Source organism: Tateyamaria sp. syn59 (genome assembly GCF_007995245.1).
Classification (GTDB): domain Bacteria; phylum Pseudomonadota; class Alphaproteobacteria; order Rhodobacterales; family Rhodobacteraceae; genus Tateyamaria.
In genome coordinates, this window is the sequence record NZ_VCBA01000004.1 from 363,976 (window position 1) to 408,818 (window position 44,843).

General features: G+C 62.4%; 45 protein-coding genes. 12 read left to right on the forward strand and 33 right to left on the reverse strand.

The window, feature by feature from the left end:
* Window positions 1–10: 10 nt before the first annotated feature.
* The 4 genes from FD715_RS10360 to soxR all read right to left on the reverse strand — a co-directional run bounded on the left by FD715_RS10360 (window position 11) and on the right by soxR (window position 4,909).
* The gene (locus tag FD715_RS10360) at window positions 11–811 is read right to left on the reverse strand and encodes a 4-(cytidine 5'-diphospho)-2-C-methyl-D-erythritol kinase (protein ID WP_147109155.1); all 801 of its coding nucleotides are present in this window, start codon (window positions 809–811) and stop codon (window positions 11–13) included.
* Window positions 801–2,510: a tetratricopeptide repeat protein gene (locus FD715_RS10365; RefSeq protein ID WP_147109335.1), complete on the reverse strand. Its 1,710-nt coding sequence runs from the start codon at window positions 2,508–2,510 to the stop codon at window positions 801–803. Before FD715_RS10365 ends, FD715_RS10360 begins: the two co-directional genes overlap by 11 nt.
* A 136-nt stretch (window positions 2,511–2,646) precedes the next feature.
* Window positions 2,647–4,296: an electron transfer flavoprotein-ubiquinone oxidoreductase gene (locus tag FD715_RS10370; protein ID WP_147109158.1), complete on the reverse strand. Its 1,650-nt coding sequence runs from the start codon at window positions 4,294–4,296 to the stop codon at window positions 2,647–2,649.
* A 148-nt stretch (window positions 4,297–4,444) separates the two neighbouring features.
* Window positions 4,445–4,909: a redox-sensitive transcriptional activator SoxR gene (gene soxR / locus FD715_RS10375; RefSeq protein WP_147109161.1), complete on the reverse strand. Its 465-nt coding sequence runs from the start codon at window positions 4,907–4,909 to the stop codon at window positions 4,445–4,447.
* 91 nt (window positions 4,910–5,000) lie between these two features.
* Here soxR and FD715_RS10380 point away from each other — a divergent pair, with 91 nt between their 5' ends.
* The 3 genes from FD715_RS10380 (at window position 5,001) to FD715_RS10390 (ending at window position 7,026) form a co-directional block, all read left to right on the forward strand.
* On the forward strand, window positions 5,001–5,381 hold the full coding sequence (locus FD715_RS10380; RefSeq protein ID WP_147109164.1) for a VOC family protein: 381 nt from the start codon (window positions 5,001–5,003) through the stop codon (window positions 5,379–5,381).
* Window positions 5,382–5,540: 159 nt separating this feature from the next.
* Window positions 5,541–6,011 carry a transcription elongation factor GreA gene (gene greA / locus FD715_RS10385; RefSeq protein ID WP_147109166.1) on the forward strand — a complete coding sequence of 157 codons (471 nt, stop codon included), beginning with the start codon at window positions 5,541–5,543 and terminating at the stop codon, window positions 6,009–6,011.
* Window positions 6,012–6,015: 4 nt separating this feature from the next.
* Window positions 6,016–7,026, forward strand: coding sequence for a hypothetical protein (locus tag FD715_RS10390; RefSeq protein ID WP_189799461.1), 1,011 nt, complete (start codon window positions 6,016–6,018; stop codon window positions 7,024–7,026).
* Window positions 7,027–7,048: 22 nt separating this feature from the next.
* Here the strand turns inward: FD715_RS10390 and FD715_RS10395 are convergent, their stop codons facing one another.
* From FD715_RS10395 to FD715_RS10420, 6 genes are read right to left on the reverse strand one after another with little or no spacing between them, the layout of a single operon-like run.
* Window positions 7,049–7,642 (reverse strand): chemotaxis protein CheB, encoded by a 594-nt coding sequence (locus FD715_RS10395; protein ID WP_147109171.1) that lies wholly within the window; start codon window positions 7,640–7,642, stop codon window positions 7,049–7,051.
* 39 nt (window positions 7,643–7,681) lie between these two features.
* Window positions 7,682–8,926 (reverse strand): gephyrin-like molybdotransferase Glp, encoded by a 1,245-nt coding sequence (gene glp, locus FD715_RS23035; protein ID WP_370455377.1) that lies wholly within the window; start codon window positions 8,924–8,926, stop codon window positions 7,682–7,684.
* Window positions 8,913–9,824, reverse strand: coding sequence for a molybdopterin guanine dinucleotide synthesis (locus FD715_RS23040; protein ID WP_147109176.1), 912 nt, complete (start codon window positions 9,822–9,824; stop codon window positions 8,913–8,915). The genes glp and FD715_RS23040 overlap by 14 nt, the downstream gene beginning before the upstream one ends.
* The gene (mobB, locus tag FD715_RS10410) at window positions 9,821–10,312 is read right to left on the reverse strand and encodes a molybdopterin-guanine dinucleotide biosynthesis protein B (protein ID WP_147109179.1); all 492 of its coding nucleotides are present in this window, start codon (window positions 10,310–10,312) and stop codon (window positions 9,821–9,823) included. Before mobB ends, FD715_RS23040 begins: the two co-directional genes overlap by 4 nt.
* Window positions 10,309–10,923 carry a molybdenum cofactor guanylyltransferase MobA gene (gene mobA, locus FD715_RS10415; RefSeq protein ID WP_147109182.1) on the reverse strand — a complete coding sequence of 205 codons (615 nt, stop codon included), beginning with the start codon at window positions 10,921–10,923 and terminating at the stop codon, window positions 10,309–10,311. Before mobA ends, mobB begins: the two co-directional genes overlap by 4 nt.
* Window positions 10,920–11,807, reverse strand: coding sequence for a formate dehydrogenase accessory sulfurtransferase FdhD (locus FD715_RS10420; protein WP_147109184.1), 888 nt, complete (start codon window positions 11,805–11,807; stop codon window positions 10,920–10,922). The genes mobA and FD715_RS10420 overlap by 4 nt, the downstream gene beginning before the upstream one ends.
* A gap of 49 nt (window positions 11,808–11,856) precedes the next feature.
* On the opposite strand from FD715_RS10420, the gene FD715_RS10425 reads away from it, so the two are divergent.
* Window positions 11,857–12,567 carry an AzlC family ABC transporter permease gene (locus FD715_RS10425; RefSeq protein WP_147109187.1) on the forward strand — a complete coding sequence of 237 codons (711 nt, stop codon included), beginning with the start codon at window positions 11,857–11,859 and terminating at the stop codon, window positions 12,565–12,567.
* The gene (locus FD715_RS10430) at window positions 12,564–12,884 is read left to right on the forward strand and encodes an AzlD domain-containing protein (RefSeq protein WP_147109189.1); all 321 of its coding nucleotides are present in this window, start codon (window positions 12,564–12,566) and stop codon (window positions 12,882–12,884) included. Before FD715_RS10425 ends, FD715_RS10430 begins: the two co-directional genes overlap by 4 nt.
* Window positions 12,885–12,910: 26 nt before the next feature.
* On the opposite strand, the gene FD715_RS10435 is transcribed toward FD715_RS10430, so the two are convergent.
* From FD715_RS10435 to FD715_RS10455, 5 genes are all read right to left on the reverse strand, one after another.
* Entirely contained in the window at window positions 12,911–13,516 is a 606-nt protein-coding gene (locus tag FD715_RS10435; RefSeq protein WP_147109191.1) for a hypothetical protein, read from the reverse strand.
* Between the two features lie 54 nt (window positions 13,517–13,570).
* Window positions 13,571–13,705 carry an aa3-type cytochrome c oxidase subunit IV gene (locus FD715_RS10440; RefSeq protein ID WP_147109194.1) on the reverse strand — a complete coding sequence of 45 codons (135 nt, stop codon included), beginning with the start codon at window positions 13,703–13,705 and terminating at the stop codon, window positions 13,571–13,573.
* Between the two features lie 77 nt (window positions 13,706–13,782).
* Window positions 13,783–14,253 (reverse strand): DUF6173 family protein, encoded by a 471-nt coding sequence (locus FD715_RS10445; RefSeq protein WP_370455378.1) that lies wholly within the window; start codon window positions 14,251–14,253, stop codon window positions 13,783–13,785.
* Between the two features lie 11 nt (window positions 14,254–14,264).
* Window positions 14,265–15,311 (reverse strand): MBL fold metallo-hydrolase, encoded by a 1,047-nt coding sequence (locus tag FD715_RS10450; RefSeq protein WP_147109197.1) that lies wholly within the window; start codon window positions 15,309–15,311, stop codon window positions 14,265–14,267.
* Complete coding sequence (locus FD715_RS10455) at window positions 15,311–17,017, reverse strand: acyl-CoA dehydrogenase (protein ID WP_147109200.1); 1,707 nt, start codon at window positions 17,015–17,017, stop codon at window positions 15,311–15,313. Before FD715_RS10455 ends, FD715_RS10450 begins: the two co-directional genes overlap by 1 nt.
* Window positions 17,018–17,152: 135 nt before the next feature.
* On the opposite strand from FD715_RS10455, the gene FD715_RS10460 reads away from it, so the two are divergent.
* On the forward strand, window positions 17,153–18,088 hold the full coding sequence (locus tag FD715_RS10460) for an L-threonylcarbamoyladenylate synthase (RefSeq protein ID WP_147109202.1): 936 nt from the start codon (window positions 17,153–17,155) through the stop codon (window positions 18,086–18,088).
* Here the strand turns inward: FD715_RS10460 and FD715_RS10465 are convergent.
* Window positions 18,085–18,672: a YqgE/AlgH family protein gene (locus FD715_RS10465; RefSeq protein ID WP_147109205.1), complete on the reverse strand. Its 588-nt coding sequence runs from the start codon at window positions 18,670–18,672 to the stop codon at window positions 18,085–18,087. The genes FD715_RS10460 and FD715_RS10465 overlap by 4 nt on opposite strands.
* Window positions 18,673–18,811: 139 nt before the next feature.
* Between FD715_RS10465 and FD715_RS10470 the strand changes: the two genes are divergently transcribed.
* The gene (locus tag FD715_RS10470) at window positions 18,812–19,624 is read left to right on the forward strand and encodes a protein-disulfide reductase DsbD domain-containing protein (protein WP_147109208.1); all 813 of its coding nucleotides are present in this window, start codon (window positions 18,812–18,814) and stop codon (window positions 19,622–19,624) included.
* Here FD715_RS10470 and FD715_RS10475 read toward each other — a convergent pair.
* The 5 genes from FD715_RS10475 to FD715_RS10495 form a co-directional block, all read right to left on the reverse strand.
* Window positions 19,621–23,238, reverse strand: coding sequence for an efflux RND transporter permease subunit (locus tag FD715_RS10475; protein WP_147109211.1), 3,618 nt, complete (start codon window positions 23,236–23,238; stop codon window positions 19,621–19,623). The two genes, FD715_RS10470 and FD715_RS10475, sit on opposite strands and share 4 nt — an antisense overlap.
* The gene (locus tag FD715_RS10480) at window positions 23,239–24,705 is read right to left on the reverse strand and encodes an efflux RND transporter periplasmic adaptor subunit (RefSeq protein WP_147109214.1); all 1,467 of its coding nucleotides are present in this window, start codon (window positions 24,703–24,705) and stop codon (window positions 23,239–23,241) included.
* 95 nt (window positions 24,706–24,800) lie between these two features.
* Window positions 24,801–25,343, reverse strand: a complete 543-nt coding sequence (gene moaB / locus FD715_RS10485) for a molybdenum cofactor biosynthesis protein B (protein ID WP_147109217.1) — start codon at window positions 25,341–25,343, stop codon at window positions 24,801–24,803.
* Complete coding sequence (locus tag FD715_RS10490; RefSeq protein ID WP_147109220.1) at window positions 25,340–25,960, reverse strand: LysE family translocator; 621 nt, start codon at window positions 25,958–25,960, stop codon at window positions 25,340–25,342. The genes moaB and FD715_RS10490 overlap by 4 nt, the downstream gene beginning before the upstream one ends.
* Entirely contained in the window at window positions 25,957–26,721 is a 765-nt protein-coding gene (locus tag FD715_RS10495; protein ID WP_147109222.1) for a uracil-DNA glycosylase family protein, read from the reverse strand. Before FD715_RS10495 ends, FD715_RS10490 begins: the two co-directional genes overlap by 4 nt.
* 141 nt (window positions 26,722–26,862) lie before the next feature.
* Here FD715_RS10495 and FD715_RS10500 point away from each other — a divergent pair, with 141 nt between their 5' ends.
* The 5 genes from FD715_RS10500 (at window position 26,863) to FD715_RS10520 (ending at window position 30,560) form a co-directional block, all read left to right on the forward strand.
* Window positions 26,863–27,807 (forward strand): aspartate carbamoyltransferase catalytic subunit, encoded by a 945-nt coding sequence (locus FD715_RS10500; protein WP_147109225.1) that lies wholly within the window; start codon window positions 26,863–26,865, stop codon window positions 27,805–27,807.
* Window positions 27,804–28,346, forward strand: a complete 543-nt coding sequence (locus FD715_RS10505; protein ID WP_147109228.1) for a hypothetical protein — start codon at window positions 27,804–27,806, stop codon at window positions 28,344–28,346. The genes FD715_RS10500 and FD715_RS10505 overlap by 4 nt, the downstream gene beginning before the upstream one ends.
* Window positions 28,343–29,623, forward strand: a complete 1,281-nt coding sequence (gene pyrC / locus FD715_RS10510) for a dihydroorotase (RefSeq protein ID WP_147109231.1) — start codon at window positions 28,343–28,345, stop codon at window positions 29,621–29,623. The genes FD715_RS10505 and pyrC overlap by 4 nt, the downstream gene beginning before the upstream one ends.
* Complete coding sequence (plsY, locus tag FD715_RS10515; protein ID WP_147109234.1) at window positions 29,624–30,238, forward strand: glycerol-3-phosphate 1-O-acyltransferase PlsY; 615 nt, start codon at window positions 29,624–29,626, stop codon at window positions 30,236–30,238.
* Between the two features lie 121 nt (window positions 30,239–30,359).
* Window positions 30,360–30,560 (forward strand): hypothetical protein, encoded by a 201-nt coding sequence (locus FD715_RS10520; protein WP_370455379.1) that lies wholly within the window; start codon window positions 30,360–30,362, stop codon window positions 30,558–30,560.
* 325 nt (window positions 30,561–30,885) lie between these two features.
* Here the strand turns inward: FD715_RS10520 and FD715_RS10525 are convergent, their stop codons facing one another.
* The 12 genes from FD715_RS10525 to FD715_RS10580 form a co-directional block, all read right to left on the reverse strand.
* Window positions 30,886–31,866, reverse strand: coding sequence for a 2-dehydropantoate 2-reductase (locus FD715_RS10525; RefSeq protein WP_147109239.1), 981 nt, complete (start codon window positions 31,864–31,866; stop codon window positions 30,886–30,888).
* A gap of 10 nt (window positions 31,867–31,876) precedes the next feature.
* A complete protein-coding gene (locus FD715_RS10530; RefSeq protein WP_147109243.1) occupies window positions 31,877–33,388 on the reverse strand; it encodes an acyl--CoA ligase in 1,512 nt (503 codons plus the stop codon).
* Between the two features lie 67 nt (window positions 33,389–33,455).
* Window positions 33,456–34,967: a tripartite tricarboxylate transporter permease gene (locus FD715_RS10535; protein WP_147109245.1), complete on the reverse strand. Its 1,512-nt coding sequence runs from the start codon at window positions 34,965–34,967 to the stop codon at window positions 33,456–33,458.
* 24 nt (window positions 34,968–34,991) lie between these two features.
* Window positions 34,992–35,495: a tripartite tricarboxylate transporter TctB family protein gene (locus FD715_RS10540; RefSeq protein WP_147109249.1), complete on the reverse strand. Its 504-nt coding sequence runs from the start codon at window positions 35,493–35,495 to the stop codon at window positions 34,992–34,994.
* A gap of 27 nt (window positions 35,496–35,522) precedes the next feature.
* Window positions 35,523–36,494, reverse strand: coding sequence for a tripartite tricarboxylate transporter substrate binding protein (locus tag FD715_RS10545; protein ID WP_147109252.1), 972 nt, complete (start codon window positions 36,492–36,494; stop codon window positions 35,523–35,525).
* 119 nt (window positions 36,495–36,613) lie between these two features.
* Complete coding sequence (locus FD715_RS10550) at window positions 36,614–37,465, reverse strand: universal stress protein (protein WP_147109255.1); 852 nt, start codon at window positions 37,463–37,465, stop codon at window positions 36,614–36,616.
* A gap of 532 nt (window positions 37,466–37,997) precedes the next feature.
* On the reverse strand, window positions 37,998–38,381 hold the full coding sequence (locus FD715_RS10555) for a Na+/H+ antiporter subunit G (protein WP_147109258.1): 384 nt from the start codon (window positions 38,379–38,381) through the stop codon (window positions 37,998–38,000).
* 9 nt (window positions 38,382–38,390) lie between these two features.
* Window positions 38,391–38,660 carry a K+/H+ antiporter subunit F gene (locus FD715_RS10560; RefSeq protein ID WP_147109261.1) on the reverse strand — a complete coding sequence of 90 codons (270 nt, stop codon included), beginning with the start codon at window positions 38,658–38,660 and terminating at the stop codon, window positions 38,391–38,393.
* Window positions 38,657–39,148 carry a Na+/H+ antiporter subunit E gene (locus FD715_RS10565; protein WP_147109266.1) on the reverse strand — a complete coding sequence of 164 codons (492 nt, stop codon included), beginning with the start codon at window positions 39,146–39,148 and terminating at the stop codon, window positions 38,657–38,659. Before FD715_RS10565 ends, FD715_RS10560 begins: the two co-directional genes overlap by 4 nt.
* 3 nt (window positions 39,149–39,151) lie before the next feature.
* Entirely contained in the window at window positions 39,152–40,702 is a 1,551-nt protein-coding gene (locus FD715_RS10570) for a monovalent cation/H+ antiporter subunit D (RefSeq protein ID WP_147109269.1), read from the reverse strand.
* Window positions 40,699–41,058 (reverse strand): Na+/H+ antiporter subunit C, encoded by a 360-nt coding sequence (locus FD715_RS10575; RefSeq protein WP_147109273.1) that lies wholly within the window; start codon window positions 41,056–41,058, stop codon window positions 40,699–40,701. Before FD715_RS10575 ends, FD715_RS10570 begins: the two co-directional genes overlap by 4 nt.
* Window position 41,059: 1 nt before the next feature.
* Window positions 41,060–43,918, reverse strand: coding sequence for a monovalent cation/H+ antiporter subunit A (locus FD715_RS10580; RefSeq protein ID WP_147109276.1), 2,859 nt, complete (start codon window positions 43,916–43,918; stop codon window positions 41,060–41,062).
* Window positions 43,919–44,843 lie beyond the last annotated feature (925 nt).

Genomic DNA, 44,843 nt, shown 5'->3' on the forward strand with positions numbered 1-44,843 from the left:
CCGTGCCGTGCTAGGCCCCGACTGTTTGCACCGCCCGAACCCACCAGCGCGGCTGGCTTTCGGCGATTTGGTCTGCTGCAGCCCGTGCAGCAGCAGCATCGGGATAAACACCAAAACACGTCGATCCCGAACCGGACATGCGCGACACCTCTGCTCCTTTCAAGGCAGTCAACGCCGACGGAATGGCAGGGTTGCCGGATGCCGCAGGCGCTTGCAGATCGTTACGCTGTGCCCCGAGCCAGTCCACGAAACCAGCGCGATCCGACCAGCCAAGCCTGCTGTCCATCGCTGAGTTCTCTTTCTGCCGCAAGCGCTTGAATACATCGGGCGTCGGCACGTGAACCCCCGGATTGACCAGCACCATGTCCAGCGCAGGTACACCGCCCACAGGCGTCACATCCTCACCAATTCCGCGCATCCGTTGCGGTACATCCAACAGGCACACAGGCACATCTGCACCCAGCGCAAGCGCATGTGCCTCCGCCCCCATCAACCGCAGCACAGCCGCGGCATCTGACGATCCGCCGCCAATCCCGGCCCCATGGGGCAAGTTCTTCTCAAGGGAAAACCGCCCCGTGACACCCGCCAGCGCAGCGGCGCGCCAGATCAGATTGCGGTCATCGTCAGGAACCCCGACCGAGAATGGCCCGGACACGTCAATCCGCATGGATGGGGCCGGAACAAACCCGATCCGGTCGCCCACATCGGCGAAAACCACAAGGGAATCAAGAAGATGATAGCCATCATCTCGCTGGCCGGTCACATGCAGGGTCAGGTTGATCTTGGCGGGCGCAAAGGCCTCAATTGTCATTCGCCACCCGCAGGGGCGCTGCACCTTCTTCGGCCAGCACCTTGTCCAGCCCGACCTCAAGCTTGCGGCGCATCCGCTTAGGGTCCGCCTCGCCATCGGTATCCGCAGGATCGACAAAGCTCAGCGCGCGCATCCACTGGAACCGCGCTTCACGCTCGCGGCCCACCGCCCAATACACGTCGCCAAGGTGATCATTGACAACCGGATCGACGGGCATCAACTCCACCGCGCGTTCCATATGCTCGACCGCTTCGTCGTAGCGGCCAAGGCGGTACAGCACCCAACCGAGGCTATCCACGATGTAGCCGCTGTCCGGGCTGGCTGCGACGGCCTCCTCGATCATCTCAAGCGCTTCGTCCAGCTTGATCTGCTTTTCAACGAGCGAATAGCCCAGATAGTTCAGCACCTGCGGCTGGCCGGGGTTCAGCTCCAGCGCCCGCCGAAAATCAGCCTCCGCCTGGGGCCACTCTTTCAGACGCTCATAGGAAATGGCCCGCGCATAGTGCAGGAACCAAGCGCCCCGCGCTTCCGGGTCTGTCAGGTCCAGCGCACGATCATATGCGGCGACCGCCTCTTCAAACTGGCTTTGCTGGCGCAGCACATCGCCCAACGTCGAATGCACCAGCGGAAGATCGCCAAAGCGCTTGGCCAACTGTTCCAAGACTTCAATCGCGGCATCAGGCTTACCGGATTCGCGCAACGCCGCCGCCCGGCCCAGTTCTGCTGCATGGAATGCCGGATGATCGGCAGGCACCTGCTTGTAGGTCGCGTTGGCCAGATCATACTGCTCAAGCGTTTCCAAAAGATCCGCGTTCAACAGCAGCGCGTCCACGTGATCGGGCCGCAAATGCTTTGCCAGGCGCCCGTAGAGCAGCGTGTAGTCCGCCCCGGCATCCTGCCGCAACGCACCCGCCAGCGAATAGAACACCTCCGCCATCCCGTCCCGCGCCGATGTGATATGGGTAAAGGCCAGCGTCTCCCCTGCCTCAAGGGCGAGGTGCATGGCGTCAAGCTCCGGGTCGGTCACGGTGCCAAAGGCAGCATCAAGAGACGCTGCCGCCTCCGCATTGCGACCAAGCTGCGACAGCACCTCGGCCCGCGCCATCGCGCCCCGGCGCGTCTGTTGCAGGGGGCCGGAGCCCTCGTTCTCGAAAATCTCGCTGGCCTCTTCGAACTGGCCCAGACCAGCCAGGGCCATCGCCTTGTGATACATGGCGAACCCGCGCACACCGCGCTGTTCGGCCACGGCGTCGAACCCGGCCATCGCCTCATCTACGCGATCTGCACCGACAAGTGCCCAAGCGTTCAACAGCCCATCAACCAGCGGCCCGATCCCTTGGGTGTCCGCATCGCGTTCCAGATACGCGGCGTAGTCTTCTTGCGCGAGCATGTCGGCAATGATGACCATATGAGCGGCCTGACTGCGCGCCTCACGCTCTTCAATGGCCTGCGCGATGGGCAGCGCACGATCAATACGACCCAGCGCCATCTGCGCGACGATGGCGTCCTCCATCAACTCCACGTTGCCGGGATCACGCGCCAGCGCTTGGGTATAGTAGCGCGCCGCCGCCTCGAAATCGCTGGTCATCGCGGCTTGCCGCGCGGCCAGGTACGACCCCGCGACCGACTGGGCTGCCGCGATATGCGGCGTTGCAGCCAACACGGCGGCCAAAGCGACACTGGACAAAAGCGATCGGATCACGGGATGCACTGCCTTCTTGCTGTTTGGTCTAAAGGCTAGCACGTCTGATCATATGTGCAATCCGACCTCGCGAAATGGTCAGCACATCACCGCCAGAAAAAACGCCGGGCTGTATGGCCCGGCGTTTTGTTGATCACATGTTCGGGTAGTTCGGCCCGTCCCCGCCCTGCGGCGTGGTCCAGGTGATGTTCTGCGCCGGGTCCTTGATGTCGCAAGTCTTGCAGTGCACACAGTTCTGGAAGTTGATGACAAAGCGCGTGTCCTTGCCCTCTTCCTCGACGAATTCATACACGCCAGCCGGACAGTAGCGCGCCGACGGGCCCGCATATTTCGGGAGGTTCTGCGCCACCGGCACCGCTGCATCTGTCAGCTTGAGGTGCGCAGGCTGGCTTTCCTCGTGGTTGGTAAAGCTGAAGGACACATTGGTCAGCCGGTCAAAGGACAGCGTGCCATCGGGCTTGGGATAGTCGATTGGCTTGTGCTTCGATGCCTCTTCGGTGGCATCGGCATCGTTCTTGCCATGCCCCACTGTCCCAAACAGCGAAAAGCCCAGCGTGTTGGTCCACATGTCGAACCCGCCCAGCACCAGCGACGCGGTCAGCCCGTATTTGGACCAGATCGGCTTCACATTGCGCACCTTCTTGAGGTCCTTGCCGATGGCGCCTTCACGCACTTCCGTCTCATAGGCGGTCAACTCGTCACCCGACCGCTCCGCCTTGATCGCGTCAAAAGCCGCCTCGGCCGCCGCCTTGCCCGACAGCATCGCGTTGTGGTTGCCCTTGATCCGCGGCACGTTGACCATGCCAACAGAACAGCCCAAGAGCGCCACACCGGGCGCCACCATCTTCGGCATCGACTGATAGCCACCCTCGGAAATCGCCCGCGCGCCATAGGCCACGCGCTTCCCGCCCTTCAGCAAGTCAGCAACCATTGGATGATGCTTGAAGCGCTGGAATTCCATGTAGGGGAACAGATGCGGGTTCTTGTAGTTCAGGTGCACCACAAAGCCCACATAAACCTGATTGTTCTCAAGGTGATAGATGAAGGACCCGCCACCCGCATTGGATTCCAACGGCCAGCCCATCGTGTGGGTAACAGACCCTTCCTTGTGCTTCTCGGGGTCGATCTCCCAGATCTCTTTCATGCCCAGGCCGTATTTCTGCGGCTCTTTGCCCTGGGCCAGGTCATACTTGGCGATGACCTCCTTCGACAGCGACCCACGCACGCCTTCAGACAGGAACACATACTTGCCGTGCAGCTCCATGCCGGGCTCAGTGTTCTCGCCAATGGACCCATCTTCTTCGAGGCCAAACACACCGGCTACAACGCCCTTCACCTCGCCATTGTCACCGTAGACCAATTCGGAACAGGCCATGCCGGGGAAAATCTCGACCCCCATCTCCTCGGCCTGCTCCGCCATCCAGCGGCACACATTGCCCATGGACACAATGTAGTTGCCATGGTTGTTCATCAGCGGCGGCATTGGGAAGTTCGGAATACGAACCTGCCCCGCTTCTCCCAGCATGTAGAAGTTGTCGTCCTTGACGGGCACGTTCAGCGGCGCGCCCTTCTCCTTCCAGTCCGGGATCAAAGCATCCAGACCCACGGGATCGAGAACAGCACCCGACAGGATATGCGCGCCAACCTCGGATCCCTTCTCAAGCACGACGACATTCAGATCGGCATCCAACTGCTTCAGGCGAATGGCGGCGGATAGACCAGCAGGGCCCGCCCCCACGATCACCACGTCATACTCCATCGCTTCGCGTTCAATCTCGGCCATCCGGTGGCTCCCCTTTTGCTCCCGGCGCATCAAGCGCAAATTTCATCGTCGCTACCCTTTAGATAGGGCTTTCGCAATGTGGTGAACTGTCACCGTGAAAAAATCCACCAAAAATTCACGAAACGACGACACGTTACGCAAAATAACGTCACGGCGTGACATCTGACGGGCGATCCCCCAGCAAATAGCGCGGGCCCTGCCCCTTCTCGGCAGCGGCATCGCGGGGATTGTAAAGCGCACAGGCCTTAAGGCTCAGACACCCACACCCGATGCAGCCATCGAGCGTATCACGCAGCTTCTCCAACCGGGCAATGCGGGCGTCCAGACCTTCCCGAAACTCGGTGCTGATGCGCGCCCAATCACGCTTGTTGGGGGCACGGTGGCGCGGCAACAGGTCCAGCTCTGCCTTGATCTGCGCCAGCGAAAACCCGAACTGCTGCGCGACCATGATAAAACTCAGCCGCCGGATGTCGGCGCGCTGAAACCGCCGCCGCCCAGACGCATTGCGCCACGGGGCCACCAGCCCCTCATCCTCGTAATACCGGATGGCCGAGACGGCCAAACCGGTCCGCTCAGCAATCTCACCAATGCTCAACCCCTCGGATGGCGCCATGAAAAAACCTCTTGACCTCAAGTTGACTTGAGGTCGCACGATGCCCTCACCTCTCTGCAAAGGAAAGGCAAAATGAAGAAAGGACCAAACCATGCCCGCCATACTCGAACACACCAATCTGACCGTCTCGAACCCCGATACAACCGCCGCATGGATGTGCGACCTCTTTGGCTGGCACATCCGGTGGGCCGGCAACGCGATGGAGGACGGGCGCACCGTCCACGTCGGAACGGACAAGCATTATCTCGCGCTCTACACACAGGCCACAGCGGCAAAGGGCAGTGAAAGCTCTTACGCCACAATCGGCGGGCTGAATCACATCGCGATCGTCACCGACGACCTCGATGGGGTCGAGGCCGCCGCCCGCGCCCGCGGGTTCCAGGTCGGCCAGCACCACGACTACGAACCGGGGCGCCGCTTCTACTTCCACGATGCGGACAATATCGAGTTTGAAGTGGTGCAATACGACTGACCCTTCATTGTTCGAAAAATATGCCGGGGGAGTCGCGCCAGCGACGGGGGTTGGCCCCCATACCCCCTTGCATTCCCCTGCCCCATTGGGTCAGGTAATCCCCATCGCAATGCACGGCGGCTCGAACACGGGCCGCCGCATGTTCTTAGGACGACGCCGATGGAAAAGATCCCGATGACCCGCGCCGGTGCCACCGCACTGGAAACGGAACTCAAGCACCTCAAGACCGAGGAACGCCCCGCCATCATCAAGGCGATTGCCGAGGCGCGCGAGCATGGTGACCTGTCGGAAAACGCCGAATACCACTCGGCCAAGGAAAAGCAGTCTTTCATCGAAGGCCGGATCAAGGAACTCGAAGGCGTCATTTCGCTCGCGGACATCATCGACACCACTAAGCTGTCGGGCGCCATCAAATTTGGGGCTACCGTCACGCTGGTGGACGAGGATACGGACGAGGAAAAGACCTACCAGATCGTCGGCGAATACGAAGCCAACATCGAAAAGGGCCTTTTGAACATAAAATCGCCCATAGCACGGGCACTGATCGGCAAGGAAGAGGGCGACAGCGTCGAGGTACGGACACCTGGCGGTGAAAAGTCCTATGAAGTCCTGAAAATCAGCTATAGCTGAGGCCATGGCCGAAAAGCCCGAACCACAATCGCGTCCAACGCCGCTGGGAATCTACGACAGACCCAGCGCCGAGGGCGTCACGGGGATCGAGATTGCAGCCCTGATCCTGACCGCCATCTGGCTCGTTGGGGCAGCGGCCTATTTCCTGCTCGCGGGCGACGATCCGGCAGGCACGGGCGAAGGCCTGCGCTTTCTGATCACGATGCTCGCCATCTTCATGCCAGTGGCCATGATCTGGGTAGCGGCAACAGCCGCACGCTCGAGCAAAGTCATGCGCGAGGAAAGCCAGCGGTTGCAGACGGCGATCGATGCCATCCGGCAGGCTTACATCGCGCAGAACCAGGGCCGCAACGTCGCAGATGAGCCCTCGGTCGCGCGCAAACTCGACGAGATTGCCGCCGCCACGCGCAAGACCGAAAGCGCACTCGCCACCTTCCAAAGCCGCCGCGAACAGGCACCTGCGCCTCAGACAGCCGCAAGACCCGAACCCACAGGCGACCAGCCCGCCCTTGCCCTTGGCACGAGTGCCGAAGACATCGCGCCGCCGCTCGCCGCCGAGGATTTCATCCGCGCCCTCAACTTCCCCGAAACGGCGGAAGATGAGGAAGGCTTTGTCGCGCTGCGAAAGGCGATGAAGGACCGGACAACAGCACAGCTCATACAGGCAGCTCAGGACATTCTGACCCTGCTCAGCCAGGACGGCATCTACATGGACGACCTGCGCCCCGACCGCGCTCGCCCCGAAGTCTGGCGCCAGTTCGCCGAAGGTGCACGCGGTCGCGCCGTCGCCCCGCTGGGTGGTGTGCGCGACCGGTCCTCACTCGCGCTTTCGGCGGGCCGGATGAAGCAAGACCCCATCTTTCGCGACGCCGCCCACCATTTCCTGCGCCGCTTTGATCAGACAGTGTCCGCCTTTACGGAAACCGCCACAGACGCGGAAATCTCTGCTCTCAGCGACACCCGGACAGCCCGCGCCTTTATGCTGCTGGGCCGCGTCGCCGGCACGTTTGACTAACGCAACACTTTGACAATAAACGCTAAATCGCGCGAACCAGACCGCGCGCTCCAACCAATTCGCGCAACCGGTCCGCGATATCTTCGGCCAGCAGCACGGCATCCGGGTGGTCGTGTAAAACCACACTCGCCGGCATCGACGGGTAGTCGGCCTCGCGCGGAAGCTGCACCAACATCACGCCCCCGGCCTCGTGCACGGCCTGCGCCCCAGCTGTTCCGTCATTGAGATTGCCTGACAGAACGACAGCGACAGTGCCCGCGCCGTAATGCTCGGCCGCGCTGCGAAACAGGAGGTCGACCGACGGCTGGAACCGCGCCGCGTCGGGCGCGCGGCCCAACCGCAGGACACGGCCCTCGATCCGCGTGTGTTCCCCGCCGGGACAGACGGCGATCACCCCAGGCTCCAGCGCCATGCCGTCCGTCGCCTTGCGCACGGGCAGTGATGCGGTCCGGGTCAGAACTTCGGTCAACTTGCTCAGATGGCCGCCATGTATCGCGACGACCACGGGGGCGTTCAGATTGCGCGGAAGGACACTCAGAACCTCGGACATGGGTTTCAGACCCCCTGCCGACGCGCCGATGACGATGATGTATTCTGGATCAGGCGCTTGGCTCATATGTTGGAAACATAGGCAGTTCCATCGAGATTACCACGACTAAGCGCCGAAACCGCCCCACGGAATGAACCGCACCAAGTCGCCCGGCGCGACACTCATGGCGTCATCCGGCAGTTCAACAAGCCCCTCTGCCCAGCTGAGCCCGCTGATCCGCCCCGACCCTTCGGAGGCAAAGACCTCCACCTGACCACCCCGGATCCGCGCCCGCAAAAACTCCCGCCGCCCGGCCTTCTTCGATTTGGAGAAAGCGGCTGGCACCATAAAACCCTGTGGCGCCGCCCACTCCGCCCCGGCGAGCGTAGCCAGCGCAGGTGCGCCGAAAACGAGGGTGCACACCATCGCGGCCACCGGGTTGCCGGGCAGGCCAAAGACCGGCTTGCACTGCCACATTCCCAGCGCCAAAGGTCGACCCGGCTTGATCGCGATGCGCCACAGCGCCATCGCCCCTGCTTCGTTCAAAAGAGCCGAGACATGATCTGCATCCCCCGCCGAGGCACCGCCGCTGGTAAAGATCACATCAACCTGCCTCGCGGCGTCATCCAGCCGCGCGCGCAATGCGTCGCGATCATCCTGAACGGCGCCCAGATCGACCGGCAGATGCCCAAGCCGCGCAATCAGACCGCGCAACATGGGCCGGTTCGCGTCATAGATTTGACCCGGCCCGGCATCTTCACCAGTCTGAACCAATTCGTCACCGGTCGACAGGACCCCGACCCGCAAAGGGCGGCGCAGCTCGACATCGGACACGCCCACGGCGGAGAGGAGGGCGAGGTCGGCGGGAGTCAGTTTGCGCCCCGCCTCAGCGATCACGTCGCCGACCTTCACGTCCTCGCCCGCCCTGCGAGTGTTCGCGCCTTGCTTGATCGGGCCGGTGAAGTGGATGGCGTTGTCTTTGACCTCGACATCCTCCTGCAAGATGACCGTGTCTACGCCGGATGGAAGAGCGGCGCCGGTGAGGATGCGGATGGCTGTCCCCGCGGGGACACTTGTATCGGGGGTGGCTCCGGCGGGCATATGTTGCGCGACGATCGGGATGTGGTGGTCGCCCTCCCCGCGTCCGTTAAGGAAACCGTAACCATCTACGGCGGTGTTCGGCAGTGGAGGATGGGCGCGCGGGGCTGTGATGTCGGTTGCGAGGATGCGGTCGAGGGCGCCCGAAACGGGCACTGTTTCGGTGTCCACCACGCTGGAGAGCCGGGTGCGGAGGTCGGCGAGTGCCTCGTCCACGGGGGTCCAGTGGACGCCGGGCGGCAGGGCGAAACAGTCGTTCTTAAGCGGCGGCATCGGTGTCCTCGGCATGGGAAACAAGCTCGGCAGTGTGACCCGCACCAAGGATCCAGGCTTCTTCGCGTGCGGCGTCGGGCAGGTCGGTCATCCATGCGTGGAGCGTGGCGGCGGGCAGGCGTGACAGGGCGGTGGCGAGCAGGCGGACCTGCACTGCATCGCGGATGCCGTCGGTTTGTGTGGCCTTGACCGCCGGTTCGATGAGGCCGGGCCAGATCTCGGCCAACACCACAGGCGCCTCTGTCCAATCCCCAAAGGGCCAGACGGCGACATCGGGGCGCTGGCGCAACCGATTCAACGTGGGCAGTCCCATCAGGATTTGCCCGCCCACAGTCGGCGGAAAGGCCAATTGAAAGCAGCTTGAAGCCGCCTTGGCCGCGAGATCACAGGTGCGCCGTTCGGGGATCGTGTCGTAGCTGATCCCTGCTTTGCGGTAGGGCACGCCCGGCCAGTCGGTCTGGTTGGGCTTGCCCCAAAAAGGGCCCGGGCCTTCGAATTGTGCATTCATCTCTTCGGCCACGGCGTAGCGGTTGTTGGTGCCGTCTGGCGTGTCAGTGATGCGCGCGCTGATCCAATCCCAGAGGGTGAAGGGATCGTCGCTGCCGGTGATGTGGCGAGCGAAGCGGCGCGGATAGCCGAACGGGAAATCGAAACTGAGAAGGAGCCTACGGCCTGCCGCCACTTCGGCGTCGATGATCTGCGTGATCTGTGCTTCCGCGTCCTGGCGGGAGCGGCAATAGATCGGGTCTTCGGCCACGCCGCCACACGCAATCCCAAGCCAGATCGCATCCTTGCTGGGCCGTGCGGGGCGGCGTTTGCCTGCGGACCAGTCGGCCACGACAATGGTGTTGAACACCGCGCCGGTGTCGAAGCCCGCGCCGGTGTCGCTGACACTCAAAGCCCGACCTCTGACAGGATGAAATCAGCAATCGACTTGGTGTCGTTCAGGTCGAAGACCGGGCGGTCCATATCGAGAGCCGTGTCGCTCGCGATGGCGCGGATCGTGGGATCATCGGGGGCGATAAGCGGATTGCCCGTCTCGGCCCTGTGCGCCTCAACCTTGGGGTGGGCGTCGCGCTTGTACCCTTCGACCAGAAACAGATCGACGGGGCTGAGGCGCGTCAGCAGATGATCGAGCGTGGGTTCGTCCTGATCGCGCAGTTCCTGCATCAGCGCCACGCGGTTGCGGGAAGCCAGCAGCACCTCGGACGCGCCCGCAACGCGGTGGCGGTAGCTGTCCTTGCCCGGATGGTCCACGTCGAAGGTGTGGTGGGCATGTTTCACGGTCGAGACGGTGATGCCCCGCCCGGTGATTTCGGTCACAAGCCGCTCCATCAGGCCGGTCTTGCCCGCGTTTTTCCAGCCAACAACACCGTAAATCTTCATTGTAGTTCCTTGGCTATGGTCTCTGCCCGTTTCAGGTCATCGGGCGTATTCACGTTGAAAAAGGCATCTTCGTCAGGGAAGAGCGCGGTGCGGCCATCGTGCTTGTCGGTCCAGAGGACGACTTTGCGCAGACCGTCCCGAAGTGCGGCGCGCAGGTCGTCGCGGAGTGCCACGGGCCAGAGGCCGAAGGTGGGGTGCCGCGCCTTGCCCCGCTTGGGATCGGGCGTGGCGGCGAGGGCGAGCGGGTGCTGCATCCCTTCGGTCGCGAGGTGCAGGCGCGGGACGAGGTCACAGGGGAAAAAGGGCGTGTCGGCGGCAGCGGTGACGATTGTTTCCGCACCCTGCTGTGCCGCCCAATCAAGACCCGCGAGCACGCCCGCAAGGGGGCCAGCGAAGCCGTCGATGCTGTCGGGGATGACAGGCAGCTTCAGGTCGGCAAAGCGCGTCGGGTCGCCATTGGCGTTAAGCGCGAGGCCGTCCACTTGAGGGCTGAGCCGCTGGATCACGTGGTCGATCAGCCGCGTGTCGCCTGCTTGCAGCAGCCCCTTGTCGCCACCGCCCATGCGCGTGGCTTGCCCGCCCGCTAGGATCACGCCCAAAGGTGGTTTCATGCCGCGCCCTTGCGTCCTGCGCCCTTGGGTTCGTCGCGCACGCTGGAGGGGTCGGTGTCGCGGATCAGCCGTTCTTCGCCGCTGAGGCAGACGAAGCGTTGGCCGCGCATGCGTCCGATGAGGGTCAGTCCAACCTCGCGGGCGATTTCGACGCCCCAAGCCGTGAAACCGGAGCGGGAGGCGAGAACGGGGATGCCCATGAGCGCTGTTTTTATGACCATTTCTGAGGTGAGACGGCCGGTGGTGTAGAGGATCTTGTTCGCCGGGTCGGACCCGTTCTGAAGCATCCAGCCCGCCACTTTGTCGACCGCGTTGTGTCGGCCAACGTCCTCCATATAGACGAGTGGTTGGTCCTGCTGGCAGAGCACCGTGCCGTGGATCGCGCCCGCTTCGAGGTAGAGGGATGGGGTGCGGTTGATGGTTGCCGAGAGGGCATAGAGCCAGGAGGTGCGGACCTCGGCTTGCGGCAGGGTCGTGTCCTCCAGCCCCTCCATCATGTCGCCAAAGACGGTGCCGACGGCGCAGCCGCTGGTGCGGGTCTTTTTCTTCAGCTTGTCTTCGTGGTTGGTGGGATTGGCGGTGCGGACGACGACGGTTTCGAGTTCCTCGTCGTAATCCACGCGCGTGACGGTGTCGGCATCGGTCAGCATGCGCTGGTTGCGCAGAAAGCCGAGGGCCAGGTAATCGGGGTAGTCCCCGATGGTCATCGCCGTCACAATTTCCTGCGCATTCAGGTAGATGGTGAGGGGGCGTTCCTCGACCACGCTGATTTGCGTCTCGGTCCCGGTGTGGTCGTGGCCGGTGACGGCACGGGTGAGGCGCGGCGCGCGGGGGTCGGGCGCGACCAGGTATCCTGTCGTGTCGCTGTCACGTGCCAATTGCATCCTCCCCGAGCAGCGCCTACATCTTGCCGGGTTACATTAAGGCCCCCTCATGCCCATCACCACCACCAAATCCGCTTTTTGGGCGGGTGTGCGCGACGGCGCACCCTTTGTCTTCGTGGCCGGCCCCTTTGCGCTGCTCTTTGGTGTGCTGGCGACCGAGGCGGGGCTGAACGTGTTTGAGGTGATGACGTTCTCACTCGCGGTCATTGCGGGGGCGGCGCAGTTTACAGCGCTGCAGGTGATGGAGAATGACGCGCCGACCGTTATTGTGATCCTGTCAGCGTTGGCGGTGAACCTGCGGGTAGCGATGTATTCCGCCGCTTTGACCCCCTATCTGGGTCGGGCGCCACTGTGGCAGCGCATCTTTGCGGCCTACCTGCTGGTCGATCAAAGCTATGCCCTGAGCCATGCGAAGTTTGAGGCGGAGCCGGAGTTGGGCGTGCCACAGCGGATGGCGTATTACTTTGGCACCTGCCTGCTGGTCATGATCGTCTGGTTCGGGATGAGCTATCTGGGCGCCGCTGTCGGCACGCAGTTGCCGCAGGACCTGCCGCTGGATTTCGCCCTGCCCATCGCGTTTTTGTCGATGGTGGCGCCGATGGTGCGGACGTTGCCGCATCTGATTGCGGCTGTGGTTGCGGTCGTTGTGGGGCTGCTGGCGGTGCCGGTGCCCTATTCACTGGGCCTGATCATCGCCGGGGCCGCGGGGATGATGGCGGGTGCGCAGGCGGAACTGATGCTCAAGGGGCGCACACCATGAGCGACAGCGCGACCCTTTGGACCGTCATCATAAGCCTTGGCGTGGGCAGCTTTCTGCTGCGCTTCACCTTTCTGGGCTTTGTCGGTGACCGGCCCCTGCCCGCCTGGTTGCTGCGGCATCTGCGATACACAGCCGTGGCGATCTTGCCCGCGCTCGTGGCGCCACTGGTCGTCTTTTCGGGAGAGGACGGCGGCACGGATATCAGCCGCGTTGTGGCCGCGCTGGCGACGTTGGGGGTGGGGATGTGGACGCGCAACGTCTTTGCGGCGATTGGCGCAGGTGCGGCGACGCTGATTGTTTTGGTCTACGTGCTCTGAAACCGTGACCGCGCGCGGCAAAGCCCTCACTCGGGAATGACGATCCCTGCCACACCGTCCACGATGGTGCCCTCGTCGTCTTCGAAATACTTGTCCTCGATCACCCCGGGGCGCTTGGCGATCTGCTCCATCAGCTTGGTCGGGAAATAGGTCACCTTGGTGTCCTCGAAACCGGGCACCTGCTGGAGCAGCATCGTCGTTGCATTTGTGCACAGGGCGCGCGGGACAGCGCCGTTGCGCTTGGCCAGACGCAAGGCGATCTCGGCCTGTTCGGGGGTCACTTCCATCGTCTGGCTGACCACATGAAAGGTGCTGCGGGCATGCGCGCTGCGGTAGCCCTGCAAGACGGCCGGGGTCACACCGTAGAGAACATCCGCCTGTTCGGGCACCCGCTCGTTCACGAAAGAGCCCGCGGGGTCGAAGATCACGCGTTCGCTGCCGTTTATCAAAAGCGCCGTATGCGCCCCGGACCCGTTGCGATTGCTGACCATGGTCATAACGGTAATCGTTGCTGGCCCCGGTGCGCGATAGGCAACCGAGGCGACCCGTTCGTCAGAAGCGTAGGGTACTTCGGGAGGCTGGGCGCACCCGACCAGCACGCCGCAGGCCACAAGGGCCGCATACAAACGCATTCCCGGAACTCCCCAGTCTTTTCAAATCACATTTTTGGAAAAAACGTGCGTGCCTTAAGAAATAAAGATCGCCATGCCGACCAGCAGGACGAGGATCACGACAACGGACCAAGTGACCCAGGACATGAACCCGTCAAAGGTCTTTTCCTGCGTTTCGATATCCATTTCGCCGATTTTGTGGTCTGCCATAACAGGTCCCTTCCATATTCGCTTGCCCGCGCTTACCGCATCCCGCGGGGTCTGTCACTGCGTCGTTGCGGCGCGTATCACTCTTCTTCGAGATCCTGGACCAGCCGGAAGCCGATGCGGCGCGGTTCCGCCTGTTCGACCGCCTTGGGCAGCGCCCGCAGCATCACATTGAGTTGGCTCACATGCTGGATCGCCTGCGTTTTGGCCCCGGTCGGGTCGGTGCCATAGAAGGTTACGATGTCCGGCGGATAGTAGCCCATCCCCTCGATTCGCAGCACGCCGGCGTCGCCGCCGGTGAACCCCATTGCCACCTCGTGCTCGTTGTCGAGACTTTCCTCGAAATTCTTGAGGTAGAGGATGATGCGTTCATAGGCCCATTGGGCGGGGCTTTTCTGTTCGGTTGGCGTTTTGCTGACGCCCTTGGGCACCGGCTGGTCGGCTGCGTTGCGCGCGCCGGGTTCGCAATGGACCTCATGCGCGCGCGGCAGGGCGGCCGCCTCGACCGCTTCGGCGGCGGTGCTGATCTGGCTGGTGATGTCGTCGCTCATGGCTTTGCCCCCTAGTCGGCGGCTTGGTAGACCCAGGCGCCGTCCTCGCGTTTGTGGCGGGTGGCCCGCCCCTCTTGGTAAAGGTGCGACAGATGCGCGACGGCTTCAACCAGGGCGAGGCCGTATTCGCCGTCGCCAATACTGCGCTTGAAGAGCGGGGCAAAGCATTCGGACGCAGCCTTGGGCGTGTCGATATACTCCGTCAACCGCTTGAGCGCGCCGTGGTGATTGTCGATCAGTTGCCGCATCCGCGTGGGCAGGCCGGTGAAGGGCAGTTTATGACCACCGAGGACGAGGTGGTCGTCCTGCGCCAGCAGCCGCAGCCGTTCGCAGGCCTCCAGCCAGTCAGAGATGGGATCAGCCATGGGTTCGGTGGCATAGACGCCGATATTGGGGCTGATAGAGGGCAGGATCTGGTCGCCCGACAGGACGATATTATCGTCCCGGCTCCAGAATGTGGCGTGTTCGGGGGCGTGGCCGTTGCCGATATGGATATCCCAGGTGCGCCCACCCATCCGGATCGTGTCGCCCTGTTTGATCCGCGTGTAGCCAAGCGGCATGGGGGCGACGATGTCGCCGAAGTTGAAGGGGCGCTCTTTGGCCCTTTGGGCCAACATCGTGGGGTCCATGCCTGCGCTGCGGTAGAAATTGAGCGACTCTTCGGTAGGGGTGTCCTGTACATCCAGCGTCAGCATTCGGGCGAAGAGCCACGCGGTGCGCGTGGTGATGAGCTCGGCCCCGAAGTCGGATTGCAGCCAGCCCGCGAGCCCCACGTGATCGGGGTGATGGTGTGTGACGATGACCCGTGTGATCGGCTTGCCGCCGAGCGGGCCGTCCATCAGCGCGTGCCAGATACCTATGGTTTTCTTTGACGCAAAGCCCGTGTCGATCACCGTCCAGCCGTCGGCATCGTCCAGCGCGTAGACGTTTACGTGGTCCAGCTTCATCGGCAGGGGAAGCCGCATCCACAGGATGCCGGGGGCCACTTCGATGGCTTGCCCGTGCTGCGGTGGCTCCACCCACGGGTATCGAAGTCCAGTGGGCGGGAGGTCTTTCATCAGGCGGCGAACTCTTCTGGCGTCAGGGCATAGACGTCGTAGTCGCCCGCCTGCGCCTGCGCAAGCAGGCTGTCATGTTCGGGCAGGAGCCGCTGGATGTAGAAGCGCGCCACCTTTTCATGTGCGCCGCCCTGGTCGTTGAGGGCGGAGGCGAGGTGGATGTGCCCGCCCAGCACCCGCGCGAACGCCCGCAGGTAGGGCACGGCACCGGCAAAGCGGACGCGATGGTTCTGCGCGATCATCCATTCAGTGGTTTCGCGCAGGCTCTCGCTGGCCTGCCAGACGGCTTCGGCCATCTTGGGGAAGGTCGCGCGGGCCGCTTCGGCGGCGGCTTCGATCTCGTCAAAAATGCGGGCGGCGGCTTCGCCTCCGTCCATCATCTTGCGCGCGACGAGGTCCATGGCCTGGATACCATTGGTGCCTTCGTAGATGGTGGTTACGCGGACATCGCGGGCGTATTGGGCTGCCCCCGTTTCCTCGACAAAGCCCATGCCGCCGTGGACCTGGATACCCATGCCCGCCACTTCGTTTCCGATGTCGGTGCCGAAGGCTTTGGCGATGGGCGTCAGCAGGGCGGCGCGCGCCTTCCACGTGTCCTCATCCGTTGCCGTCGTCATGTCGATGGCCACCGCGCACATCAACGCGATACCGCGGGCGGCATAGGTTTCTGCCCGCATGGTCATCAGCATCCGCCGCACGTCGGCGTGGTCGATGATGGTGCCGGTCTCGCCCTCAGTCTTGCCCTGCTTGCGATCAAGCGCGTAACCCAGAGCGTGCTGGTAGGCGCCTTCGGCGGCCCCAACGCCCTGCCCGCCCACACCAAGGCGGGCGTTGTTCATCATGGTGAACATGGCCGCCATACCGCCGCCTTCGGGGCCGACCATCCAGCCCTTGGCACCGTCATATTGCATCACGCAGGTGGGCGAGCCGTGCAGGCCCATCTTGTGTTCGAGGCTGACGACCTTGAGGCTGTTCGCCACGCCGGCATTGCCATTCTCATCGGGAATGTTGCGGGGCACGAGGAAAAGGGAAATCCCCTTGGTGCCCGCAGGTGCGCCCGGCAGGCGGGCCAGCACCAGATGGCAGACATTGTCGGTGAAGTCATTATCGCCCCAAGAGATATAGATCTTCTGGCCAGTGATCGCGTATGTGCCGTCGCCATTGTCCTCGGCCTTGGAACTGAGCGCACCCACATCCGATCCGGCCTGCGGTTCGGTCAGGTTCATGGTACCGGTCCATTCGCCCGAGATCAGCTTGGGCAGGTAAAGTTCCTTGATCGCATCGCTGGCGTGATGTTCCAGCGCCTCGATCTGGCCTTGGGTCATCAGGGGGGCCAACTGCAGCGACAGGCAGGCCGCCGACATCATCTCGTTCACGGCGGTGGTCACGGTCATAGGCAGGCCCATGCCACCGTATTCCGGGTCCGCCGCGATGCCGACCCAGCCGCCTTCGGCGATGGCCTTGTAACCCTCCGCATAGCCAGGCGAAGTCCGTACGACACCGTTTTCAAGGCGCGCGGGGTGCAGGTCACCGGGGCGTTGCAGGGGGGCGATGATATCTTCGCAAAGTTTGCCCGCCTCGGTCAGAATGGCGGTCGTCACATCCGATGTCGCATCCGCGAACCGGTCGGTTGCCACGACTTGATCAAGCCCCACCACATGGTCAAACAGAAAGGAGTAGTCATCGACGGGGGCGCGATACGGCATGGGTTAGCTCCTGGTATCAAAGTCTTGGCAAGCGGCTTAAGGGCGCTTAAAGGGGCGTGTTTGAAATTATAAATGCGGCTGGTTTGGTCATATCGCAACTCAAACGCCGCGTCACGCGACGACAGGTCAACGCTGATGCCCAAGATTGAAACAGCCCTCCTCGCGCCCGATGCTGCCGGTATCGCCGAAGCCGAACGGCTGCTGGGCGCGGGTGGTCTGGTGTCGTTCCCGACGGAGACGGTCTATGGACTGGGGGGCGATGCCCGAAACGGCACCGCAGTCGCGCACATCTTCGAGGCCAAGGGGCGGCCCAGCTTCAACCCGTTGATCGTACATGTACCAGACTTCGACGCGGCCCTGCGCTATGCGGACCTATCCGGCCCGCTCGAAACCCTTGCCCACCGGTTCTGGCCAGGGCCGCTGACGCTGGTCGCACCTCTGAAGCAGGGCCACGGGCTGTCGCCGCTGGTGACGGCGGGCCTTGAGACGCTGGCCATCCGCGTGCCATCACACCCGGTTGCCCAAGACGTGTTGCGCGCATTTGGCGGCCCGGTGGCGGCCCCGTCTGCCAATCCGTCCGGGCGGATCAGCCCCACGACGGCAGCGCATGTCATGGCCGGGTTAGACGGCAGGGTCGACGCGGTTCTGGACGCAGGCGCCTGCACGGTCGGACTGGAATCGACCATCGTCGGGAGCGATCCGCTGGCTTTGCTGCGCCCCGGCGGATTGGCCCGCGAGGACATTGAGGCCATCGCAGGCCCGCTCGCGGATGCGGGGGATTCGATCACCGCACCCGGACAGATGCTGTCGCATTACGCCCCGGACGCTGTCGTACGGCTGAATGCCAACTGCGCCAACGCGGGTGAGGTGCTGCTGGGGTTCGGGCCGATGCAGTCTGATCTGAACCTGTCGGTCGCGGGCGATCTGGTCGAGGCGGCGGCGAACCTCTTTGGGCACCTGCACAAGCTGGATGCCATGGGCCAACCCATTGCGGTGGCTCCGATCCCGAATTGCGGTTTGGGCCAGGCGATCAACGACAGGCTGCGACGTGCAGCGGCCCCGCGCGGCTAGGCACGCCCGGCCTCGCCCGACAGGCCCAGCGGATCAATGCCAAGCGCGTTCAACGCCTTGATCCATTTCGACGTATCACCCGTGCCAAACACCAGCTGGGGCGTCGCACCCACGGTGAGCCAGCCATTGCGCGCGATCTCGCCCTCCAACTGGCCGGGCCCCCACCCGGCATAGCCCAGCATCACCAACGCGCGTTCAGGCCCTTCACCTGTGGCGATATCCTCAAGCACATCCTGTGTGGCCGTCATGCCGAACGCGCCCACCTCAAGCGTTTGCAGCCGCGAAGTGTAGTCCGCCCCATGCAACACAAAACCCCGCTGCGTTTCGACCGGGCCGCCAAAATGCACAGGATGCTTGCGCGCCGGGCCATTGCCGGTGATCTCAAGCTGGTCGAGCAACTCGCCTAGTGTCATGTCGGCGGCGGGCTTGTTCACGATCAGCCCCATCGCCCCGTCTTCGCCGTGGGCGCACATAAACACCACCGAACGGTCAAAGCGCGGGTCGCCCATGCCTGGCATAGCAACCAGCAGCTGCCCGGTCAGATCAAGGGTCGTGGCGCCCAATATCGTCTGTTCCTGTGTCATCTCAACGTAACATGGCGTGGTGGCCGGATCAGAGCAACCTGCGGATGTGCCGCAGGCAAGCCATCGCGCACCGTTTCGTTACAGCGAGTTGACCGGGACGTGACTTGGATTCGCGCCCCTGACTCGGCATGTAGAGGGAATGAAAAAACACCTTCTGTCCCTTGCCGCGGCCCTTTCGGCCGTCACCACCGTACCCAGCAATGCGCAGGGGCGGTTTGATCACGTCGTGCACACTGAGGTGCTGCAGGGCTGGGACCTGCCCAACGGGCAACGGCTGGCTGCGGTGCGTCTGGTGCTGGCGCCGGGGTGGAAGACCTATTGGCGCGCGCCGGGCGACGCAGGTATTCCGCCGCATTTCGACTGGTCCCGCGCCCGCAATATCGGTGCCGTCAGCCTGTCCTGGCCCACGCCGGAGGTGCATGTGCAGAACGGCATGCGGTCGATCGGGTACACCGAACAGGTGGTGATCCCCATGCACATCACGCCCGCGCGCCCCGACAAGCCCATGCGCCTGCGCACGACCCTGTCGATGGGCGTCTGTTCGGATGTCTGTATCCCCCACAGCGTCAAGATCGACGAGATGCTGGACAGCCCCGACCTTACACCAACACCCGCCATCGTGGCGGCCCTGGCCGACATGCCATACTCCGCGTCGGAGGCAGAGGTGCGGTCATCCGTCTGCCGCCTGCGCCCGACTGAAAATGGCATGCAGATCGAAGCGCATGTGGCCCTGCCCCACACCGGCGGCACAGAGGTGGCTGTGATCGAACCCGGCGTGCCCGGCGTCTGGGTCAGCGAGGCGCGCACCTCGCGTGCGGGCGACACAGTGGTGGCAGTCAGTGACATGATGCACGCCGATGGCGGCGCCTTTGCCGTGGATCGGTCCGATGTGCGGATCACCATTTTGGGCGCCGACTACGCAGTCGATGTACAAGGCTGCAGCGCCGGTTAAGCAGCCGTTCTCCAGCGCGTGATCTGGAACACCAGCGCCGCGATCACATATGCCACAAAACCCAGCAACAGCACACCGCCCGCAAACAGCAGCAGTGCCCCGCTGAGCGCCGCTTGCTCGCCAAGCGCGGGCAAGGCCTGAGCGAATGCAGGCAGAAGCGCGCCGTTGATCAGCGTGTAGCCCATCGTCGCCCCGAACCATGCCAGCACCACCGCCCACAGCGCCAAGAACCCCCAGCGCACAGCGACGGCAGGGGCGGACAGCCCGCGCCGCATCGCCTTGATCTGGCGCGAGATGTCGTGCTGCACCGCCACCAATGCGGGCACCACAAGCAGCACCAACACCATGCCAAAGCCAAGCCCGTAGACCAGCGTGATGATCGTGGGCTTTAGGAATTGCGCCTGCTGCGATGTCTCATAAAGCAGCGGGGTCATACCAAGAACGGTGGTAAGCGTCGTCAGCATCACAGGCCTGAGCCGGTCCGCTGCCCCGTCGATGATCGACGGGAAGAGACCCCGATCCTTGGCATAATCGTCGATCGTTGTGACCAGAACGATGCTGTCGTTGATGATGATGCCGGTCATGCCCAAGAGGCCCACGACGGTGAACATGCTCAGCGGCACATCCCACAGGTGGTGGCCATAGATCGTACCGACGAGGCCGAAGGGAATAATCGCCATGACCACGATGGGTCGGGTCCAACTGGCAAAGACCCAGGCCAGCACGAGGTAGATGCCTGTGAGGCAAAGGATCAGCCCGGTCAGGCTGTCGGACAGGAACTCATCCTCCTGCTCGCTAAGCCCCGCCTTGCGGAACTCCACCTGCCGCTCGGCGGCGATGGTGGGCAGGATTTCCTCCTCCAGCGCCCGGTTGATCTCGGTCGCTCGGACGGGGTCATCCTCGGAAATGTCGCCGGTCACGGAAATCAGGCGGATTCCATTCTCGCGTCGCACGGTCGAAAAGCCGGTGCGGCGCTCGACGCTCACGATATCGGCAAGGGGCACATAACCCCCGTCCGGCGTGCGCATCTGCGTGCGGTCGAGGAAATCGGCGGTCAGCTCGCCCTCGGGCAGCTCCACCCGGATTTCGGCGCTGCGCGGGCCATCGGGGAAGGTCGCGGCCTCGATCCCGTTCAGCCGATCCCGCAGCACGCGGCCCAGCATGTCGATGGTAAAGCCAAGCGCCTGACCTTGCGACGTCAGATCGAGGATCAGCTCTTCCTTGTCGTAGGCCAGATTGTCCTCGACCGCGCTCACCTCGGGATATTGCAAGAGCGCGCGCTTGAGGTCTTCGGAGGCCGCCTTCAACGTGTCGGTGTCCGCGCCAAAGAACTGCACGTCCAGCGCGTCACCGCCCGGCCCCGACCGCCAGCCGCGGAAACTGACTGTTTCGACCAGCGGATGTCGGACGACAGTGTCCTGCAATTCCGCCACAAAGGCGAAGGACGAATAGGGGCGCAGATCCGCGTCGATCAGTTCGATCGAGATACCGCCCAGCAGGTCGGAATCCTTCGCCTCGACCCCGCTCAGGCCGCGGCCTGCATTGCCGCCGATCTCGGCGATGACATAGTCGATGGGATTGCGGCCATAGCGCTCTTCATACTGTGCGCCCAGCGCTTCGGTCGCGCGCTGCATCTCGCGCATCATGGCCAGTGTGTCAGCGCGGCTTGCCCCTTCCAGCATCGCGAAATTGCCGGTCACAGACCCGCGCTCCGGCGCGTTGAAAAACCGCCACTGCACGTCACGTTCGATAAACAGCGCCAGCTGGCTGGCCAGCACGACGCAAACCCCCGCCAGCACGACATAGCGGGCGGCAATGACGCCTGCCATCATCGGGCGGAACAACGTCTCGCGCATCCACTCGAACCCCGCATTGACGATGACAGACGGGGTGTCGAGCCCCTTGGTGCCCATCGCCGCCACCCAACGCGCCTTCACCGTGCGCGGGGCCAACAGGAACACAGCTGCCATGATCGTTGGACCGGCGAGCATGTAAGGCCACGCATCGGAAAAGCCGCCAATCGTCTCTGACCATATGACGTAACCCGCCGCACCGGTGACAACAGCCGACAGCGCAGCAACACTAAAGAGAGCAACCGCGAGCTTGGCCCGGCTGAAACGCGGCCTGTCCGAGGCCGCCAGCGCATGCCCCATGTGGTGCGGCAGGATCAGGAAACACTCGACGAGCGACGCCACCAGAACCGCAATCACGGTGAATGGAATGTCACGGATCAGATCGCCGAAGCGGCCCCCGACAGCGATCAGGCCGAAGAAGGCGATGACCGTGGTCAGCGTCGCGGCAAAGACAGGCATGGACATGCGCCGCGCCGCATTCTCGGCGGCAACCAGGGGCGGCTCGCCCCAGGCGCGGTGGCGGTGATCGGCATGTTCGCCCACGACAATGGCGTCGTCTACCACGATGCCAAGGGTGATGATCAGACCAAAAAGCGACACCATGTTGATGGTCAGTCCGCCCAGGTACATCAGTGCAATCGCCGCCAGCAGCGCCACTGGGATCCCCGCAGCCACCCAGAACGCGGTGCGCGCGTTCAAAAACAGAAAGAGCAACGTGATGACCAGACCCAGCCCGACAAAGGCGTTGTCGATCAGGATGTTCAAACGGGCCGAAATTGCCTCGGCCCGCGTGCGGATCAGCTCGACCGTGACCGATGGCGGCAAGGTTGCGCGTAACTCGGCCGCCACGTCGGTCACGGTTGCCTGCATGGCGATGGCGTCGCCGTTGTTTGACCGATCGACGCGCACTGACACGGCCGGGTCGTCGCCCACGAAATAGCTGCGGTTGCGGGCCGTTCCCAATTGCCGGACGGTCGCCACATCACGGACAAGCAGTTTCGAGCCATCCGGGTTTGACCGCAGAACAATGCCTGCGATCTCCTCGGGCGTGCGTTTCTGGGTGCCGGTGCGCACGCGCGCGTTGGCACCGGTCACGTCACCGGCGGGGTCGGTGTCCACCTCGGCTGCGATTGCGGCGGCGATTTCGGACATCGTGACTTCGTTTGCGATCAGCGACAGCGAGGGCACCTCGATCAGCACCTGCGGCGCGGCCACTCCGCGAATGGTTGTGCGGGTGACGCCTGCGGCAAATAGGCGGACCACAAACTCGTCAGCAAACAGGCCCAGTTGTTCGGGGCCGACGGGCCCGGTGATGACCACATCCGTCACCCGGTCGCGCCAGGCCCCGCGTCGCACGGTGGGTTCATCTGCATCCTCGGGCAAGGTCGTGACCGCATCGACCGCCGTTTGCACGTCATCGGCGGCGCGGCCCATGTCCCAACCCGGCTCGAACTCCAGCGTGATCTGTGCCGAGCCTTCGGTCGACCGGGACTCGGTGCTTTCCACGCCTTCGACAGCCAGCAGCCCCGGCTCCAGCACCTGAACGATACCTGCGTCCACGTCTTCGGCCCCTGCCCCGTCCCAGGTGACGTTCACGCGCACATTGTCGACAATCACATCGGGAAAGAATTGCGCGCGCATGTTGGGCACAGCGGCCACACCAGCCACAAGCATGACCAGCAAAAGAAGGTTCGCAACGGTCCGGTGGCGGACAAAATAGCTGAGGATGCCCCCCGCCGCCTTTGGGATCTGCCGCGCCACCTAGCCCCCCATCCGGCTTTCCAGCCGGGCCACCATCTGCGCTGGCACATGCGTTTCGGCAAGGCTGGCCAGCACCCGTTCCTTGGCGTCCGCAGGCATGCGATCGCTCGCTTCGACGAAGGCGACCAGGCGGGCGCGCCGTTCATCGGTCAATTCGACCATTTCGGGCTCAAGCGGTGCTTCGGACGCCTCCTCGGCCCGTGGCTGAAGGGGCCGCACCGATATGCCTGCCCCCAACAGGGGCGAGCGCGCCTCGACCACGTCGCGGCCGACAAGGCCATCGCCACGCACGAGCACGTCGTCGCCCTGGCGGCGCAGGACGGCGACGTCGAGTTTCTCAAGCCGGTTGTCCTCGCTCAGGACCAGAACCGTGTTGGACACATCGACAGCCGTCGCGGGCAAGCGCACAACATCATCGAGCGGGGGTTCAGACACGGCCACAGTCACAAAATCCCCCGGCTTGAAGCCGAGACCAGTGTCGAGGCGTGCAAAGACCAAGCGCCCGGTCTGCATCTCGCCGCCGCCTGCGCTGGCGCGGCTGACGGTGCCCGTGGCGGCAAGGTCAATCCCCACGACATCCAGCGTTGCGGTGACCCGGGCCGCCATGACGCCGCCATCTTCGTTCAGCAGCCGCGAAAACTGGGCCGTCGATACGCGAAACCGTACTTCGAGCGCGCCGGGGTCGATCAGCGTTGCCAGTTGTTCATTTGCAGAGACGAGGCGCCCGGCCACCACGCTGGTCGCGTTAAGCGTGCCGTCGAAGGGGGCGGTGACTGTGGTGTCGTCCAGGGTGCGCTGCGCTTCGTCCAATGCGATGCGGGCGCGGGCCAGTTGAGTCTTGGCCTGATCAATCCGCGCCTCGGCACTGGTCACGACCTGACGGCGCGCCAGCACCGCCTGCCGGGCCGATGCCGCGGCCAGTTCCGCGCCCTCCACGGCGGCGGCGGTGCCCACGCCACGCGCTTGCAGGTCCTGTTGGCGCTGAAACGCGCGCTCTTGCAGGTCGGCCTGCACCTGTGCGGCCTGTTGCTCGTCCTGTGCCAGGATCAGGGCACGGTCGGCATCGCGCACTTCGGATTCGGCATCCAGCAGATCGGCCTCTGCGCGGGCTAGGGCCGCCTCGGCATTGGCCGGATCAATCCGCACCAGCACCTGACCGGCGGTGACATCGCCACCGTCTTCGAACCCGTCCGCAAGTTCGATCACCCGGCCCGCAACGGCCGCGCGCAGCTCAAGTGTCCGACGGCTCGCAATCTCGCCAAAGGCTTCCAGCACGGGGGTTTCCGTTCCCGCTGCGGCACGGACAACAGCCACCGCAAAAACGCGCTCGCGCGCAGGCGGCGTCCGCGGCTCTTCGGACAGGCGTGACTGAACGGCACTGCCCACGATCGACCCCGCATAGGCCAAAAGCCCCAGACTGAGCGCGGCCAACACCAGGCCGATCAGGCTTTGCCTCAAAAATCTCATTCTTTGTACGCCCTTAGTCGCCTCTACGGCACCGTATCATAATTTAGGCGCGCCCGGTGAATGTCCAAGCAACAAAGCTGTTACGCAAGCCCGCGCTATTTCCGTCGCTGATGTTCGTCAAGACGCGGTAAAATTTCGACGAAATTGCAGGGGCGGTGACGATAATCGAGCTGCCGGCCGAGGATTTCGTCCCACGCATCCTTGCAGGCCCCCGGACTGCCGGGCAGGGCAAAGAGGTACGTGCCGTTGCGCACGCCCCCCGTCGCCCGGCTTTGCACTGCGCTGGTCCCGATCTTTTGCATCGACACCATGGTAAAGACCGTGCCAAAGGCGTCGATCTCCTTTTCATAGACATCCCGGTGCGCCTCGACCGTGACATCGCGGCCCGTCAGGCCCGTGCCACCGGTGGACAGAACCACGTCAATCTCCGGATCATCGCACCAGGCCCGTAACTGCGCGGCAATCTGCGCCCGCTCGTCCGGCAATACCTTGCGATCCGCCAGCACGTGCCCAGCATCCGTCAACCTGCCTACCAGCACGTCACCCGACCGGTCCTCGTCCAATGATCGCGTGTCACTGACCGTCAGAACGGCAATCCGGATGGCAATAAACTCAAGGCTGTCGTCAATCCGGCTCATGGGCGCGCTCCGGCAAAGGCGACGCGCGCGGCAAGGGCGCCAAAGACCCCCGCCGTCGCCCAGCGCAGCACACGTTCAATGACCGGGTTCCGGGCCAGCGCGCGGCCGAGACCACCGGCGGTCATGCCCACGCCCGACTTCACGATGAAGCCCAACACCGCAATGGTGCCGCCATATACTAGGAATTGCGGCAGGATCGGCTGGGCCGGGTCCACGAATTGCGGAATGAAGGCGAGGATAAACAGGATCACCGACGGGTTCGACACGTTCACGATCAATCCATCACGAAAGGCGCGCGACGGGCGCACGAGCCGTGTGTTCTCACCGACAAGCGGCGACATCAGCGTCTTGATCGCCAGATAGAGCAGATAGGCGACGCCAACCCAGCGCACCACGCCAAAGACCCAAGGGGCCGCAGACACCAGCGCGCCCAGGCCCAACCCGGCCAGCCCAGCATTGATAACAGCCCCGCTCGCAATCCCGGCAGAGGCGGCGACTGCAGGCCCCTTCCCGCCCCGCAAGCCTTGGGCCATGGCAAACAGCATGTCGGGGCCCGGCGTCAGGACCAGGGCAAACGCGGCGGGCAAAAAGGTAAGATAGACAATCGGATCAATCATGCCCCGCCCCTCAAATGCGCCTGCAGGCTCAGCAAATCTGCCCAAGCCTCGCGCTTCGCCGCCGGATTGCGCAGCAGGTACGCCGGGTGGAACATCGGCAGCGCAGGCTTGCCGCGCGCCTCGGTCCAGTTGCCGCGCAGCCGTGTGATGCCACGCTTGCCCAGCAGCGCCTGACAGGAATGGTTGCCGACGACCACCAGCACATCCGGTTTGGCAAGTTCGATATGGCGATGCAGGAAAGGCTGCATCATGGCGACCTCATCCGGCTTGGGATCGCGGTTCTGCGGCGGACGCCAGGGCAGCACGTTGGTGATGTAGACGCTTTCGTCACGGCTCATGTTGATGGCGGCCAGCATCTTGTCCAAAAGCTGCCCGGCGCGTCCAACAAAGGGCTTGCCCTGCATGTCCTCATCCCGACCGGGGGCCTCCCCCACGATCATCACGCGGGCACCGGGCACGCCATCTGAGAACACCAGATTGCGCGCGCCCTTCTTCAACTCGCAATGGTCGTAAGCGGCCAAAGCGGCCCGCAGCCCCTCCAGATCCTGCGCAGCACCCGCCGCCGCCTGCGCGACAGTCACCGGATCAACACCGACCTGCATGACAGGCGCGGCGGCAGGCTGCGACGCAGGTTTCGGCTTCTGTACGGATGCAGGCACCTCATAGCGGTTCACCGGCGCATCCGCGATGCACTCATCCGCGCCCAGCTCGATCTGCCAGGCCAAGGCCGCAAGGGCGCTGTGATACTCCGCCGATTCCATAGGCCCACACTATGCCGCAAACGGGGGAACAGGAATGCCCCTTCATTGTTCTTCAAATATGCAAATCCGACGGCTTGCCGCCTAGCCTGCACGCCGCATATAAGCGCCCAAACGCGGCGCCGAACACCGCACGGAGAGTCCATGACATTCACCCACCGCCACTTGCTGGGCATCGAACACCTCCGCCCCGAAGAGATCGTGACACTTCTGGACCTTGCCGAAGAGTATGTCGCCCTCAACCGCGCCCCCGACAAGCACAAGGATGCGCTGGCGGGGCTGACTCAGATCAACATGTTCTTTGAAAACTCCACCCGCACGCAGGCCAGTTTCGAACTGGCGGGCAAACGGCTGGGCGCGGACGTGATGAACATGGCCATGCAGGCCTCGTCAATCTCCAAGGGCGAGACGTTGATCGACACCGCCATGACGCTCAACGCGATGCACCCCGACCTGCTGGTGGTGCGGCACCCGCATTCCGGGGCAGTGGACCTGCTGGCACAAAAGGTGAATTGCGCCGTCCTGAACGCAGGCGACGGACGGCACGAACACCCCACGCAGGCTCTTCTCGATGCGCTGACCATCCGACGGGCCAAGGGGCGGCTGCACCGGCTGTCCATCGCGATCTGCGGTGACATCGCCCACAGCCGCGTAGCCCGGTCGAACATCATCCTGCTGGGCAAGATGGAAAACCGCATTCGGCTGATCGGACCGCCGACGCTGATGCCGTCGGGCATCTCGGAATTTGGCGTGGAAATCTATGACGACATGGCCGAAGGGCTGAAAGACGTCGATGTGGTGATGATGCTCCGCTTGCAGAAAGAGCGCATGGACGGCGGGTTTATCCCCAGCGAACGCGAGTATTACCACCGTTTTGGCTTGGACGCGGACAAGTTATCCCATGCCAAGCCCGACGCCATCGTCATGCACCCCGGCCCGATGAACCGCGGCGTCGAAATCGACGGAACGTTGGCCGACGACATCAACCGCTCGGTCATTCAGGAACAGGTTGAGATGGGTGTTGCTGTGCGCATGGCTGCAATGGACTTGCTGGCGCGCAATCTGGCCGCCGTGCGGGGGGCCGCATGACGGACACCCTGACCGTTCCCGCACACGAACGCGGCGTGATCCGTGTCTTTGCCTTGTCCATGACGGACAAGGAAGCGCAGGCACTCAAGGACGATCCCGCTGCTCTAAACGACGCGCTCGGCACGGATGTGAACACGGATCAGGTCGAGGTCTTTCCCGTCTCCGACCTCGAAGGCATCGGACTGGTGGGCTACCTTGCTGAAGGCAACGCGGTGCCGATGGAACAACTCGCCCCCGACCGGACCAAGCTGGAAAAACTGGGCGGTTGGGTGCTGATCGTGTTCTCGCTGGCCTTCGAGGATCGCGCCGTTACACTGCGCCCCGCCTCTTCGCTGACGCTCATCGGCACGTATGGAGAGTTGCGCACAGATTGGAGTGCGGCGGAAAAGATCGAGGCCGACAGCGCCAAGCCCTACTCCGCTCCGCCCGAGACGGTGAAGAAAAAGCCATCCGACGCCGCCATGTCGGGCCGCATCGCGATGGTGGCCCTGATTGTGCTGGGCTTGTTGACATACCTCATGATCTGGATCGGCGGATGACGGATATCCTCTTTGAACATGCCAAGCTGCTGGACCCCGAGGGATCGGTCACAACCGGAGCCTTGGGGGTAACAGATGGCCGGATCAGCGCTGTGATCACGGATGACAGCCCGCGCCCCGAGGCCACAGAGGTCATCGACTGCAACCGCAAACACCTCGCCCCCGGCATCGTGGACATCGGAGTCAAGGTCTGTGAACCCGGTGAACGGCACAAGGAGAGCTTTGGGTCTGCCGGTCTGGCCGCAGCGGCAGGTGGGGTCACGACAATGGTCACCCGCCCCGACACCGATCCCGCCATCGACAACCCCGAGACGCTGGAATTCGTGATCCGCCGCGCGCGGGAGGCGGCCCCGGTGAACGTCCTGCCCATGGCCGCGCTGACCAAGGGGCGGCAGGGGCGCGAGATGACCGAGATCGGGTTTCTGCTGGACGCAGGCGCCGTGGCCTTCACCGATTGCGACCGGGTGGTGACGGACAGCAAGGTCTTTGCCCGAGCGCTATCCTATGCCCGCTCACTTGGGGCGCTGGTGTTGGGGCATCCGCAGGATCCGGGGCTGAGCGCGGGTGCAGCGGCGACCTCGGGTAAGTTCGCCTCGCTGCGTGGCCTTCCTGCCGTATCGCCAATGGCGGAACGCATGGGACTTGATCGTGACATCGCAATGGTCGAGATGACAGGCGCGCGCTACCACGCCGACCAGATCACCGCTGCCCGTGCCCTGCCGCCGCTGGAACGGGCCAAGGCCAACGGGTTCGACATTACTGCAGGCACCTCGATCCACCATCTGACACTAAATGCGCTGGATGTCGCGGACTACCGGACCTTTTTCAAGATCAAGCCGCCGCTGCGGGACGAAGAGGATCGGATCGCCATAGCCGAGGCGGTCCAATCGGGTCTCATCGACATCATCAGCTCCATGCACACCCCGCAGGATGAGGAAAGCAAGCGCTTGCCGTTTGAGGCCGCGGCATCGGGCGCCGTGGCTCTCGAAACACTTCTGCCTGCTGCCATGCGCCTCTTCCACGCCAACCTGATCGACCTGCCGACGCTATGGCGGGCGATGTCGTTGAACCCGGCCAAGAGGCTGGGTCTGGACTGTGGACGCATGTGCGTCGGCGCACCTGCTGATCTGGTGTTGTTCGACCCGCACACCCCCTTTGTGATGGACCGTGCCACACTCCACTCGAAATCGCGCAACACCCCGTTTGACGGGGCGCGGATGCAGGGTAAGGTTTTGCAAACCTTTGTCGCTGGACGCTCCGTTTACAAGAAAGACTAAATGCCCCTGATCGAAAGCACACCTGCCACGCTGGCCCTCTGGGCGGTGATCGGCTACCTGCTGGGCTCCATACCGTTCGGTATGGTATTGGCCCGCATGATGAACCTTGGCAACCTTCGTGAGATTGGATCAGGCAATATCGGCGCCACGAACGTGCTGCGCACCGGCAACAAGACCGCCGCCGCACTGACCCTGCTGCTGGATGCGGGCAAGGGTGCTGCGGCCCTGCTGCTCGCCCGCGCGACCACCGGGCACGAAGATGCGGCGCAGATCGCGGGGCTCGCTGCGATGCTGGGCCACTGCTATCCTGTCTGGCTGGGTTTCAAGGGCGGTAAGGGTGTGGCGACATTCCTGGGCCTGCTCTTTGCGCTGCATTGGCCGGTGGGGATTGGCGCATGCATCGCCTGGCTGGTGGGTGCGGGCCTGTCGCGCATCTCGTCCATGGGGGCGATCGTCGCCGCAGCGGCGTCTACCTTTCTCATCATGGGGCTTGGCGCGTCCAGGGCATTGATTTTGGGCGTTATTCTGACGCTTCTGGTGTTCTGGCGCCACCGCGAGAACATGCGTCGGATCAAGGCCGGGACGGAGCCAAAGATCGGGCAGAAATCGGCGTGAGCGACCGGACTGCGGTGCGCAATGTGTGCATGCCCTACGAGGTATGACAACTTTTGAGGCGGCTTTGAACGCGCTACCAGAAGGTACGTTTCACGGTAGGGCGCACGGGACGCAATATGTCGTGACCAAGACTCTGTTTGCCGATGGACGATCCGTAAAGCTAGTGGCCGAGGAGCTGGGCGGTTCGGATTACATCAGCTTGAACTGCTACGTGCTGGCATCGGGCGGCTTGTTGAGGCCTTGCGAGATGTCTGAAGCGAAGGTGCGCGCGTTCGTGGAGGGCTTGGTCGTGGATTTGACCGGGGACGCAAGCGATCAGTGATCTGAGGTTGCTGCGCAACTGCGCCTGACACTGGCACAGCAACCATTTGCGAATGCGGAGCACTTACCGCCGCGTTGCAGCCTACATCACCAAATCGGTCATTCGCGGTTTTTGGTTTCGCCCGCACGAAAACCACATTTTCGCTGCTGCATGGCCGTAGCATCGGGACGCACACGTCGGTCGCTGCGAAATGGACGTCTGCTTTGGGTTTCTCGCATAGTGAAAGTCACGCATCGTCCGCAAGTCTTGGGCAGCGCACAATGGGTTCGAAACCGTGCCCGCGATCAACCAAAAAAGCACGCTGCATGGCAGCTATCGCCCTTTCTCAGCTCGGGTACAGTCCGGCGGATTTTCCGCGCAAGGCGATCAAGGCAAGGACCGTGTCGATGGTTGGTGTTGGCGTATCGGTCACGCGCCCGAGTTCTTTCACAGCCCCCACAAGCGCGTCGATTTCCATTGGGCGGCCCTGATCAAGGTCTTGCAGCATGGATGTGCGGTGGGCGCCGACATCTGCTCCGCCCTGGATGCGGCGATCAACGTCGATGGGGAATTTAACACCAAGTTTTTCAGCAATGGTTTGGGCCTCCAGCATCATGTTGCGCGCGACCTCTCGCGTGCCGGAATCGGTACACAGGACATCTAGCGTCGCATGTGTCAGCGCCGATATGGGGTTGAAGGACAGGTTCCCCCAAAGTTTGACCCAAATCTCATCTCGGATCTTTGGACGTACAGGCGCCTTCAGACCCGCTGCGGCCAGCGCCTTGGAAAGCGCCAACGCGCGTTCGGACTTCGAGCCATCGGGTTCGCCCAGGGAAAACCGGTTGCCCTCGATATGCTTCACAACGCCCGGCTCGATGACTTCGGCAGCGGGATAAACGACACAGCCCAACACGCGGTCGGGACCAAAGCCGTCCCATTGTGCATTGCCGGGGTCAACAGTTTCCAGACGAGTGCCGTCGAGCGGCCCGCCGAGGTTGTGGAAGTACCACCACGGAACCCCATTGACGCCTGAAACGATGGTGGTGTGATCGCCGATGAGCGGTTGCATATGCGGGACCACACCGGGGACCGAATGGGCCTTGAGCGTGACAATCACATAGTCCTGCGGGCCAAGGTCTGCGGCGTTGTCCGAAGCCGTGACTCGGACCGTGGTCTCACCCGTCTCCTCAATCAGACGCAGGCCGTTTTCGCGCATGGCGGCAAGATGCGGACCGCGGGCCACAAGGCTGACATCCGCCCCGGCCTGGGCGAGTTTCGCGCCCATGTAGCCGCCGATTGCACCGGCACCAAAAATACAAATCTTCATATTGCGCCCCTCAGCCCAAACCCAGTTTCTCGGCCAGGCCGATGCGTTGCAACTTGCCGGTCGCACCTTTCGGAATTTCGTCGAGGATAAGAACTTTGCGTGGCACCTTGAACGCGGCCAGACGCGCGCTGGCAAAGTCGCGAATATCGCGGTCGGTGGCGCTTTGGCCCTCCTTCAGAACCACGGCTGCGGCCACGTCTTCTCCCAGCTTTGGGTGGGGCACGGCGAAGGTGACGCATTGGCCGATGGCCGGGTGTTCCGAGAGAATGCCGTCCACCTCAAGCGGGCTGATCTTTTCCCCACCTCGGTTGATGATCTCTTTCAAGCGACCGGTCAGGGACAAAAAACCGTCTTCGTCGAACACACCCTGATCGCCGGTACGAAACCAGCGCTTGCCGTCGGCCTCAAAAAAGTTCTTCTCGTTGGCTTCGGGATTGCCCTCATAGCCTGGGGTGACATTGGGTCCCGAGATGGAAACCTCACCGACGCCCTCAATCAGGCGGTTTTCAATTTCATGGGCGATACGTACTTCCGGTCCCGCGGCAAGACCGACGGCACCGGGTTTCTGTCGGCCCGGCTCGATCGGGTTGCTGCACATCTGGTGAGCGGCTTCCGTCATGCCGTAGGCTTCCACAACAGGCGCGCCGAATGTGTCTGCCAATTGGGTCATGACCGGACCGGGCAAGGACGATGACGACGACCGCAACAGGCGCAGGCGTGCCTTTTCGATGATCTCGGCGTTGCGCGGCGCGCGGGCCAGAATAGCCTGATGCATGGTCGGAACGGCGGTGTACCAGCTGGGGTTCACCTGCTCGAGCCAACCGTAAAACTTGAGGGCGTCAAAGCCCGGCGCGCAGCTGATCGACGCGCCCGCTGCAAGCGACGCGCTAACAGCGGCAATCAGACCGTGGATGTGGAACAAGGGCATCACGTTCAGGCAGCAATCCTCTGGCGTAAGCGCCAAGGACGCACGGATGTTTTCTGCCGATGCCGCCACGTTGGATTGCAGCAGCGGCACGATTTTGGGCCGAGAGGTGGTGCCAGAGGTGTGCAGGATCAGGGCGACGTCATCCGCCGTGGGCACGGCCTCCGGCGCGCTGCCTTGCACATCGGTGGACAGGGTGAAGTTGCCTGCCGGTTCCGTTGCCATCAGCTCGATCACGGTCAGGTCAAACCGACTTGCGGCGGCGCGGGCTGGTCCATCGTAGCCTGCCTCCACAATGATTGCGCGCGCCTTGAGGTCTTCGAGATAAAAGGCGAATTCGTCCTCTTTGTAGGCCGGGTTCAGCGGAGCGGTGGTGGCCGATTGCGCCACCGTGACAAAAGCCGCCGCCATCTCAGGCCCATTGGGCAGGACGATTGCAACCCGGTCCTGAGCACCGACACCTGCAGCCCGCAAGGCTGTTCGCACCTCTTGCGTCAGCGCGTTGAGGTCTGCGTATGTCATCCAGTCCCGGCCGGGGGCGCCAATGGCATTGGCGGTGCCGGGGTGGCGCTGGATCAGGTCTTCAAGTGTTTGCATTCTGTGTCTTTCTGTATCGCGTAGAGTTGCGCCTGGCGCGTTTACTGGTGCGGTTCAAGCACGCTGATCAGCCGTTGACCACCTGCCGTTTGCGGCGCACCAGCTTTACGGCGGGCCACAAGATCAAAATGAGTGCGATCACCGTGATAGGGGCAGCAATCGGCCGGGTGAAGAAGATCATCGGATCGCCCGATGACAAGAGCAAGGACTGACGCAGGGTCGGTTCGGCAATTGGGCCGAGCACGATGGCAAGAACGGCAGGGGCCAGCGGGTAGTCAAACTTGCGCATGAAGAAGGCGCTTATCCCAAAAATCACGATCAGCCAAATGTCATGCATACTGCGCGTGGCCGCGAAGCCGCCGATGATCGAGAGCACGAAGATCAAGGGGGCGAGAATGGTGAACGGCATCCGCAACATCCAAACGAACAGCGGTATGAACGCGAGGTTGATCAAGACCGCCACCAGGTTCGAGATGTAGAAAGATCCGATCAGGCCCCAGACGAATTCGCTCTCGTCAACGAACAGGCGCGGGCCCGGTGTGAGACCCCACATGACCATCCCGCCTAGCAGAATCGCGGTGGTCGGTGAGCCCGGAATGCCGAGGGTCAGCATTGGCAGCATTGAACCCGTTGAGGCCGAGTTGTTCGCAGCCTCGGGCGCGGCCACACCATCGGGGGAGCCTGTGCCGTATTCTTCGGGCTTGCGAGAGGTCATTTTGGCCACGCCATAGGCCATCAACGATCCCGGTGTCGCGCCAGCGGCCGGCAGAACCCCCACGAAAAAGCCGAGGACCGACCCGATCCATGTGCCTTTCCACCCCCGGCGCACAGACTCTTTGGTGTCCGAGAGCAGACCTTTGGCGGTCATCTTGGGGTTTGTGGTGGTCACGTCACCGCGCGTTTGCTCGATGGTCCAAAGCATCTCACCAATGCCGTAGACGCCGATCGCAAGCACGATGAACCCAATCCCGCGCAGGAAGCCCTGAATATCGAACAGAACGAGGCGCGGCTCGCCTGAGATGGTGTCAAAGCCCACCGTCGCGAGGACAAGACCGAAGCAGATCGAGAAGATCGTCTTGGGGATGTCATCCCCACCAAGGCCGACGAAGGTCGCGAAGGCGAGCAGCATCAGGGCAAAGATTTCTGGCGGTCCGAAAGACAGCGCCACGTCTGCGAGAAGCGGGGCAAACAGGCTGAAAAACACCGTGGCGACCGTGCCGCCCACGAAAGACGCCAATGCCGCCGTCACAAGGGCGAGGCTCGCACGCCCTTGAAGCGCCAGGGGGCGTCCGTCGAAGGTTGTCGCCACAGCGGTAGAGGCGCCCGGAATGCCAAGTGTGACAGACGAGATCGCCCCGCCGTACATCGCGCCATAGTAGATCGCCGCAAGAAAGATGATGGCAGATGCGGGTGGCACGAGAAATGTCACTGGCAGAAGGATCGCAACGCCGTTGACGGACCCCAAGCCCGGCATCGCGCCGATAAACAGTCCCACAGCCACGCCCACGACGATCAACATCAGGTTGATCGGTTGAACCGCCGTCGCGACGCCATCGACAATGAGTGAAAAGACTTCCATGGAGATCCTCGATGCAGGGCTGCGTCAGTAGATGATGTCGTACATCATGTCGAAGAAGGGCTGCGTGAACGGCAGGCCCTGCGGCATCGAGATGTACATCGCGCCCTCGAAGAAAAAGAACAGCCCGATGGGCAACGCGATCGCGATCGCCAGCGTCAAAAGCCACGAATGCCGCCCCAGAAAGCGCAGGTAGTAGACAAGGAACAAGCAGATGGCGCCGTACATGGATATGATGGGGATGAGCGCCACAAATGCCACGACCCCGCCGCCAACACGAGCGACGGTGCGCCACCCGAATGCGTCCATCAACGGCTCGTCCGAGACCGATGCCGGGCTGCGGCCGCGCCACCAATTCCACGCGATGGCCGCGCAGCTTAGCAGCATGCCAAAAGACAACCAAAAGGGCCAAAAGCCGCCACCGGGCCCTTGTCCGCTGATGTAGCCGATGGGAAGCTCAGTGCTCTTCCACATCAGATACAGAGAAAGGAGGGCAAGAAACCCTGCAAGTGATAGCTCACCTTGGCGCATTCCTGCCCCCTTTTCCGTTGTCTTGGCTTAGCCGTCGATCTTGGACAGCAACTCACGGTGGTTTTCGACCTGCGTGGACCAGTAGGCGCGGGTCTCGGCCTCGTCCATCGGCAGGGGGGACAGGCTTTCGGACTTCAGGTAGTTCTGCCAGTCTTCGCCCTCGTAGACCTGGCCAAACACCTCACGGTAGTAGGCGGCGGCCTCATCCGACATGCCCGGCGCACCAACGATAGCCCGCTGGTTGTAGTAGGAAAAGTCGTGCCCCAACTCCCGGATCGTCGGCACGTCCGGATAGGCTTCCATACGCTCGTCCGAGAAGGCCAGCAGCGGCACGAAATCGCCCGCTTCATAAAATCCGTTGGCCTCGGCCGGGTTGTTGACGGTTGCCATGATCTGCTGACCGGCAAGATCACGTGCCACCGCGCCGCCACCATCGTAGGGGATGTAGTTGATATCGAGGTCATAGACCCCGGACATGTAGGCGATGACGATGGAATCCTCTTGCCCCGAGCCGGTGCCGCCCATGACATACTCGCCGCCCATCTCACGGACTGCAGCAAGGTATTCATCAAAGGTCGTAATGCCCGAGTCCGTGTGCACCCAGAGCACGAAGGGGTCGACGCCCATCATGGTGATGGGTGTGAAGGTCTCGATATCGACGCCCAGACCCTCTTGGCGGATCGGTGTCGTGTAGAATGAGTTCAACGTGACCATAAGCGTATGGTCGGGATCACGGGCGTCCTTCAGATGCAACAGCGCCTCGGCACCAGATCCGCCGCCCCGGTTGGTGGGGATCAGAGGACGGTTCATCATGTCATTGGCTTCGACAACCGATTGCACGAAGCGTGCAATCTGGTCTGCACCGCCCCCGGCACCGGCCATGATCGTGAAATCAACCGGGCGGGTCGGTTGCCAGTCCTGTGCCACGGCGGAGATCGGCAATGTTGCAAGAGCGCTGCTGGCAGCCAGCCCAAGGAAAAGCCGTTTGGTAAGTGTCATGATGTAGTCCTCCCTAGTGTAAACCGTCCTGTGGACGCGTAATGTCCGCGCGGTGTGCGGTATGCTCGTTTGTGCCCATGTCTCCGGTCGCCCGTGCATGTTGGGTTGGGCAAAGTTGTTTAGTGCGCCATCAGAATGGGCATTTCTGTTTGGTCGACGATGCGCTCGGTATTGCCGCCGAACAACATCTCGGTCTCGTGGCTGTGGCTGTACGCGCCCGTGACAAGCAAGCTGGCCCCGATGCTTTGACAGGCATTGAGAAGTTCGGTGGCGGGGTCCTTTCCATCGAAGTGAACGATGTCCGCGGTGATGCCGCGCAGCGCGTAGTAGTTCACCAAGTCGTTTGCGTTGGGTCCGTCGCTCTGCACTTTCCCGCCGGTCAGGATGCTGACACGTTCAGCCGCGTGGATGATGTCCAGAGACGATGCAACGGCCCGTGCGGCGGGCAGCGATCCATTCCAACCGATGGCGACGTGCTGCGCGAACGTGGCGTCCGGTTCCAGTTGCCCAGGACAGATCAAAACCGGACGGCCCGCACCATAAAGCGCTGCCTTCAAAGAACTTTGGCCAAGGTTGCGTTCCCGCTGCGGCTTTGGAAGCACGATAATATCCGACAAGCGCCCCGCGTGCTTGACCACGTCAGCCATGCGTCCCTGCACTTCTGTAAAGGTACAGGTCACACCGCTGTTTGCGTTGGGTTCATCGTTAAGTCCGAACTCGCGCGCCAGCCTATGCAGTATCCCTCGAAGGTGGTCTTCCTGTCGCGTCGCAAGCTCACTGGCCTGCTCCATCATGACTTTGCGCGCGAAGTCGTTCAAAGGGACGCCCTGCGGCATCAGATCCCTTGGCTGCGCCCGGCAATGAACAACACTGACCTTTGCGTCATGTTTCTTGGCAAGTTCCGCCGCGTGCGCAAGAACGGTCGCCACCATGCCGTCGCCGCGCACCGGGACAAGGACGGATTTTATCATCGTCTGACCTTCCCCGTGCCTTCGCGCTGCGTTTGACGGGAATTCCATGGATCAGTGGTGGGCATTCTAGTCGACCGAGTAGCTATTGATCCACTAACATAGCTGCACGATTATTTCGTCAACGCGCTTTCAAAAGTAATAAACTTGCTTTGCCTTTTTTGTGAGCGTTTTTAAGCCTTTGTTAAGAAAATATTTTTCTGCATTCAGTGGTATACCGTGGATTTCGCAGTTGGATCGCCGTCTCCTAGAGCAAACCTGCCGCGAACCGATGAATCGACCGTTACTGATACGAAGTCAGACCGGCACCGGGGCGCGTGTACCGTTCGTAATCCAGCGCGAACACGCAACATCATGTGGGCTTGCGCCTTGAATACATCTCGCCACCGGGTCGGCATGATGTGGCCTTCGGTCCCTGCCCCAGCGTACATCGGCCACGCAGCGAGCTCGGGCTACCTGGGTTCACCAAACCGTCCACTCTTTCCCTGTGTCGCTTTTTAGCCGCGAATGACATGATCGCGGGCGCTAGGTAAACCTAACCGCGCGAACTGTCCGAGCTTGTTTCCGGCGGGTCGCAATAGACCGACCAACCGTATTCCCCCATGCACTCGGGCACATCGTTCTCTTCCACGTTCCGCGCCAAATACGTTTTGGCGATGAAGTTCGCTGTGATGGGCGCGGTCAGGAACAAGAACAATGTGATCAGGAGTTCGTGGATCGAGACCTGCCCGGTCTTGGCATAGAAAAAAATCATCGACGCGATCAACACCCCGCCGACACCCAGTGTTGTGGCCTTTGTGGGCGCATGCAGGCGTTGCACCGAGTCCTTCAGCTTGATCAGTCCATAGGACCCCACAAAGCCAAAGATGCCGCTGACAACGAGGGCGAGTGAAATGAGGATTTCCGCAACAATGTTCATGGTGTGGCCCTATTCGATGATGTCTCCGCGCAAGATGAAACGGCAATAGGCAACGGTGGACACGAAACCGACCATGGCGACCAGCATCGCTGGTTCGAAGTAAATCGCCGTTCCGCGCCAGACACCGTAGAGCACCAGCAGCGCAATGACGTTGATCACCATCGTATCCAGCGCAAGGATGCGGTCGGCGGCGTCAGGGCCCATTGCGATCCGCCACAGGTCCAGCAGTAGTGCCACGCCGTAACATCCGGCGGCAAACAAGAGAGCGTATTCGATCATGGGAAGATCTCCAGAAGGCGGCGTTCGTAGCGGGATTTGATCTCGTCTCGGATGGCGTCGGGGTCATCGGTGTGCAGGCAGTGCACGAGGATCGACCCACCATCAGCGGACAGCATGGCCGAGACCGTGCCCGGTGTCATCGTGATCGTCCCAGCCAGGACTGTGATCGCCTCGGCCGAGGTCAGCTCGAGGGGGATGGGGATCCATTGCGACCGGATCTCTGTCTCACGCTTAAACAAGATGATCATGGCCACCTGAACATTGGCCACGATGATGTCCCACAGAACGATCAGCACATACTCCGCGATCTTCAGCGGGCGGGCGATGGAGGGGCGGTTCGGCCAGTAGGCAGCTGTGAGCATCGGAATAATAAGGCCGAAGGCCGTGCCGAGGATCAGGTTGCCAAGGGTGAACTTGTTCACAAGTCCGATCCAAACCAGGATCAAGGTCAAGCTGAGGAAGGGATGCGGGATCAGACGGGTCAGCATTCCTTAGCCCTCCTCTTCGTCCGCGCCCAAGACAGCCTCGACATAGCCTTCACGATTGTGAAGCTGCGAAGACGTGCTGTCGAGATAGGACGACACCGGGCCTGCAAAAAGCGCCAGCGCCGCAAGAGCGGCGAGGCCTAGCATGCCTGGTGCGACCTGCATCACCGTCGCAGGCGGCGCGCCTGCCACGACACCGTCAGCAGTGTCAGGGGTCTCGGTTGCGGGTGCCGCGATTGCGGTAGACTTCCAAAAAAGAGTGCTCCCGGCGCGGGCGAAGCCGACGATGGTCAGAAGCGACCCGATCAGGATGGCCGACCAAGCCCAGCCGATGAACCCCGGCTCGCGCAGGGCATCGAGAACCAGCAGTTTGCCAAGGAATCCGCTAAGCGGCGGCATGCCCGCCATGGCGATGGCGGCGGCGAAGAACAGCACTGCGAACAGGCCATTCTGCACGGTCGGGGGTTCAGCGCTCAACGTGTCAGCGGATCGGCGTGTGACGACAAGGTCTGCAATCAGAAACAGGCAGGCCGCCGCAAAGGTCGAATGGACCATGTAGTAGAGGGCCGCCGTCGTGGCGGTCGTTGAAAAAACTGCCACTGCCACCAAAAGTGTTCCCATCGATCCCACAACCGAGAATGCGATCAGCGGCATCAGGCGGCGCGCTCCGAGGACCCCGAATGCACCGACGGCGATGGTCACGATGGCTGCGGGAAAAAGCCATGTGGCGGCAAGATCCTCTGTGCCAGGGCTCCCCGGCCCGAAGGCCGTGGTGTGGATGCGCAGGATGGCGTACGCGCCCACCTTGGTCATGATCGCAAACAGGGCCGCAACGGGCGCAGGAGCATTGGAATAGGTGGCAGGCAGCCAGAACTGCACCGGGAAGAGCGCCGCCTTTACCGCAAAGACGATCATCAGCAGGATCGCCGCAACACGGACCAACGCGGCCTCGTCCGCCGGAATCTCGGGGATGCGCACCGCGAGGTCGGCAATGTTCAGCGTGCCGGTAGAGGCGTAAAGCGTGCCTAAGGCGAACAGGAACAGGGTCGACCCCGCAAGGTTCATCACAACGTATTGCAGGCCCGCGCGCATCCGCTCTTTGCCCCCGGAGTGGATCATCAAGCCGTAGGACGCGATCAGAAGAACCTCGAAGAACACGAAAAGGTTGAAGATGTCGCCGGTCAGGAAAGCCCCGCAGATGCCCATCAGCTGAAATTGGAACAGCGCGTGGAAGTGGCGGCCTTTGGCGTCCCATTCTGTCGCGATGGCATGAATCAGCACAATCAACGCGAGGGTCGAGGTCAGCAGCACCATCAAAGCCGACAATTGGTCCAGGACGAGGACAATGCCAAAGGGCGCGGGCCAGTCGCCAAGCCGATAGACATGGGTGATGCCGTCACCAGCCATGAAGATCAGCACCACCGCGATGGCGAGCAGTAGAACCGTGCCCGCGACGGACGCCACACGTGCCAGGGCAATGTCATGACGCATCACGAAAGCGATCAACGGCGCCAAGAGGGCCGGCAGGATGACGGGCAGGACGATCCAGTGCATCACGCGCGCCCTCCGTCTTCGGTCTCGCCGTCGTCTGCCGTGATGTCGATCCGGTCGCTATCGGCCTCCAGAAATGCGCCAAGTCCGATCATCACCAGCACCGCCGTCATGCCGAAGGAGATAACGATCGCCGTCAGGACCAGAGCTTGTGGCAGCGGGTCGGTATAGGTGGCCTCACCATACTTCGAAAGGATGGGCGATTGGTCGATGGCCAGCCTTCCGCTGGCGAACAGGAACACGTTCACGGCATAGGACAGCAGCGCAAGACCCAGGATCACGGGGAAGGTTCTGAGCCGCAGCAGCAGGTAAACCCCGCCAGCCGTCAACACACCGATACTGCTTGAAATGATAAGCTCCATATCAGCCCTTCGCCTCTTCTTGATCTTGCTGGCTTGGGTCATAATCCATCGGCGTGACGTTCACCGTGGCGCCTGCGAAACGGGCGATGCGGCTTAGGCTGTACAGCATCAGCATGACGGCGCCCAATACGGTCAGGAACACGCCAAGATCAAAGAGCATGGCGGTCGCCAACTCAAACTCCTCAATCGGGGGCAGATGAACGTAGGTATAGGAGCTGGTCAGGAACGGTGCCCCCGCAAGCCAGGAGCCCACACCTGTCAGGCCCGCGATTACAACACCAAGCCCGATCATCGTGTGGTACTCGATCTTCTTGCGCTCCTGCGTCCAGGCAAAGCCCGAGGCCATGTACTGCATCAACAGCGCGATGGCGACCACCAGACCCGCCACAAATCCGCCGCCGGGCTCATTGTGACCGCGCAGGAAGATGTATAGGCCCACGACCAAGGCAATTGGCATCAGCACACGGGTCACGACCACCATCATCATTGGGTGCCTGTCGCGAGACCGGTCGTTATCGTAGTCAGCGTTCTTCAGCCGGCGTGCTGCCGGTCCATCCAATAGCGCGTGCATCATTGCGTAGATCACCAGGCCTGCGATCCCGAGGACGATGATCTCTCCGAACGTGTCATAGCCCCGGAAGTCCACCAGGATTACGTTCACGACGTTGGTGCCTCCGCCGCCCTCATAGCTGTTGGCGATGTGGTAATCGGAAATCGTCTCGATATCGCGGATCAGGAAGGCGTGGGCGAGCGCCGCCACACCGCCGCCCGCCCCCAATGCGATCACGCCGTCGCGAGCGCGCAGTCCCGCAGAGCTTTCTTTCGGGGTCGATTTCGGCATGAAGTGAAGCGCCAGAAGCAGCAACATGATCGTCACTGTCTCAACCGAGATTTGGGTCAGCGCCAGATCCGGCGCAGAGAGGTAGGCGAACCCGGCAGAGATTGACAGCCCGATGATCCCGATCAGGACCAGCGCGCGGAAGCGGTAGTGGTGCATGACAACCACCGAGGCGGTGGCCACGATCAGCATGAGCCAGCCGACCGCAATGACCGGGGCAACCGGCAGCATCTCTCGCGTCGGGGCTGAAAGCCCGCTGGAGGTGTAGGCGAAATAGCCGAGGAACACCGAAGTGGTCGTAAAAATGGCCAGATATCGGCTGACTGCGCCGTTGTGGCTGACATCGGTGATCGCCCGGGTCGTGGCGACCAGAACAGCGACCAGTCGGTCGAAGATCGCTTTTGCCTCGGGCCGTGGAAGGGTGTTCCAGATCTTTTCGAGCGCACCATGCTGCATCAGCAGAACGGCTCCGCCAGCAACAGCGATGATCGACATCCACAGCGCGGGTGTAACGCCGTGCCAGATCTTAAGGTGGGGGTGCAGATCCTGGCCGGTCACGGCACTGGCTGCCGCTGTTACAATGCCGTCTGCAAGAAACGGGGCGACGCCTATGATGATGACCAACGTGACCAGCAGGGCGGGCGCGGCCCACATTCCAAAGGGTGGGTCGTGGGGCGTGGCCGGGTAATCGTCACGAACCGGGCCCAAGAACACATGGAAGATAAACCGCAGCGAATAGGCAACCGACAAAAGCGCACCGATGGTGGCCAGGACGGGCACGACGTAGGGGCTGTTCCACCAGTCGGTGTGCGATGCCTCTTCCAGCATCATCTCTTTCGACAGGAACCCGTTGAACAGCGGAATACCTGCCATGGACAGGGCCGCCACGGTGCCGACAACGAAGGTGATCGGCATCAAATGCCTCAGCCCGCCAAGACGCTTGATGTCTCTGGTATGCACTTCGTGATCCACGATCCCGGCGGTCATGAACAGCGCGGCCTTGAAGGTCAGGTGGTTGATGATGTGGAAGACGGCGGCAACAGCGGCGGCTGTGGTGCCGAAACCCAAAAGCATCGTCAGAAGGCCCAGGTGGCTGACGGTGGAAAAGGCCAACAGCGCCTTCAGATCATCTTTGAACAGCGCGATGAGCGCGCCCACCACCATGGTCACCAGGCCTGTGGTCGCAACGATGCAGAACCATGCGTCGGTGCCCGACAGAACCGGCCACATGCGGGCCATGAGGAAGACGCCCGCCTTCACCATGGTTGCCGAGTGCAAATAGGCCGATACCGGTGTCGGCGCTGCCATGGCGTGCGGCAGCCAGAAATGGAACGGGAACTGGGCCGATTTGGTAAAGGCGCCTAGAAGGATCAGGATAAGCGCAGTCAGATACCAGTCGGAGGCGCGGATCGCATCGCCGGCTCGCAGGATGTCTGTCAGGTTATAGCTGCCTGCGATGTTGCCCAGGATGAGCATACCCCCGATCATCGCCAGCCCGCCGGCCCCTGTCACAGCCAGCGCCATCCGCGCGCCCTGGCGCCCCTCCGGCAGGTGCTTCCAGTAGCCGATGAGCAGGAAGGAGGACAAAGACGTCAGCTCCCAGAAGATCAGCAAAAGCAGGATGTTGTCGGATATGACAATGCCCAACATCGCGCCCTGGAACAGCAGGAGAAAGGTAAAGAACTGCCCCATAGGATCGTCGCCCGACAGGTAGAACCTGGCATATAGCGTGATCAGCAGGCCAACGCCCAGGATCATCGCCGCGAAGAGAAGTCCCAAGCCATCAAGAAAGAACGACGCGGACAACCCAAGCTGCGGCAGCCATTCGATATTGGCCTGCACAACTTCGCCACGCATCACCCCCGGTGCCAGCACCATGAGCATCGTCAGTGCAATGAGCGTCGGTATCGCGGTTGAGATGGCGCAAACATTGCGCCCTGCCCGGATCATGATGCCCGGCAGCAACGCGCCGATGAAAGGCATCAAAGAAATCAGAAAAAGGAGGGTGCCCCCGTGGCTCATGGTGTGGCCGTGTCTCTATTGCGTATTCAAACAATGCGTACCGGGGGTCGCGAGGCACCACAAGCAATCCTTTTGTCGCGATCAGCTACCGTATCTTATCTGCATCTAAGGGCTTGCTCCCGAAGGTCACGTCGCGGGCCTTGCTTCCGTCGACGGCCGACACGCTGCAAAGCCGCCGTTCGACCGATTGCGTTGTCTTCGGGCCGTAGCCGTCAAGAGCAGGTCAAACACTCGTCTGCAGCGGCCTCGCCATGGTCTGCTTTGGCGATCAACGCTGTCTAAACCATGCGTCATTACGCTTATTCCTGCAAAGCCCCCACATTCTACCTAAACCGTTCATGCATCCGCTTCGCTGCTGGACTACTTGAAATGCGGGGCTTCGCCGTGTTCCACCGCCACCACAATACGCTTCAGTTGGTCTTTGGCCATCATCCGTACGCCCCATCGCCGCTGGGTTTAGAATTGATAAGTTGCACGCAATGCTGATGCGACCAGTTCCTTTTTTGGGGTCCGTCATCTCGATGCGAGCGATCCAGAAGGCAGCGCAGCCCTTGGGTGCAGGAGTGCGGTAAACATCGGTGACCTCGAGCCGGAGAGGGTCGCCAAGATGCACTCGCTTACTCTTGCGTTCGTGCATGTCGCGGTCGGCAAGCGGCGGAACCATGTCAAGGTCGGCATCATGATACACGCGCCCGACCAAGAATGTCGCTGCCTCCCCCTGCAGACCAAGAAGGCCAACTGAAGTGAACCCCCACCATAGGTGAACCTCAAGAGCCAAATCTGCCGTCTGGAGCTTTCGTTTCGCGAGCACCTGTTGCGAGCGATACGCGCGAAGATACGCCGATCGCGGCGGGCCAGCCTTGATCGACTCGCAAGGCGGACTTCGGCGTGGCAGCGTTACACTGCGTTGCTGAGTGTAATGGTG

What these genes read in the sequence shown, in the direction of transcription:
- FD715_RS10465 (WP_147109205.1), bottom strand. Translation starts at nt 18,672, where the DNA reads ATGACACAGGAACAGACGATATTGGGCGCCACGACCCTTGATCTGACC.
- mobB (WP_147109179.1), bottom strand. Translation starts at nt 10,312, where the DNA reads ATGAAGATTTACGGTGTTGTTGGCTGGAAAAACGCGGGCAAGACCGGC.
- FD715_RS10450 (WP_147109197.1), bottom strand. Translation starts at nt 15,311, where the DNA reads ATGAAAGACCTCCCGCCCACTGGACTTCGATACCCGTGGGTGGAGCCA.
- FD715_RS10445 (WP_370455378.1), bottom strand. Translation starts at nt 14,253, where the DNA reads ATGAGCGACGACATCACCAGCCAGATCAGCACCGCCGCCGAAGCGGTC.
- mobA (WP_147109182.1), bottom strand. Translation starts at nt 10,923, where the DNA reads ATGAAACCACCTTTGGGCGTGATCCTAGCGGGCGGGCAAGCCACGCGC.
- FD715_RS10460 (WP_147109202.1), top strand. Translation starts at nt 17,153, where the DNA reads ATGCCCAAGATTGAAACAGCCCTCCTCGCGCCCGATGCTGCCGGTATC.
- FD715_RS10425 (WP_147109187.1), top strand. Translation starts at nt 11,857, where the DNA reads ATGCCCATCACCACCACCAAATCCGCTTTTTGGGCGGGTGTGCGCGAC.
- FD715_RS10565 (WP_147109266.1), bottom strand. Translation starts at nt 39,148, where the DNA reads ATGCTGACCCGTCTGATCCCGCATCCCTTCCTCAGCTTGACCTTGATC.
- FD715_RS10430 (WP_147109189.1), top strand. Translation starts at nt 12,564, where the DNA reads ATGAGCGACAGCGCGACCCTTTGGACCGTCATCATAAGCCTTGGCGTG.
- FD715_RS10395 (WP_147109171.1), bottom strand. Translation starts at nt 7,642, where the DNA reads ATGAGCCAAGCGCCTGATCCAGAATACATCATCGTCATCGGCGCGTCG.
- FD715_RS10440 (WP_147109194.1), bottom strand. Translation starts at nt 13,705, where the DNA reads ATGGCAGACCACAAAATCGGCGAAATGGATATCGAAACGCAGGAAAAG.
- FD715_RS10435 (WP_147109191.1), bottom strand. Translation starts at nt 13,516, where the DNA reads ATGCGTTTGTATGCGGCCCTTGTGGCCTGCGGCGTGCTGGTCGGGTGC.
- FD715_RS10420 (WP_147109184.1), bottom strand. Translation starts at nt 11,807, where the DNA reads ATGCAATTGGCACGTGACAGCGACACGACAGGATACCTGGTCGCGCCC.
- FD715_RS10495 (WP_147109222.1), bottom strand. Translation starts at nt 26,721, where the DNA reads ATGGAATCGGCGGAGTATCACAGCGCCCTTGCGGCCTTGGCCTGGCAG.
- FD715_RS10540 (WP_147109249.1), bottom strand. Translation starts at nt 35,495, where the DNA reads ATGCGCCAAGGTGAGCTATCACTTGCAGGGTTTCTTGCCCTCCTTTCT.
- FD715_RS10530 (WP_147109243.1), bottom strand. Translation starts at nt 33,388, where the DNA reads ATGCAAACACTTGAAGACCTGATCCAGCGCCACCCCGGCACCGCCAAT.
- FD715_RS10360 (WP_147109155.1), bottom strand. Translation starts at nt 811, where the DNA reads ATGACAATTGAGGCCTTTGCGCCCGCCAAGATCAACCTGACCCTGCAT.
- greA (WP_147109166.1), top strand. Translation starts at nt 5,541, where the DNA reads ATGGAAAAGATCCCGATGACCCGCGCCGGTGCCACCGCACTGGAAACG.
- FD715_RS10370 (WP_147109158.1), bottom strand. Translation starts at nt 4,296, where the DNA reads ATGGCCGAGATTGAACGCGAAGCGATGGAGTATGACGTGGTGATCGTG.
- FD715_RS10470 (WP_147109208.1), top strand. Translation starts at nt 18,812, where the DNA reads ATGAAAAAACACCTTCTGTCCCTTGCCGCGGCCCTTTCGGCCGTCACC.
- FD715_RS10575 (WP_147109273.1), bottom strand. Translation starts at nt 41,058, where the DNA reads ATGGAGCTTATCATTTCAAGCAGTATCGGTGTGTTGACGGCTGGCGGG.
- FD715_RS10500 (WP_147109225.1), top strand. Translation starts at nt 26,863, where the DNA reads ATGACATTCACCCACCGCCACTTGCTGGGCATCGAACACCTCCGCCCC.
- FD715_RS10505 (WP_147109228.1), top strand. Translation starts at nt 27,804, where the DNA reads ATGACGGACACCCTGACCGTTCCCGCACACGAACGCGGCGTGATCCGT.
- FD715_RS10380 (WP_147109164.1), top strand. Translation starts at nt 5,001, where the DNA reads ATGCCCGCCATACTCGAACACACCAATCTGACCGTCTCGAACCCCGAT.
- plsY (WP_147109234.1), top strand. Translation starts at nt 29,624, where the DNA reads ATGCCCCTGATCGAAAGCACACCTGCCACGCTGGCCCTCTGGGCGGTG.
- pyrC (WP_147109231.1), top strand. Translation starts at nt 28,343, where the DNA reads ATGACGGATATCCTCTTTGAACATGCCAAGCTGCTGGACCCCGAGGGA.
- FD715_RS10555 (WP_147109258.1), bottom strand. Translation starts at nt 38,381, where the DNA reads ATGAACATTGTTGCGGAAATCCTCATTTCACTCGCCCTCGTTGTCAGC.
- FD715_RS10535 (WP_147109245.1), bottom strand. Translation starts at nt 34,967, where the DNA reads ATGGAAGTCTTTTCACTCATTGTCGATGGCGTCGCGACGGCGGTTCAA.
- glp (WP_370455377.1), bottom strand. Translation starts at nt 8,926, where the DNA reads ATGCCGCCGCTTAAGAACGACTGTTTCGCCCTGCCGCCCGGCGTCCAC.
- FD715_RS10550 (WP_147109255.1), bottom strand. Translation starts at nt 37,465, where the DNA reads ATGATAAAATCCGTCCTTGTCCCGGTGCGCGGCGACGGCATGGTGGCG.
- FD715_RS10490 (WP_147109220.1), bottom strand. Translation starts at nt 25,960, where the DNA reads ATGATTGATCCGATTGTCTATCTTACCTTTTTGCCCGCCGCGTTTGCC.
- moaB (WP_147109217.1), bottom strand. Translation starts at nt 25,343, where the DNA reads ATGAGCCGGATTGACGACAGCCTTGAGTTTATTGCCATCCGGATTGCC.
- FD715_RS10545 (WP_147109252.1), bottom strand. Translation starts at nt 36,494, where the DNA reads ATGACACTTACCAAACGGCTTTTCCTTGGGCTGGCTGCCAGCAGCGCT.
- FD715_RS10560 (WP_147109261.1), bottom strand. Translation starts at nt 38,660, where the DNA reads ATGATCGAATACGCTCTCTTGTTTGCCGCCGGATGTTACGGCGTGGCA.
- soxR (WP_147109161.1), bottom strand. Translation starts at nt 4,909, where the DNA reads ATGGCGCCATCCGAGGGGTTGAGCATTGGTGAGATTGCTGAGCGGACC.
- FD715_RS10580 (WP_147109276.1), bottom strand. Translation starts at nt 43,918, where the DNA reads ATGAGCCACGGGGGCACCCTCCTTTTTCTGATTTCTTTGATGCCTTTC.
- FD715_RS10390 (WP_189799461.1), top strand. Translation starts at nt 6,016, where the DNA reads ATGGCCGAAAAGCCCGAACCACAATCGCGTCCAACGCCGCTGGGAATC.
- FD715_RS10480 (WP_147109214.1), bottom strand. Translation starts at nt 24,705, where the DNA reads ATGAGATTTTTGAGGCAAAGCCTGATCGGCCTGGTGTTGGCCGCGCTC.
- FD715_RS10525 (WP_147109239.1), bottom strand. Translation starts at nt 31,866, where the DNA reads ATGAAGATTTGTATTTTTGGTGCCGGTGCAATCGGCGGCTACATGGGC.
- FD715_RS10455 (WP_147109200.1), bottom strand. Translation starts at nt 17,017, where the DNA reads ATGCCGTATCGCGCCCCCGTCGATGACTACTCCTTTCTGTTTGACCAT.